At 53.9% G+C, this 55667-nt stretch carries 58 protein-coding genes and 1 pseudogene; 29 read left to right on the forward strand and 30 right to left on the reverse strand.

From position 1 onward, the window contains the following. Together QJQ48_RS02060 and QJQ48_RS02065 are read right to left on the reverse strand one after the other, a co-directional pair. Positions 1-467 (reverse strand): SPFH domain-containing protein (locus QJQ48_RS02060; RefSeq protein WP_346289522.1); only part of this gene is annotated, 467 nt, incomplete at its 3' end. 15 nt (positions 468-482) lie between these two features. After that, positions 483-905, reverse strand: coding sequence for an NfeD family protein (locus QJQ48_RS02065; protein WP_346289523.1), 423 nt, complete (start codon positions 903-905; stop codon positions 483-485). 182 nt (positions 906-1087) lie between these two features. Between QJQ48_RS02065 and QJQ48_RS02070 the strand changes: the two genes are divergently transcribed. From QJQ48_RS02070 to QJQ48_RS02085, 4 genes are all read left to right on the forward strand, one after another. Next, positions 1088-2911 carry a PP2C family protein-serine/threonine phosphatase gene (locus QJQ48_RS02070; RefSeq protein WP_346289524.1) on the forward strand — a complete coding sequence of 608 codons (1824 nt, stop codon included), beginning with the start codon at positions 1088-1090 and terminating at the stop codon, positions 2909-2911. 127 nt (positions 2912-3038) lie between these two features. Further along, entirely contained in the window at positions 3039-3278 is a 240-nt protein-coding gene (locus QJQ48_RS02075; RefSeq protein ID WP_346289525.1) for a ferredoxin-thioredoxin reductase variable chain, read from the forward strand. A 591-nt stretch (positions 3279-3869) separates the two neighbouring features. Next, positions 3870-5021 (forward strand): NAD-dependent epimerase/dehydratase family protein, encoded by a 1152-nt coding sequence (locus tag QJQ48_RS02080; RefSeq protein ID WP_346289526.1) that lies wholly within the window; start codon positions 3870-3872, stop codon positions 5019-5021. Between the two features lie 124 nt (positions 5022-5145). Then, complete coding sequence (locus tag QJQ48_RS02085) at positions 5146-6279, forward strand: glycosyltransferase family 4 protein (protein WP_346289527.1); 1134 nt, start codon at positions 5146-5148, stop codon at positions 6277-6279. Here QJQ48_RS02085 and QJQ48_RS02090 read toward each other — a convergent pair. Beyond that, complete coding sequence (locus tag QJQ48_RS02090; RefSeq protein ID WP_346289528.1) at positions 6276-7247, reverse strand: CHAD domain-containing protein; 972 nt, start codon at positions 7245-7247, stop codon at positions 6276-6278. The two genes, QJQ48_RS02085 and QJQ48_RS02090, sit on opposite strands and share 4 nt — an antisense overlap. A 244-nt stretch (positions 7248-7491) precedes the next feature. On the opposite strand from QJQ48_RS02090, the gene QJQ48_RS02095 reads away from it, so the two are divergent. The 7 genes from QJQ48_RS02095 (at position 7492) to QJQ48_RS02125 (ending at position 15843) form a co-directional block, all read left to right on the forward strand. Next, positions 7492-8628, forward strand: a complete 1137-nt coding sequence (locus tag QJQ48_RS02095; protein ID WP_346289529.1) for an esterase-like activity of phytase family protein — start codon at positions 7492-7494, stop codon at positions 8626-8628. Positions 8629-8856: 228 nt separating this feature from the next. Further along, positions 8857-11685, forward strand: coding sequence for a CHAT domain-containing protein (locus QJQ48_RS02100; protein ID WP_346289530.1), 2829 nt, complete (start codon positions 8857-8859; stop codon positions 11683-11685). A 112-nt stretch (positions 11686-11797) separates the two neighbouring features. Next, the gene (locus QJQ48_RS02105; RefSeq protein ID WP_346289531.1) at positions 11798-12610 is read left to right on the forward strand and encodes an SDR family NAD(P)-dependent oxidoreductase; all 813 of its coding nucleotides are present in this window, start codon (positions 11798-11800) and stop codon (positions 12608-12610) included. 152 nt (positions 12611-12762) lie between these two features. Continuing rightward, positions 12763-12987 (forward strand): hypothetical protein, encoded by a 225-nt coding sequence (locus QJQ48_RS02110; protein ID WP_346289532.1) that lies wholly within the window; start codon positions 12763-12765, stop codon positions 12985-12987. Positions 12988-13117: 130 nt separating this feature from the next. Further along, positions 13118-13630, forward strand: a complete 513-nt coding sequence (locus tag QJQ48_RS02115; RefSeq protein ID WP_346289533.1) for a hypothetical protein — start codon at positions 13118-13120, stop codon at positions 13628-13630. 152 nt (positions 13631-13782) lie between these two features. Beyond that, positions 13783-14478 (forward strand): response regulator transcription factor, encoded by a 696-nt coding sequence (locus QJQ48_RS02120; RefSeq protein ID WP_346289534.1) that lies wholly within the window; start codon positions 13783-13785, stop codon positions 14476-14478. A 27-nt stretch (positions 14479-14505) separates the two neighbouring features. Beyond that, a complete protein-coding gene (locus QJQ48_RS02125; protein ID WP_346289535.1) occupies positions 14506-15843 on the forward strand; it encodes a sensor histidine kinase in 1338 nt (445 codons plus the stop codon). A 325-nt stretch (positions 15844-16168) separates the two neighbouring features. Here the strand turns inward: QJQ48_RS02125 and QJQ48_RS02130 are convergent, their stop codons facing one another. The 10 genes from QJQ48_RS02130 to QJQ48_RS02175 form a co-directional block, all read right to left on the reverse strand. After that, positions 16169-16672 (reverse strand): hypothetical protein, encoded by a 504-nt coding sequence (locus tag QJQ48_RS02130; protein ID WP_346289536.1) that lies wholly within the window; start codon positions 16670-16672, stop codon positions 16169-16171. A gap of 14 nt (positions 16673-16686) precedes the next feature. Continuing rightward, positions 16687-17391 carry a coiled-coil domain-containing protein gene (locus QJQ48_RS02135; RefSeq protein ID WP_346289537.1) on the reverse strand — a complete coding sequence of 235 codons (705 nt, stop codon included), beginning with the start codon at positions 17389-17391 and terminating at the stop codon, positions 16687-16689. Between the two features lie 312 nt (positions 17392-17703). After that, complete coding sequence (gene ppk1 / locus QJQ48_RS02140) at positions 17704-19863, reverse strand: polyphosphate kinase 1 (protein ID WP_346289538.1); 2160 nt, start codon at positions 19861-19863, stop codon at positions 17704-17706. 12 nt (positions 19864-19875) lie between these two features. Beyond that, the gene (locus QJQ48_RS02145; protein ID WP_346289539.1) at positions 19876-20082 is read right to left on the reverse strand and encodes a hypothetical protein; all 207 of its coding nucleotides are present in this window, start codon (positions 20080-20082) and stop codon (positions 19876-19878) included. Positions 20083-20229: 147 nt separating this feature from the next. After that, positions 20230-21021 (reverse strand): sterol desaturase family protein, encoded by a 792-nt coding sequence (locus QJQ48_RS02150; RefSeq protein ID WP_346289540.1) that lies wholly within the window; start codon positions 21019-21021, stop codon positions 20230-20232. A 49-nt stretch (positions 21022-21070) separates the two neighbouring features. Beyond that, the gene (locus QJQ48_RS02155) at positions 21071-21982 is read right to left on the reverse strand and encodes an acyl-CoA desaturase (protein WP_346289541.1); all 912 of its coding nucleotides are present in this window, start codon (positions 21980-21982) and stop codon (positions 21071-21073) included. Between the two features lie 725 nt (positions 21983-22707). Further along, entirely contained in the window at positions 22708-22914 is a 207-nt protein-coding gene (locus QJQ48_RS02160; RefSeq protein ID WP_428843013.1) for a hypothetical protein, read from the reverse strand. Positions 22915-23044: 130 nt separating this feature from the next. Then, positions 23045-23848 carry a twin-arginine translocase subunit TatC gene (tatC, locus tag QJQ48_RS02165; RefSeq protein ID WP_346289543.1) on the reverse strand — a complete coding sequence of 268 codons (804 nt, stop codon included), beginning with the start codon at positions 23846-23848 and terminating at the stop codon, positions 23045-23047. A gap of 112 nt (positions 23849-23960) precedes the next feature. Then, positions 23961-24815 (reverse strand): helix-turn-helix domain-containing protein, encoded by an 855-nt coding sequence (locus tag QJQ48_RS02170; RefSeq protein ID WP_346289544.1) that lies wholly within the window; start codon positions 24813-24815, stop codon positions 23961-23963. A 133-nt stretch (positions 24816-24948) separates the two neighbouring features. Continuing rightward, the gene (locus tag QJQ48_RS02175) at positions 24949-27165 is read right to left on the reverse strand and encodes a lytic transglycosylase domain-containing protein (protein WP_346289545.1); all 2217 of its coding nucleotides are present in this window, start codon (positions 27163-27165) and stop codon (positions 24949-24951) included. Positions 27166-27359: 194 nt separating this feature from the next. On the opposite strand from QJQ48_RS02175, the gene QJQ48_RS02180 reads away from it, so the two are divergent. The 4 genes from QJQ48_RS02180 to QJQ48_RS02195 all read left to right on the forward strand — a co-directional run bounded on the left by QJQ48_RS02180 (position 27360) and on the right by QJQ48_RS02195 (position 30820). Further along, entirely contained in the window at positions 27360-28835 is a 1476-nt protein-coding gene (locus QJQ48_RS02180) for a leucyl aminopeptidase (RefSeq protein ID WP_346289546.1), read from the forward strand. A 213-nt stretch (positions 28836-29048) separates the two neighbouring features. After that, positions 29049-29375: an ATP-dependent Clp protease adapter ClpS gene (clpS, locus tag QJQ48_RS02185; RefSeq protein ID WP_346289809.1), complete on the forward strand. Its 327-nt coding sequence runs from the start codon at positions 29049-29051 to the stop codon at positions 29373-29375. 12 nt (positions 29376-29387) lie between these two features. Beyond that, complete coding sequence (locus QJQ48_RS02190; protein ID WP_346289547.1) at positions 29388-29690, forward strand: DUF2103 domain-containing protein; 303 nt, start codon at positions 29388-29390, stop codon at positions 29688-29690. Further along, the gene (locus tag QJQ48_RS02195; protein ID WP_346289548.1) at positions 29687-30820 is read left to right on the forward strand and encodes a tRNA (guanine-N1)-methyltransferase; all 1134 of its coding nucleotides are present in this window, start codon (positions 29687-29689) and stop codon (positions 30818-30820) included. The genes QJQ48_RS02190 and QJQ48_RS02195 overlap by 4 nt, the downstream gene beginning before the upstream one ends. A gap of 1 nt (position 30821) precedes the next feature. Here the strand turns inward: QJQ48_RS02195 and QJQ48_RS02200 are convergent, their stop codons facing one another. Continuing rightward, a complete protein-coding gene (locus QJQ48_RS02200; protein ID WP_346289549.1) occupies positions 30822-31493 on the reverse strand; it encodes a hypothetical protein in 672 nt (223 codons plus the stop codon). A 194-nt stretch (positions 31494-31687) separates the two neighbouring features. Further along, on the reverse strand, positions 31688-31927 hold the full coding sequence (locus QJQ48_RS02205; protein WP_346289550.1) for a hypothetical protein: 240 nt from the start codon (positions 31925-31927) through the stop codon (positions 31688-31690). A 230-nt stretch (positions 31928-32157) separates the two neighbouring features. On the opposite strand from QJQ48_RS02205, the gene QJQ48_RS02210 reads away from it, so the two are divergent. The 7 genes and pseudogenes from QJQ48_RS02210 to QJQ48_RS02235 all read left to right on the forward strand — a co-directional run bounded on the left by QJQ48_RS02210 (position 32158) and on the right by QJQ48_RS02235 (position 35606). After that, positions 32158-32391: a helix-turn-helix transcriptional regulator gene (locus QJQ48_RS02210; protein WP_346289551.1), complete on the forward strand. Its 234-nt coding sequence runs from the start codon at positions 32158-32160 to the stop codon at positions 32389-32391. Positions 32392-32396: 5 nt separating this feature from the next. After that, entirely contained in the window at positions 32397-32540 is a 144-nt protein-coding gene (locus tag QJQ48_RS02215) for a hypothetical protein (protein WP_346289552.1), read from the forward strand. 110 nt (positions 32541-32650) lie between these two features. After that, positions 32651-32839 (forward strand): hypothetical protein, encoded by a 189-nt coding sequence (locus QJQ48_RS02220; RefSeq protein WP_346289553.1) that lies wholly within the window; start codon positions 32651-32653, stop codon positions 32837-32839. Between the two features lie 85 nt (positions 32840-32924). Further along, a pseudogene (locus QJQ48_RS28355) lies at positions 32925-33119 on the forward strand (pentapeptide repeat-containing protein); the annotation flags it as partial. 334 nt (positions 33120-33453) lie between these two features. Further along, positions 33454-33765: a hypothetical protein gene (locus QJQ48_RS02225; RefSeq protein WP_346289554.1), complete on the forward strand. Its 312-nt coding sequence runs from the start codon at positions 33454-33456 to the stop codon at positions 33763-33765. Between the two features lie 2 nt (positions 33766-33767). Next, complete coding sequence (locus QJQ48_RS02230; protein WP_346289555.1) at positions 33768-35237, forward strand: pentapeptide repeat-containing protein; 1470 nt, start codon at positions 33768-33770, stop codon at positions 35235-35237. Between the two features lie 120 nt (positions 35238-35357). Beyond that, positions 35358-35606: a ribbon-helix-helix domain-containing protein gene (locus tag QJQ48_RS02235; RefSeq protein ID WP_346289556.1), complete on the forward strand. Its 249-nt coding sequence runs from the start codon at positions 35358-35360 to the stop codon at positions 35604-35606. A gap of 102 nt (positions 35607-35708) precedes the next feature. Here QJQ48_RS02235 and guaA read toward each other — a convergent pair whose 3' ends face one another. Next, a complete protein-coding gene (gene guaA, locus QJQ48_RS02240; protein WP_487247695.1) occupies positions 35709-37256 on the reverse strand; it encodes a glutamine-hydrolyzing GMP synthase in 1548 nt (515 codons plus the stop codon). A 424-nt stretch (positions 37257-37680) separates the two neighbouring features. Then, positions 37681-38820: a cobalt-precorrin-5B (C(1))-methyltransferase CbiD gene (gene cbiD / locus QJQ48_RS02245; RefSeq protein WP_346289558.1), complete on the reverse strand. Its 1140-nt coding sequence runs from the start codon at positions 38818-38820 to the stop codon at positions 37681-37683. 161 nt (positions 38821-38981) lie between these two features. On the opposite strand from cbiD, the gene moaA reads away from it, so the two are divergent. Beyond that, positions 38982-39971: a GTP 3',8-cyclase MoaA gene (gene moaA / locus QJQ48_RS02250; RefSeq protein WP_346289559.1), complete on the forward strand. Its 990-nt coding sequence runs from the start codon at positions 38982-38984 to the stop codon at positions 39969-39971. Between the two features lie 22 nt (positions 39972-39993). Here moaA and QJQ48_RS02255 read toward each other — a convergent pair whose 3' ends face one another. Next, positions 39994-40680, reverse strand: coding sequence for a PEP-CTERM sorting domain-containing protein (locus QJQ48_RS02255; RefSeq protein WP_346289560.1), 687 nt, complete (start codon positions 40678-40680; stop codon positions 39994-39996). 164 nt (positions 40681-40844) lie between these two features. On the opposite strand from QJQ48_RS02255, the gene QJQ48_RS02260 reads away from it, so the two are divergent. After that, the gene (locus tag QJQ48_RS02260) at positions 40845-41693 is read left to right on the forward strand and encodes a class I SAM-dependent methyltransferase (RefSeq protein ID WP_346289561.1); all 849 of its coding nucleotides are present in this window, start codon (positions 40845-40847) and stop codon (positions 41691-41693) included. A 101-nt stretch (positions 41694-41794) separates the two neighbouring features. Here QJQ48_RS02260 and rpsD read toward each other — a convergent pair whose 3' ends face one another. The 6 genes from rpsD to QJQ48_RS02290 form a co-directional block, all read right to left on the reverse strand. Further along, on the reverse strand, positions 41795-42403 hold the full coding sequence (gene rpsD / locus QJQ48_RS02265; RefSeq protein ID WP_346289562.1) for a 30S ribosomal protein S4: 609 nt from the start codon (positions 42401-42403) through the stop codon (positions 41795-41797). A gap of 59 nt (positions 42404-42462) precedes the next feature. Next, positions 42463-43584 (reverse strand): TRAP transporter substrate-binding protein, encoded by a 1122-nt coding sequence (locus QJQ48_RS02270; protein WP_346289563.1) that lies wholly within the window; start codon positions 43582-43584, stop codon positions 42463-42465. Positions 43585-43687: 103 nt separating this feature from the next. Beyond that, positions 43688-45943, reverse strand: a complete 2256-nt coding sequence (locus QJQ48_RS02275) for a putative PEP-binding protein (RefSeq protein WP_346289564.1) — start codon at positions 45941-45943, stop codon at positions 43688-43690. 178 nt (positions 45944-46121) lie between these two features. Further along, the gene (locus tag QJQ48_RS02280) at positions 46122-46916 is read right to left on the reverse strand and encodes a class I SAM-dependent methyltransferase (protein ID WP_346289565.1); all 795 of its coding nucleotides are present in this window, start codon (positions 46914-46916) and stop codon (positions 46122-46124) included. Positions 46917-46979: 63 nt separating this feature from the next. Next, the gene (locus QJQ48_RS02285) at positions 46980-47324 is read right to left on the reverse strand and encodes a carbon dioxide-concentrating mechanism protein CcmK (RefSeq protein ID WP_346289566.1); all 345 of its coding nucleotides are present in this window, start codon (positions 47322-47324) and stop codon (positions 46980-46982) included. Positions 47325-47512: 188 nt separating this feature from the next. Continuing rightward, a complete protein-coding gene (locus tag QJQ48_RS02290) occupies positions 47513-47914 on the reverse strand; it encodes a Fur family transcriptional regulator (protein ID WP_346289567.1) in 402 nt (133 codons plus the stop codon). Positions 47915-48022: 108 nt separating this feature from the next. On the opposite strand from QJQ48_RS02290, the gene purS reads away from it, so the two are divergent. Beyond that, positions 48023-48292 (forward strand): phosphoribosylformylglycinamidine synthase subunit PurS, encoded by a 270-nt coding sequence (purS, locus tag QJQ48_RS02295; RefSeq protein WP_346289568.1) that lies wholly within the window; start codon positions 48023-48025, stop codon positions 48290-48292. Between the two features lie 60 nt (positions 48293-48352). Then, complete coding sequence (gene purQ, locus QJQ48_RS02300; protein ID WP_346289569.1) at positions 48353-49051, forward strand: phosphoribosylformylglycinamidine synthase subunit PurQ; 699 nt, start codon at positions 48353-48355, stop codon at positions 49049-49051. Here purQ and QJQ48_RS02305 read toward each other — a convergent pair. Beyond that, positions 49048-49407 carry a hypothetical protein gene (locus QJQ48_RS02305; RefSeq protein WP_346289570.1) on the reverse strand — a complete coding sequence of 120 codons (360 nt, stop codon included), beginning with the start codon at positions 49405-49407 and terminating at the stop codon, positions 49048-49050. The genes purQ and QJQ48_RS02305 overlap by 4 nt on opposite strands. A 263-nt stretch (positions 49408-49670) precedes the next feature. On the opposite strand from QJQ48_RS02305, the gene QJQ48_RS02310 reads away from it, so the two are divergent. Both QJQ48_RS02310 and ftsE read left to right on the forward strand, forming a co-directional pair. Continuing rightward, on the forward strand, positions 49671-50375 hold the full coding sequence (locus tag QJQ48_RS02310) for an LmeA family phospholipid-binding protein (RefSeq protein ID WP_346289571.1): 705 nt from the start codon (positions 49671-49673) through the stop codon (positions 50373-50375). Positions 50376-50620: 245 nt separating this feature from the next. Further along, entirely contained in the window at positions 50621-51349 is a 729-nt protein-coding gene (gene ftsE / locus QJQ48_RS02315) for a cell division ATP-binding protein FtsE (RefSeq protein ID WP_346289810.1), read from the forward strand. A gap of 14 nt (positions 51350-51363) precedes the next feature. Here ftsE and tatA read toward each other — a convergent pair whose 3' ends face one another. The 4 genes from tatA to QJQ48_RS02335 all read right to left on the reverse strand — a co-directional run bounded on the left by tatA (position 51364) and on the right by QJQ48_RS02335 (position 54654). Continuing rightward, entirely contained in the window at positions 51364-51546 is a 183-nt protein-coding gene (gene tatA / locus QJQ48_RS02320; protein WP_346289572.1) for a twin-arginine translocase TatA/TatE family subunit, read from the reverse strand. A gap of 72 nt (positions 51547-51618) precedes the next feature. Beyond that, complete coding sequence (locus QJQ48_RS02325) at positions 51619-52821, reverse strand: aspartate aminotransferase (protein ID WP_346289811.1); 1203 nt, start codon at positions 52819-52821, stop codon at positions 51619-51621. Continuing rightward, positions 52821-53972, reverse strand: coding sequence for an iron-containing alcohol dehydrogenase family protein (locus tag QJQ48_RS02330; RefSeq protein ID WP_346289573.1), 1152 nt, complete (start codon positions 53970-53972; stop codon positions 52821-52823). The genes QJQ48_RS02325 and QJQ48_RS02330 overlap by 1 nt, the downstream gene beginning before the upstream one ends. Positions 53973-54117: 145 nt before the next feature. Further along, positions 54118-54654 (reverse strand): Ycf51 family protein, encoded by a 537-nt coding sequence (locus QJQ48_RS02335; RefSeq protein WP_346289574.1) that lies wholly within the window; start codon positions 54652-54654, stop codon positions 54118-54120. Between QJQ48_RS02335 and QJQ48_RS02340 the strand changes: the two genes are divergently transcribed. After that, complete coding sequence (locus QJQ48_RS02340; RefSeq protein WP_346289575.1) at positions 54653-54808, forward strand: hypothetical protein; 156 nt, start codon at positions 54653-54655, stop codon at positions 54806-54808. The two genes, QJQ48_RS02335 and QJQ48_RS02340, sit on opposite strands and share 2 nt — an antisense overlap. A gap of 62 nt (positions 54809-54870) precedes the next feature. On the opposite strand, the gene hisA is transcribed toward QJQ48_RS02340, so the two are convergent. After that, positions 54871-55644, reverse strand: coding sequence for a 1-(5-phosphoribosyl)-5-[(5-phosphoribosylamino)methylideneamino]imidazole-4-carboxamide isomerase (gene hisA, locus QJQ48_RS02345; protein ID WP_346289576.1), 774 nt, complete (start codon positions 55642-55644; stop codon positions 54871-54873). Positions 55645-55667 lie beyond the last annotated feature (23 nt).

Here is a 55667-nt window from a genome sequence, read left to right on the forward strand (position 1 = left end):
CCTTGACCTGCTTTGGAAGTGGCGGGCGAGACCAGTTCTCGCAGCAGCAGCTCGTTGATTTCAGAGCGGGCGGTGAAGGTTTCGTCCAGTTCCAGCTTGCCCATCTCCGCCCGAATCTGGGTCAGTACCAGATTGACCATTGCCGATTGTAGGCTCTCGACCTTGTAGTAAGCCTTTTCGATATCGACAATGCGCCAGTAGACGACGGCGTCAACGCTAATTGAAACGTTGTCGCGGGTGATGCACTGCTGCGGCGGCACGTCTAAAACCCGTTCTCGAATCGTCTGCTTGTAGACAATTTTGTCTACAAATGGCACTAAAAAGTTGAGGCCAGGGGACAGCTTTTTACCGTTGTATTTACCCAGGGTTTCTACCAAGGCTTCGTCGCTTTGGTTGACAATTTTGACAGAGCTGGCGGCAATAGAGCCGCCAAAAATTAAAACAATCAAAAACGTAAACGGATTCATAGTTTAAATTCCTAATTAATGCAGTTCACTTTCAGGTAGAACCAGCAGCGTATTGCCGTTGCGACCCACGACTAAAACGGGCTGATCGGCGGCGATCGCCAGCCGATTGTCTTCACAGCGGGCCTGCCAGGAGTTGCCTTCATATAACACTCTTCCCGGCTGGCCGGGGGCAATCGAAGTTAGGGTGCGGGCTTCAGTAGAGTCCATCAGAATGCGGGGGGTCTTTTGCGGCACGAGTCGCTTCAGCAAAAACAGCAGCGCCAGCGAAAAGACCATCCACAGTCCCACCTGAAACTCGAACTGCGGTACAACTGGCGTTAACAGGGCTGTTAAGAAAGCGCTAATTCCTAGAGCAGATTCTATAAACTCTGTAGGCACTAGCAGCTCCATCATGCAGAGCGCCGCCCCCACTAAAACCCAAAACAAGGCAAGGCTCATGGTTTAATCGAGTTCTCTCAAATAAGTAATTCACAAGATTCGAGGTCAATTCCGCAGATTTCATCTCTGACGACAACGGCCTATTTGCAAAAATCCTCTAGGATTAATCTAGCCTTTCCGTCTGAGTCTGGAAGCTCCGGTTAACTTGTTGTAAGGGTACCCGTCGTCATCCTCCTGCGCCTATGACCCGCTCTGAGTCGCCGTCTACTCCTCAAAAACGCTATCTCTGGGTTACCGGAACCGCAGCCGAGACGATTGCTGTAGGAGACACTTTTGGCGATCGCTATCGGGTTGTCGCTCCGGGAATTTGGCTGGATCTAACCCCAGCAGCGGCTATTGCACCGCCTCCTGACCTGCCAGAAGCCGCTGTTCCCTATCTCAAGGCCTATCCCCAGCGGCTACACGTCCCAGGGGTCTACGATGTCCTCAAAACTGAAGCCCAGGCGGATTTACTACTGCTGGAAAACGCCCCGATCAACCGGGGCGGACAGCTCTATCCGGCCCTGAAAACAGTTTGGGCAATGACGCCGCCCGCCCGGCAGGCGTACTGGCTCTGGCAGCTTTGGCAGCTCTGGCAACCGCTCTGTGAACTGGGGGTGGCAGCGAGTCTGCTCTCGCTGGAAGATGAGGTGCGCGTGGAGGGCTGGCGGGTGCGGCTGCGGCAGTTTGTGGCAGTGCCGACGCCTAGTTTGGCTGACTTGGCTGAAGCTTGGCAAGGGCTGGTGGCGGGGGCGCGTCTGCCCCTGGTAGACGGATTGCGTAGCCTCGTTGAGCAGCTGCGCCATCCTCAAGTCGCCGCCGATGAGATTACGGCTCAGCTTAACCGCCTGCTGCTGAACCTGACTGCAACCGCGTCGCTGCAGCTCCAGACTACGGGACTCACCAGTGCTGGCCCCAGCCAAGTGCGCAACGAAGATGCTTGCTACCCTGACCATAGCAGCGCCAAGCGATCGCGTACCGCAGCGCCGCCAGTGCCTAATATCGCCATTGTCTGCGATGGCGTGGGCGGGCACGAAGGGGGAGAAGTGGCGAGTCAAATTGTGGTGCGATCGCTGCAGCTCCAGCTCCAAGCTTTTCTGCGGGAAACCCTAGAGCAAGAAGATATTCTGACGCCTGATCTGGTGGCGGAACAGCTCGAAGCCGGAATTCGCGTCATCAACAACCTGATTGCCAGCCAGAATGACAGTCAAGGCCGCGCCGATCGCCAGCGCATGGGCACCACCTTGGTCATGGCGCTGCAGCTACCCCAGCGCATCCGCACCGCCAGCGGCTGGAAGGCCACCAACGAGCTATATATCGTGCATGTGGGAGACAGCCGCGCCTACTGGATCACGCCGGAATACTGTCATTTGCTGACGGTTGATGATAGCTTGGCAAACCGGGAAGTCAGCGCTGCCCATAGCCTATCGGCAATAGCGCAACAGCAGGAAAACGCCGCAGCGCTCACCCAGGCGATCGGTACTCGCGAGTCTAGCCTGCTGCATCCTCACATTCAGCGATTTGTGATTGAAGAGAGCGGGGTGTTGCTGCTGTGTTCTGACGGTCTTAGCGACAATCAGCGGGTGGAAGAATCTTGGGCCAACTACATTGGCCTGATTGTAAAAGATATTGTGTCTCTAGAAGCGGCAGCAGAATCTTGGCTAGAGCTAGCCAATCAGAAGAACGGCCATGACAATACGGCTGTGGCGCTGATGCGCTGCAGTCTGGGGCCAGAAACAACCGCTACTGATCCGACCGGACGCTTAGCGACGCTGCAGGATACGCTGTCTTACGAAATGACGGAAGCCTCTAGGGCACTGCTCTATGGCGAGACAGATCAAAGCGAGGATGGGGCCGATCTAGAGGTTTCAGATAATGAAGCCTCATCGCAAAAGTCCTGGCTCAGCGCCCTCTCAGTGCTGATTTTGCTGGCTCTGGCGGCGGGGGCTTTGTGGTGGTGGCTGAGCCGTTCTAGTCTGCAACCTGTCCCAGCGCCAGAGTCTAGCCCGGTTGAGACGCTGGAGTGACCTAACAGCAGGATTCCTGATTCCTGAGGCTAGGATGGGGCAATCCTGTGCAAAGATAATAAGGTTGCAAGCCCATCAGTCTATCAGCGCTGTAGAGGCGGTTCGAAGGTCAGTATTCAATACGCTTATGAAAGTTGGCGATCGCGTTCGCGTTAAAACCTCAATTACGTTTTATAATCACCCCCTCCATCGCAACCAGCCCTTTGACGCTAATGGGTTAGAAGGTACGATCGTACAAATTTTAGATGAATGGCAGGGCAGAAAAATTAGTGCCAATTTCCCGGTTTGCGTAGAGTTTCCGGTAGAAGAGTCGAAGCGAAATTTTAAGGCTCACTTCCGAGAAGATGAAGTCGAGGCGGTGGCGTAGCTGTGCCGCTCGCTGTGCCGATGAATAAAGGCTAACGCTTGTCCCCTTGCCTGTCAGGGGGATTTTTGTGGGTTTACCCTTCCACCAGCGGCTTGACCATCCTTACTTTTTATCAAAATTAAGGCTTTGAAAAATAGCTGCAGCTCGGTTGGCTGATATATCGTCTCAAGCTGAAAGCGCTGCCGGTTTTGCCATGCTGGCAAAGCCTGTTCCTAATCTAGCTCTTGCAAAAGGTAGATAAAAATCAGGCTTATAGCGTCAATAAAAATCTCTAAACCTTCCCTGAGTCAAAGCGGCAGCTAATTTTAGTTAAAAGTCGCCGGCATAGCCTGTGAGGTTGCTCTGCCCATCGTTTGCGTTGGTAGGCGATCGCCCCTAGGATCAAAGGTGCTGTTGCCCCAAAATCAAAGTTTTGCTGCGCCATGACCTTTGATTGTCAGGTGCTTAACTCTGCTTTTTGGAACTCAGTCCAGCTCATTTTTGAGGGGTAGTTGTGTCGTCGTAACCTGGTAAACTACCTATCATCTTCTGATGATCCTTGGGTTGTCAGACTGAGCGAGTGTCAGCATAAAAGTTTAAAGCTTGAGTCAAATGAGAGTCCTAGTTATTGGCGGTGATGGATACTGCGGTTGGGCAACTGCGCTCTACCTTTCTAACCAAGGTCACGACGTTGCCATTCTAGATAGCTTGGTGCGGCGGCATTGGGACATGGAGCTATGCGTTGAAACCTTAACACCCATTGCTCCCATCCAGGCTAGGCTGCAGCGGTGGCAAGATCTAACAGGTAAGTCAATCGATCTGTTTGTAGGCGATATCAACAACTACGCCTTCCTGAAAGAGGCCATGCTCAAGTTTGAGCCAGAGGCAGTAGTCCATTTTGGCGAGCAGCGTTCGGCGCCCTTCTCCATGATTGACCGAGAACATGCGGTTCTCACCCAGGTCAACAACGTAGTTGGCACCCTCAATCTGCTCTACGTGATTCGTGAGCATTTCCCTGACTGCCACCTGGTTAAGCTAGGGACAATGGGCGAATATGGCACCCCCAACATCGATATTGAAGAAGGCTATATCACCATTGAGCACAATGGTCGCAAAGATACCCTGCCCTATCCTAAGCAGCCTGGCTCTTTCTATCACCTCAGCAAAGTCCACGACTCCCACAATATTCACTTTGCCTGCAAGATTTGGGGGCTGCGGGCTACTGATCTAAACCAGGGCATTGTCTACGGCGTCCTCACCGAAGAAACGGGAATGGATGAGCTGTTAATCAATCGGCTCGACTATGACGGTGTCTTCGGCACAGCCCTCAACCGCTTTTGTATTCAAGCCGCCATCGGTCATCCGCTGACGGTATACGGTTCGGGTGGACAAACCCGCGGACTGCTCGATATCCGTGACACGGTGCGCTGCATTGAGATTGCGGTGAGTAATCCAGCCGATCGGGGTGAGTTCCGCGTCTTCAACCAGTTCACTGAAATGTTCAGCATCTCTGATTTGGCGATGATGGTGCAGAAGGCAGGCACAGCTATGGGGGTAAAGGTTGAAATTAACAATCTTGAAAACCCACGGGTAGAGCTAGAAGAACACTACTTCAATGCCAAGAACACCAAGCTGAAGGATTTGGGGCTAGAGCCGCACTACCTCTCAGACTCGCTGCTGGATTCGTTGCTTAACTTTGCCGTCAAGTACAAATCGCGGGTAGACGAGAAGCAGATTCTACCCAAAGTTAAGTGGAATAAATAGCTAAAAGGGGGATAGTGGGGCTGAATACCTGCTATCCCCTTTTTTCATCATCTGCTGATTCGTTCCCTTTTAGCTCTGTTGCCTCTTTTAAGCCGACTCGCCTATCCCCAGCTCCGAAACTCGTATGCGTATTGCTCTATTTACCGAAACGTTTCTCCCCAAGGTCGATGGTATTGTCACTCGCTTAAAGCACACGGTTGAACACCTGCAGCGCCAGGGCAATGAGGTCGTGGTGTTTTGCCCAGATGGGGGACTGCGAGAGTACAAGGGATCTCGAATTTGCGGTATTCCAGGCTTTCCGCTGCCTCTATATCCAGAGTTGAAGCTGGCTTTCCCCAGACCCTTGATTCGGGCCTATTTGGAAGAGTTCAAGCCCGATTTGATTCATGTGGTCAATCCGGCCTTCTTGGGCGTTTCGGGGATTTACTACAGCAAAGTGCTGAATATCCCGCTGGTGGCGTCTTACCATACCCATCTGCCTAAATATTTAGAGCACTACGGCCTAGGTATGTTTGAAGGTGTGCTGTGGGAGCTGCTCAAGGCCATGCACAACCAGGCAGCGGTCAATCTCTGCACCTCGACGGCGATGCAGAGTGAGCTGAGCGATCACGGTATTGAGCGGGTTGAGGTGTGGCAGCGAGGAGTCGATACCGATCTATTTCGGCCAGAGTTGGCAAGTCAGGAAATGCGATCGCGTCTGAGTCAGGGGCATCCAGAAGCGCCGCTGCTGCTCTATATTGGTCGGCTCTCGGCTGAGAAAGAGGTGGATCGGATCAAGCCTGTTTTAGAATCAATTCCGGGGGCGCGCTTAGCCTTAGTGGGAGATGGCCCCTACCGCGAGGAGCTGGAAAAGCACTTTGCCGGAACGGCGACCAACTTTGTGGGCTATTTAGCAGGCGAAGAGTTAGCAGCCGCCTATGCCTCTGCCGATGTCTTTGTCTTTCCTTCCCGTACGGAAACCCTAGGACTGGTGCTGCTAGAGGCAATGGCGGCAGGCTGTCCGGTGGTAGCAGCCGACTCTGGCGGCATTCCCGATATTGTCACCAACGGCGTCAACGGCTTCATGTTTGATCCGGCTGACGAGCAAGGAGCTATTACGGCCGCTCAGCGCCTGTTCGCCGCCAAGACGGAGCGAGAGCTGATGCGCCGCAGTGCCCGGTTAGAAGCTGAGAAATGGGGCTGGGCCGCCGCTACAGGTCAGCTGCAGCAGTTCTATCAAAAAGTGCTGCTAGAAGCTTCGATGCCGCTGGCGGCTTAGGCGATCGCCAAACTTTTCAACAATGCCGACTTATCTAGGCGCTTCCTCGCAGGCTGGTGAGCCTTCGTTTGCCAAGCGTCCCAGTAGGTTTCTAGCCGCCGGGTCAGGTGCTTGGGCTTCTCGGCATAGAGACGCTCACCTAAAAACCGGGCGGCTGTTTGCAGTTCGGCTTGGCGGTGGTCAATTAGCGTAATTAGAACTTCGAGCTGCTCATTGCCCTGCAGGCGCTTGGGCTGACTAAGAATAAACTGCCGCAGCACGGCTAAATCGTGGTCGTCGCCCAGATAGTCGGCTAAAGTGCTGGCCTGCTTGGCCCAAGCTTTCATCATGTCGGGCCAGAGGGGCCTGAGCAGGCGCAGATCGTACCAAAAATATTTCACCCGCTTGCGCCACTCGTGCATATTTTCAGCGGTGTTGTCTTTGTAAGCGGCATGAAAGGCTTTCAAGCCGCGCCCGTAGGTCTTGTCAATGTTGGGTTTTAGGGCGGACCAGCGGTGGTGCTTGAGCGGCCAGGTGGCAATGCGATCGCGGGCAATCTCTAGCTGAGGCAGCACCATGTCTACGGCACTTTCTTCCTGGATTACATAGTGCTGAGTGGCTTCGCTGTAGGCGTCTAAAGCTCTGCGGACTGAGCTAAAGGCATCTGACTCGACGGTGTCAGCAAAATGCTGTGCTAAGGCTTCTAGCGTGTTGATGCGAACCTGCGCGTCCCGCACTTCTGAGAGTTGGCGTCCGGCCTCACGAAAGCAGCTATTCTCCTGCTGATAGACGGCTTCGCCCAGCTCACTACGCACCAAACGGATGACCGCCCGAATTTTCTTGAAGCGCTTGCGGGCATCGTGAATGGCTTCTTCTTGGTTGTCGGTGGTTTGATGGGCTAGCTGAGCGATCGCCTTATCTAGCTGTTCCCTTGCAATCCGCCTAATGCCGTCTGGCAAGGATTCTTTAGTGGTGAGTCGATAAGACATAGGTTTGAGCAGATTTCAATAGGGGAATGGATTATTCATATTAATCGAAGCTCAACCGGCTGCCCTCTGTCTCAGACATGACTGAGCCATGTTCTCCGCAAAGCTTTTTGGGATCTAGCTGCAGTAAAAGCCTCTCTCAGAAAAGCGTTAGAATTCTGGTGCTATCGTCTGCTGCTGGGTCAACCAGACTGTTGACTCAGAGTTGGTGTTTGCTAAGTGCAGAGAGTATGGATTGCAGGTTGGTATGGGCAGGCTATTTCAATTAATTGCGGTGCTGCTGAGCTTTGTAGGCAGCTTCTTCCTTACAAGCTGCTCTCTTCCTCAGGTGAGCGCTGAAGATCGGCTATTTCTAGATCTATCGCTAGACTATCTAGGTCGCTACGAGCTGCCGCAGCAGGACTTCGAAGGGACGACTGTAGGCGGACTTTCCGCAATTACCTATGACGTCCAGCGCGATCGCTTTTATGTCCTATCTGACGATCGCGGCAATATCGCTCCGCCGCGCTTTTATACGCTGCGGCTAGATGTCCCCACCGCACCAACTACGACTTTAGGACAAATCGCCATTGAGCAGGTGACTCAGCTCCAAGATGCTGCGGGTAAACCCTATGCCCCCAATCAGCTCGATCCTGAAGGGCTGGCCCTCTCGCCTCGCCAAAGCCTATTTGTCGTCAGCGAAGGCGATACGGCAGATATCCCCCAGCTCAACGAATACGATCTAGACGGCGGCCAGCTGCAAACCCGTTTTCGCCTCCCAGAACGTTACCTGCCAGAGGAGTCAGCCGCCAAGGGGGTCCAAAACAATCTCAGCTTTGAGTCTTTGACGATTAATGCTCTGCCGGGCAGTGCGGCTTGGGTAGAACCTTTTCGCGTCTTTTTGGCTACCGAAGGGCCGCTGCAGCAGGATCTAGACGCTGATGTTGCGATCGCCCCTAAAAATCGCTTCCTGCACTATCTCATCGGTCAGGATCAGTCTACGCTGATTTCAGAACATCTCTACCCGCTGGATATGGGACCAACCGGAACCTTGCTGACGGGGCTGAGTGAGCTGCTGACCCTAGATCAAGGGGGACATTTCCTGGCGATGGAGCGCTCTTTGGGCTTCAAAGGCTTTGATATTCGCCTATATCAGCTCTCCTCAGGCGGTGCCACCGATATTTCCACGGTTGAGAGTCTCAAAGGGGATGTGAGCGGTATTCAACCAATTCAAAAGCGTCTGCTCCTGAACCTGGCCGATTTGGATGTGCCGCTCGATAACTTTGAAGGGATGACGCTGGGACCAGACCTGCCTGGCGGCGATCGCAGCTTAATTTTAATTAGCGACAACAATTTTGAGGCCGATCAACCCACTCAGGTACTGGCATTTCGCCTAAAACAGTAGTTTCAAATCCCGAACAGCAAGCTGATCAATTTGTGGATAAGGCGTGGCTAGTTAAAAAGACAGGACCGATAGGGCTGAGCGAACAGAAAGCAATCTTGGCGGCTTTAGTGGAAATGTTTGTCGAATCAGCGATCGCCCTTTGCAAACAATTCTAAAACCTGGCGGAAAGGCTAGAGCCGTTGTCGAAGCAAGATCATAGGTATGGCTCTGTAGCTCAGGAGGTCAGGAATGTCACGGCCCGACCGCGATCGCGCTTTCTATCGCTTCAGAACAACGGTCATTGCGGCTGCCAGTCTGTTAGCCATAAGCGGCAGTCGTGTTGCTCCCCTGCGGGCTCAAACTACCAACCCCAACCAGCCGACCACCGGCCAGCCGCCTACCGGCCAACCCACTACCGGCACCGGCCAGGTGGAAATATTTGAGCGTGATCCCGATATTCTGCCACCCGATCTAGCTCCTGCCGCCAACTTAACTACCCCTTGGCTGCTAGCTGACGGTCAGCCAGTTTTGGTGGGCGAGCCGCTGGGCCTAGCCCCCGCGATTGAACCCGTTGCCATTATTCGCGGCATTCTGCCAGAAGCGCCCTTGCTTAAGCTGGAGCCGACCAGCCCGGTAGATATCGCGCCTGCCTATCTACCCACTGGACTGCGGTTAGGGAGAGGACTCTTGGAGTTAGACCCTAGCTTATTTGCCAATTTTGATGCTTTGAATCTGGGACCGCTGACGCCCACGATTTTAATTCTGCCGGGTGAAGGTGGCAGCACCACCGTTCAGTATCAGATTATCTCGCCGGCCAACATTCCCAATCAGCCCCAAGTGGGTAGTGGGCCAGTGCAGACCCTGGCCCTATCGCCGCAGATGCAGTCCTGTCCCACCCTGCTGGAAACTCTGCGAGAAACAGCTCAGGAGCAGTCCCCCAGCCTCTACACGCCTCTCATTGAGTGCTACCAGCAGAATCTGGCGGTAGCCCGCGAATACCAAAATGCCGCTTGGGAAACTTACGCCCTCAACAACCTAGCCTCAATTCACTTTGTCCTGGCCGACTATGCTCAAGCCCTCAGCCACTATCAAGACCTTTTAGCCCTATCGCAAGCTCGCTCAAACTCAGTTGAGGCAGGAATGGCTCAGTCGGGAATCGGCGCTACCCATGCAGCGCTAGGCGACTATGAAAGCGCGATCGCTCACTATCAGTCTGCCTTAGCCCAGCTCCCCGAAGCCATTGTGCCGCAGTGGCGATCGCTGACTCTGCGGAACCTGGGCAGTGCCTACCTGGCTCAAAATCAGCTCCAGCCAGCGTTAGAGCAGCAGCAACAGGCACTGGTCTTAGCGAAATCGATTCAAGATCGCTATGGAGAAGCTCAGGCTTTAGGAAATTTGGGCCATACCTACAGTCGCTTAGAACGCTATGGAGAGGCGGTGGCAGCATATGAGCAGAGTTTAGCGATCGCCCAGGCTATCACCGATCCGCTGCAAACCGCTCAGGCATGGTTGGGCTTGGGGACGGTTTATAGCTACCAGCAGCAGTTTACTCAGGCGGAGGCCCCTTACCGAAAAGCGTTGCAGCTATCGCAGACCCTGGGAGCCAAGCTAGGGGAAGGCATTGCCCTAAATAATTTAGGCGATGTGCTGTCTCAACTGCAGCGCTTTAGCGAAGCCGAGAGGCTGCTCTATCAGGGCGTGACGGTGTGGGAGTCGCTGCGAGCCGGACTGGGCAATAACGACAGCTTCAAGGTGTCAATTTTTGAAACTCAGGCCGATACCTATCGCAATCTGCAGACAGTGCTAGTAGCGCAAGAGAAGTCTCTGCCAGCCCTAGAAGTGTCCGAGCGTGGCCGGGCTAGAGCCTTTGTAGAACTGATGGCGCGGCGGCTCGATCGCCCGCAGGCCAGCCTAGCAGCTCCCAACGTTCGCCAGATTCAGCAGATTGCCGCTGCCCAAAACACCACGATTGTTACCTACAGCATTCTGCGAGATCAGTTTGTTCAAACCCCCCACAGCGCCGCTGTTCAGTTCACTCAGGAGGCCCAAGAAACCACGCTGTTGATCTGGGTGGTGCAGCCCAGCGGCGCGATCGCTCTGCGGCAGGTCAACCTCCAAACTGACAGATCGCTGATAGAGCAGGTGAGAGCAGTGCGAACCGCTTTAGGGGCCGGGGGCGATCGCAGTATCGGTGTTGTCGCCTCGCCTCAGCCTGTCAGTCAGGCAACAACGCCGCTGCGTGAGCTGCATCAGCGCCTAATTGCTCCCATCGCTGATTTACTGCCTGGGGATGCCTCGGCCCCAGTGGTGTTTATTCCCCAAGAAACCTTGTTTTTAGTGCCCTTCGCGGCCCTGCAGGATAGCACTGGCGAATATTTAGTGCAGCGTCATACTCTGCTGACCGCCCCGTCTATTCAAACCCTGTCCTTGACGCAGCAGCTCAACCAGCAGCAGTTTTCCCCCACCATGTCGGCGCTGATTGTGGGCAATCCAGCTATGCCCGCTTTACCAAATGCTACACGATCTCCCTTAGCCGCTCTGCCCGGTGCGGCCACAGAAGCGCAGGCGATCGCCCAGTTGCTCAACACCCAGGCCCTAGTGGGGGCTGCCGCTAGCGAAACCGCTGTCAAGCAGCAGCTCTCCCAGGCGCGGCTGGTTCACCTGGCAACTCACGGTTTACTGGAGGATATTCCTGACCTGGGGATACCGGGGGCTTTAGCGCTGGCTCCCGGTGCTGGAGCCGACGGCTGGCTGACGGCGAGCGAAATTTTTAACCTGCAGCTTCAGGCTGATCTGGTGGTGCTGAGTGCTTGTGATACCGGGCGCGGCACGATTACCGGCGACGGCGTGATAGGCCTCTCGCGATCGCTGATGGCGGCGGGGACTCCTAGCGTTTTGGTTTCGCTGTGGGCCATTTCCGACACCTCTACGGTTGATTTGATGACCACTTTCTACCAGCAACTCCAGCAAACTCCCAGCTACGCCCAGGCACTGAGACAGGCCATGTTAACAACGATGCAGCAATATCCCCACCCACGCGACTGGGCCGCTTTTACCCTATCGGGCCAATCCCAGTAAATACGCGGTTATCAACTTTTTTACTTTTACTCCCTAAAGTTTAGGTCAAGGTGGTCAAGCCCAGTACTGAAGCTTTTGACTACCGACATTTTCACTGAAGGAGATTTCAGAAATGTCTCAAGATCTAAGCTGTCAAGTCATGGTGCCGTCACCCGTAGCGGCTTCGGCCTTTGAAGATACGCTGCCTATGCCAGCGCTGACTGGCCGACTCACGGGCAAGGTGGCGATTATCACTTGCGTCGATACGCCTTTTCGGGCGGGGATTGCCCAGCGCTTTGGCGCTGAGGGCGCTCACGTCGTCGTCAACGGTCAGAGCGAAGAATCTTTGCACCGGGTAGTGAGCTACCTGCGGCGTAAGGGCTGCTCGGCCAGTTCGTATCTGGGTAATCTAGCCCAGCCTGAACATGCACTGCACTGTGTCCAAACGGCGATTCGCCAGTATGGTCAGATTGATAGTCTGATCTGCGGGGCTGAACCTCCCTCTTGGGCTTCTTTAGATAGCTATTTGATCAGCGAGTTTGATCAGGTCCTAGATATCCTGCGATCGACTTTCCTGATGATTAAATATTCGCTGCCCTACCTGAAGCAGACTTATGGCAGCATTATTGCGATCGCCTCTGAAACCAGCCTGGAGCATCCAGAAGCCGCTCCCTATGGGCTGGCGATGCAGGCCTGGATTACCGCCTTTATTGAGCGCTTCAATCAGGTGCAGTCTCACAGCGGTATTCGCGCTCACTGTCTTTGCTCCAAGCTAAAGCACTGGAATGACGATCTAACGCCAGTGGCTGAGCCGGAAGATGCTTTTGTCTTGCCGCCGGAAGAAGTGTCGCGGATGTGTGCCTATCTGGCTTCGGAGCAGGGGCGCAACGTCAGCGGTGCCCGCTACTTCTTTCAGTCGCAAATGTTCTCTGGCTTTAGAGCCTGATCGGCGATCGCTAAATGGCTCTAGATCTGACAGCTCTTTACCTATCTTTTTGTCCTACCTATCTTGTCCTAGCTTGTGAAAGCCAGTCCTGACAAGCCTTGGGCTGGCCCATCCCCAAATGCTATTACCAAAAATGTATAGGAGATTGACCCATGATTTTTAAAAAGACCGCCATTCCCCTAGCTTTCTTCTTAGGTTTGGTCAGCCTGAGCGCGGCCTGCCAGCCCTCAGAGACTGACGGCGTTGATCCCATGACCGAAGAAGCCCCTACCGAACAGCCCGCAGCACCCCCTGACGAACCCATCGATCCGGCGGCTGAGCCAGAGGACCCAACGTCTGAGGAAGATGCGAGTGAACCGCCGACAACGACGCCTTAGCCCTCAGGCTATTCAAGCAGGGTCAGCCTGTAGTTTGCGTATATATCAGGAGACAAGGTCTAAAAACTGCTCCTGATAACCTCCTTAGGCTTTGGCCCTACTGACAAAGTTGACAATTGGAGTAAATCTCATGTCACAGCTTCCACTTTCACAACTCCGGTTTCCCTTGGCCGCCCTGATGCTGCTAGGTGGATTTAGTCGCCTGCAGCCCGCCAGGGGTGAAGCACCCGTACCCACTTTACCTAAAGTCTCTAACCGAACTATCAATGAGGCTTTGGGGTCTGAGAAACAGCGCTTCCTTTACGGCGAGAGTCCCGAAATAGGGCAGCTCGGTCAGGAATATATGGTGTTTGAAACTCAGGCAGATCAGGTCGTCGGTGCCTTTTACCGGCCAGCCTCAGACTATAGCTGTTTCTCCGGTACGCTAACGCCAAATGCAATGGAGCTAAACGTGCAGGAGCCGATGACGGCAACGTTCGTGCCCTTTTCGGTGCCTTTGGCCGATGAGGCCAGAGTGGCTACGGCTCAGCCCCAGCCGCTGATCGGCCAGTCCCTTAACTTGAGCAAAAGCTATCCGCTGGCACTAGACACCCAGAGTCAGCAGATTTTACAGGCTTGCAAGGGGGCGATCGCGCCGCAATAAAGCTTTGTTTCCGTTCGCTGCCAGGCTAAAACTTACCAGAGGCTGAATTGTCTCCCTGCTAGTTTTTAGCCTGCCAGCAAAATCGGTCTTAGGCGCGATACGCCCGCGATCGCTTTTTGCCTCAATAAGCTTATCCAAGCGTTGTGGCCGCTATGCGAATTTTATTAGTTGAGGATGATGAGAGAATTGCTGATGCCCTGGCGGAGGAGCTAGGGGATCAGCACTACGTAGTGGAAGTCGCCTACGATGGCGAATCGGGCTGGGATTTGGCTGAAACCTTTGAGTTCGACCTGATTTTGCTCGATGTCATGCTGCCTAAGATTGACGGCGTGACCCTGTGTCAAAAGCTGCGCACCAAGGGGGACTCTACGCCGATTTTGATGCTGACGGCAAAAGATACCGTCAGCGATCGCGTTATCGGTTTGGACGCCGGTGCTGATGACTACCTGGTCAAGCCTTTTGATCTCAAGGAACTCTCGGCCCGCATTCGTGCCCTGATTCGCCGGGGCGGCGCCACTTTGCCACCAGTGCTGAGCTGGGGTGATTTGCGCTTAGATCCCAGCACCTACGAAGTGTTTTATCAGGATGAACAGGTGCCGCTAAGTCCCAAGGAGTACAGTCTTTTAGAGCTGTTTCTGCGCCACCAGCGACGGGTTTTTAGCCGTGCCCAGATTGTAGAGCAGCTTTGGTCTTTTGAGGTGATGCCAGAAGAGGCTACCGTCAAAGCCCATATTCGCGGCCTGCGGCAAAAGCTGAAGGCGGTGGGCGCTCCTGATGACCTGATTGAAACTGTCTATGGCTTAGGCTATCGGCTCAAAGAAACTGCTGCAGCCAACGCCCCCCAGTAATCTTTATCTAACGCTAAGAGAGGCACTATGTTTGAAGGTCTACGCTGGCGGCTGCTGACGGCTCAGCTCTTAGTCATGGCCTCCATTCTAGGTAGCTTCAGCCTGGGCGCATACTTGTTCTTTACGCGCAATCTCTACCAGCAGCTTGACAAAAAGCTGCAAACCTTGGCCCAGTCCGCTTCACCCTCCTATGCTGCTGTCGCCGCTGGCGGCGAAGGCTACCTGACCCGAGTTGATGAGGTACCCTGGCGGGACATTTTTAACCGAGATAGTCAAAGCTTGGAGTGGTTTGACAAATCTGGGCGGCGGCTGGCCCATTACGGTACCTTGAGCAGCCTGCAGCCAGAGCTGGCAATGGGAGCGCAAACGCTCAAAACGCAGCCCGGAGAGCCGCAAGCTGAGTCAACGCCAGTGTTGGCCCGCACCTTTACCGTTTCTGTTTTTGAAGATAGACAGACTTTGACGGCTGAGTCCGACCCGGAAGCGGTTTTGCAGGGCTATATTCGAGCTAGCCAGTCGCTACAGGATATTGAGTCGGCTCAGCGGCAGCTTTTATTGGGTTTGGGAACGGGCGGGGCGATCGCCTTGGGGCTGATTGGCATTGGCGGGCTGTGGCTGACCCAGCGATCGCTTAAGCCTGTCGAGCAAAGTTTTAACCAGCTCAAGCAGTTTACCGCTGATGCCTCCCATGAGCTGCGCGGGCCGTTGACGGCGATTAAAACCTCCGTCGATGTGATTCAAAACCATCCGGAACGGATTCATCCTAAAGATGCTAAAAAGCTGACGGCGATCGCTAGCGCTGCCGCTCAAATGCAGCACCTCACCGAAGATTTGCTGCTGCTAGCCCGGATGGAGGCCCCGTCTACGGCAGGGTTGCTGCAGCAAGAACGACTCTGCCTGCAGCAGATGCTGCAAAACATTGTGGAACTGCTGGAGTCCTCGGCCCAGGTAAAAGAAATTCGCCTGGTCCTAGAGGCGCCCCAGCCTGTCAGTGTGGTGGGCGATCGGCGCCAGCTTTCTCGCCTCTATGCCAACCTGATTGAAAATGCTATTCGCTATACGCCTGAGGGGGGCAAAGTGCAGGTGAGCCTGACTAAAAAGCGGCTCTTTGCCATTGTCCAAGTCCTTGATAACGGCATCGGCATTGACCCGGCAGATTTGCCCCATGTCTTTGATCGCTTCTGGCGGGCCGACAAGGCGCGATCGCGTAAAGTGGGCGGTAACGGCTTGGGGCTGGCAATCTGTCAGGCGATCGCCAAGGGACACGGCGGCAGAATCAAAGTGCGCAGCCGTCCAGGGGTGGGTAGCTGCTTTCAGGTGCGGCTACCGCTGGCTTTTTTACCCAAGAAGTCAAACCTTACCTAGTTTTTTACTTTTTCTCCCTACATTAGGAAATGTAGCAACTGCTTCTACACTAATCACTTCTCACACATGCCTTCGGGTGGTAGCAACTGCCCGAAGGATTTTTTCTTAAAGTGGGAAAGCTGTAGTTTGGAAATCGTCTACGCCAGAGAAAAATTTAGGTTTATGGATAAGAAAACTTTACGCTGGTGGCTCGTCTCAATTATTGACCTCATACTGCTCTGTAGCGCCCCGCTGATGCTAGAGGTTTTTTCTCACCTGCCGTAAGCTCTCAGAAAAATTTATACCCGAAAGCGCCGCTCTGAAGCAAGAGCGGCGCTTTTGTGTATTATCCCAGCAGCTTGGCTGCTACCAGGCTAAGCAGTTCCTGCATTTGCCCAATGTCCCCTCTCATGAGCTGCATTGTTTGCTCAATAGCTTCTAAGCGTTGAATCAGCAGACTTTGGGATTTTTGCTCTCTATCAGCTCCATAATCTGTATTGGGGGTTTGAGATTGGGTGTTGAGCTTTTTAACTAGCGCGTCCCAGCCAAGAGCCTTCATGCCAAAATACGCTTTGGCATTATCGAACTTAGCAAATTGCTGCTGGAGTTGCTCGACTGTGTACAGCGGTTGTGCTGTATCTACAGCTTCCAAGTCCTCTTCAATCATCTCTGTCACTTCGGATATCAGGCGCTCATGATTTTCTGAAAGCTGAGCGGCTGCGCCTAATACGCGAGAAGTAGCTTTGATTTGAATCTCTTCTTCCTGACGCAGTTGTCTAGCAATGTTGCGTATGCGATCGCCTAGTGCTGATGGCTGCGGTGCTGGAGTCGGCCTTACATCTTGGTTCATGTTTCTCAGGACGGCTACTCAGCCAAAATTTCTTGAATGGCTTGCCAAATGCGCCTGAACTTTTGCAGTAGGCTCATTGGATTGTCGGTGGAATCTGATTCGACAGCGTTGACTAGATGTTGAATTCTATCCATGCGTTCAGCAAACTCTTCAAGGTGGCTGATAGCTTCCTCTTTTCTAACCAATGAATCTTTCAGAAGCATAGTCATCTCAGCAATCTCACGCTTGAGGACTTCATTCTCTTTCTTGCGGCGAGTTTCCCAACTCTTAATTCCGGCTTTTGAACGCCGTTCAAACTTCAGTTGAGTCTGAGCTTCGTTATACAGGTTCAGATAGCAATCGCGCTCAGTCTGTACCGTTTCAACCTGAATTTGTAAGGCATTGCTTTTTTCCTGCTCCTGATTGTAAAGGCTTAAGAAGGACTGGCTTTCAGCTTGGGCTTCTTGGTAAAGCGTCAGGGTAGTTTGATATTTATGCTGCTCCTCTTGATAAAGCACCAGTGTATTTTGATACTTTTGCTGTTCTTCAAAGTACAGTGTTTTCTGTTTTTGAACCTGGTTTTTCTGTTCTTGAATCTGCTCTTGCAATTCGTCTTTTTGCGATCGCAATGTCAGAATACGCTGCTTTGCTTCATGGGGAGACATTGGCTCCGATTGTTTGGATCGTGGATACTTTTTTGAATTATCATCAGAACCATCGCATCGATCTGCTCGTTTCATAAATAATGCAAATCCTTAATTAGGAGCAATCTCAATTCATGAGTATAGGTTGCCCGTATTTCAGCGATCTCATATTTATGATTGGCTTCAAGCAATCTTTAACCATCAATTGCTTTACTCTAGGCCAAAAAGTCTGCGATCGAAATTCGATGTCTAAAAGAGCCACAGGTGACAACGTTCCTTCAGTTTGAGCAGCCTGAAACTGATATTGTCCGTTTAGCGGATTGTGGCGAAATACGACGAAATCGATTGTGAGTAGATCAATAACCCAACATTTTAGCGACTGTCAGCGTCATGAAGTACCTCTCTGAACTACGTCATTCCTGCCGACTCCAGCGCCTGGGCCATCATCACTTTATGGGTGCTGCGATCGCTCTCGCCTTTCTCAGGACGGCGCTGAATGTATTTGCCATCTGGCTGTAGATCCCAGGCTTGGCGATTGTCACTCAGCATCAGGTCTAAAATTGCCTGCAGCTCTTTGAAGATTTTGGCATCTTCAATCGGCACCACGGCTTCCACCCGGCGGTTGAGATTGCGCGGCATCCAGTCCGCACTGCCAATAAACATCTGCTCGTCGCCGTTGTTGTGGAAGTAGAAAATACGCGAATGTTCTAAAAAGCGACCGATGACGCTGATCACCCGAATATGGTCGCTGATGCCTTTGAGGCCCGGACGCAGGCAGCAAATGCCGCGCACGATCAGGTCAATTTCTACGCCTGCCTGTGACGCTTCATAAAGGGCAGCGATAATCGGTGCGTCTACCAGCGCGTTCATCTTGGCAATAATCTTGCCTTTTTTGCCATCCCGACAGTTTTCCGTTTCGCGCCGAATCATGTCCAACATGCGCTGGCGTAGCGTCACCGGGGCAATCAACAGCTTGCGAAAAGAGGACTGCTGCGAGTAGCCAGTTAGATAGTTGAACAAATCGGTGAGGTCAGCGCCCAAGTCATCCCGGCAGCTTAGCAGGCCCAAATCCGTGTAGAGTCGCGCCGTTTTAGGATTGTAGTTACCCGTGCCAATGTGGACATAGCGGCGAATGCGATCGCCCTCCTGCCTGACCACTAAGGACGTTTTAGTGTGAGTTTTCAGCCCCATCAGGCCGTAAACAACGTGAACGCCGGATTTTTCTAGCTTTCGCGCCCAGTTAATGTTGTTCTCTTCATCAAAACGGGCTTTGAGTTCAACTAGCACCGCCACCTGCTTGCCGTTCTCAGCCGCCGAAATTAGCGACTGCACAATAGGCGAATCGCCGGAGGTGCGGTACAGGGTCATTTTCAGCGCCAGTACGTCCGGGTCGTGGGCCGCATAGGTGATGAAGCGCTGCACCGTTGAGGCAAAGGAGTGATAGGGATGGTGAAAGAGCTGATCAGAGCGCTGAATGATGGTAAAAAAGTCTTCAGTTTCTTCAGCCTCTAGGTCATCACTGGTGGCATCGCTGATGTGCTGTAGATGCTTAGGCACGACGGGGGCCCAAGGCTCATCCTTGAACTGAGGCAGCGGCAGGCTCATAAAGGTCATCAAATCGCCCAGGTTGATCAGACCTTCAACTTCGTACAGATCTGCGTCGGTTAGTTCAAGCTGCCGCATGAGATTGCTTCTCACCGACTCCGGCATTGACTTTTCAATCTCAATGCGTACGGCAGAGCCGCCTAGACGGCGCTTACGGAGTTCTTGCTCAATCGCCAATAGCAGGTCGTCAGCTTCATCTTCTTCCACGTCTAGGTCGGCGTTGCGGGTAATGCGGAAGGTATAGCAGTCTTGCACCTCCATCCCCGGAAACAGATCATCGAGATTGTGGGCAATCACCTGCTCTAAAGGCACTCCCAGCCAAACGCTGGACTTGCTGCCTTTACCTGTGCGCAGCGAGTCCGGCAGCTTCACGAAGCGGGGCAGCACTTTGGGCACCTTGACCCGGGCGAAATGCTCTTTGTTGGTGTCTGGTTCCTGGATCACGACGGCCAGATTCAGGCTCAGGTTAGAAATGTAGGGAAAGGGATGGCCTGGATCGACTGCTAAGGGTGTGAGAACCGGAAAAATCTGCTCTTCAAAGTATTCGTTTAAATAGGCTTTCTGCTCAGATTTGAGATCTTCATAATTCATCAGGCGAATGCCGTTCTTCACCATCAGGGGCCGCAGCTCTTGCTCAAAGTGGCTGTGCTGAATCTCAACCATTGGTCTCAGGCGATCGCTGATATCCTGCAGATGCTTTTGGGGCATCCGACCATCAGGTGTCTGCTTAGTGACCCCCGCTTCAATCTGCTGTTTGATGCCGGCCACTCGCACCATAAAAAATTCGTCTAGGTTGGTGCTGAAGATCGACATAAACTTAAGCCGCTCCAGCAGAGGGGTGCGCTCATCCACCGCTTCATGCAGTACGCGAAAGTTGAACTCCAGCCAGCTTAGCTCGCGGCTGAAGTAATACTGCGGATCCTCCAGACGGGACTTGTCTGGTGGCGATTGAGCGATGGTCATGATGATCCCCTTCTAGAACACTTCATCTTCAATTCCAACCCACCATTCCCCTAGATTCATCAGCTCGTGATGGAGGGCACTTAGCTCCTGATGGTATTGCTCACTCGGTAGCGTATGGCGGCGTTCCTGTAGCTTTTTTAGGCGTAGCTGAACTAACAGCCAGGGCTTGCTGGCACCACTGGTAGCTCCAATATATTTACCTAGCTCATCGCTGTTCATAGGCGCTTCAGTTAAAAGACAGAATTGTCAGGTTCTAGGAGATTAACAAATACCTGGAACTAGAACTGTGACGTTTTTTTCTGCGGCCTGAAGCGAGTGCGATCGCCTTTTAGCATATCTCAGGCACCGTTAGACAGTCGAAAAGCGCTATCGTCTCTGCTTAAGTCCATACTTCTCGATGTAGGTCGGATCTGTCGTGCCCAAAATGCGATCCCAAAAGGTAAAGTACAGGCCAAAATGAAGCTGATGTTGGTGATGATGTATCGCGTGATGCACAGGCCCAATTAGCCCTCGGCCTAGCCACGGCTGTAAAAAGCTAGGGGAAACTAGCTCAAAGCCCAAATGCGTCGCGATCGCCCACAGGGTCATGGCAAGAAAAACGGCTGTGAGCGTAATGAAATGAAGCGGCATCACATAGACTAGGCCCACAAAAAATATGCCGTGAATAAAAGCCTCGCTCAGTTCAAAGGCGAATGATGTCCAGGGAGTTGGGATTTTGGAGCGATGATGTCCCTGATGGATCCGCCGGAAGAAGCGAGGCTGATGTAAAAGCCGATGGGTGAAATAGAAATAGGTATCTTGCAAAACTAGAATAGCCAGAAAGCTTAGCCCCAAATAGCCCCAGCCATGTTCTGCAACTGAGCTATACAGGCGAGTGCCTCCGGCCTTGTAAGCGCTCATGATCAAAGCTGCTAAAAACGCGAACAGAAAAGCAGAAGATACTGAGAGCGCAATGTCGTGGCGAATTAGCTGCCACCGACGCGCACGTGAAATAGCCTGAAACTGCTGAGAAATCCCCAAAACTGAGGAAAATAGCCAAAAAGCGCCTCCTACCATCACAAAATAGCGTCCTAGAATGAACGCTAAAAAAACCAGCCAGTAGTAACCCACATCGCGAATAATCAATCCAGCAGACCCAATGACAGCATAGAGGGTCAATTTAGCTCACTCCGCCGTCATCCTGCATCTACCTGGCGCTATCAAGTTTTTAGACCACTTTGCTGGGAATGGCAGTCTGCTGCTCGGCAGGAAGCATGGTTTTTCGGGCGCGAGCTAAGAGTTCAGCTTCGACAGGCACTCTCAGCTTTGAGGCTAAGCCGAAAAATTCAAGCAGTTGAATAAAGCTAAAGGTAGGATCTGGCAGATAGATAACGCCGTCAGCGCCCAGAGTAATGCCGTGTCGGCTAGAGGACTGAAAGGCATGGTGCAGATTATGCCAGCCTTCTCCTAGTGTCAGCACCGCCACTAGCCTGTTATTGCGGCTGAAATCATCGGTGGCAAATGGCTGTTCCCCCACGATATGACAGAGCGAGTTTACGGTTTGCACTCCATGAAATAGCAGCGTTGTGCTGAGAAAAAACGCGCCCAGATACTCTAAACCGCCAATCCAGTAGGAAATCAGGCCCAGCGCCACGGTCGGCAGAAAGTGCAGGCGGTCAATTGCCTGCAGGACCCGATCTCTTTCAACATCCGCCGGTAGCTGCTCAGGCAGGAACTCAGAAGATAACAGCCAGCCTCCCTGCGACCAGTAAAATCCTTTGGTCTTCTGGGGCGGTTTGTGGGGAGAGTGGGGGTCGCGATCGCGATCGGCCTGGCGATGATGAGTCATGTGGTGAGCCTTCCACCAGCTTGGTCCCATTTGACCGGCTGAGGCCGCTATCAGACTGCCCATCCACAATACCGGGGCAGGTGCCTGATAACTTTTGTGGGTGAGCAGCCGATGATAAATGCCCGTTGTTGCCAGCATTCGGATGAGATATAGCCCAATAATCCAGAGGCCAGCTCCCCAAGACAAACCCGTCTTAAAGACGAGTAAAGAGCCGAGATGACTCAAAATAATCAGCGCTGGGCCAGTTAGGTAAGCAACAACTGTCGGCCAAGAATACGGTTTTGATTTCACTTTTGTTTAATTGAGGAAATTTTGGCTAAAAATTTATTAATGCGGCTATCAAGCAGTCCAAAACAGTACGGATTCAGTCATAAGTTTCCGTATCTGATTTCAAGCTGCTGTTACCTTAATAAATTAAATAAATAAGCACTAGTAAATAACTTTATAGAATAGCGTTAAGCACTGCTGCAACGCCATCTCATACAGAACTTTAATCCATTGCTCTGCCGCTGGTATGTCCTGAAAATAATCGATAAATAATTAGGTCTTTTTGCTAGGAATGCAATAGATTTCAAATCCGGAACCAATTAGATAAAGTTATAGAATTAATTTGGCGATCTAAAGTACTAACCTTATTGAAGTCGCAATGTTATGTAGAAATAAAGGTGTTTACCGGATTATAAGTCAAAAACAGCAGATTTTCACCCTCTAGACAGTACCATTGATCAGCATGGCTGCTGATTTTTATCAACTTTTTCTAGCATAACGTCCTCTTCTTCAAAAAGAATCATGCTGACGACTCATTTACTCAGATGATAAAGTGATTTTCTATTTTAGGTACTGCATTTTAAGCCACATAAAGCTGTATGAAGCTATAGCTCGTCTGGTTGAAAACCAACAAAAAAATCTCTCTTCTTTAAAGAAAAGACCCCAGCAAAGCTGCGGCCTCAAAACTGCTTAATTGAACCTTTTGCTACCTCGAAACTTGACCTGAGAGTCAAAATAGTTACTTATCTCTACTGGTCGTCCGGGAGAACCCATTTAGGTGGCTGAGAAGCACGTTCCATCATCTTTTTCCGAACCGCCTCATCGGCCATTTTCAGCATGTCGTCTAAAGAGGTATCTTTGATAAACTCAGTAGCCTGCTGCTTGTACTCAAGATTGGGACATTCATCTCCTAAAACACAGCCATTGACGCAGGCTTCAGCGCAGTTGATCTCCACCACTAACTCCTTATAAAAACTCGCAACGATTGAAGACTAACTTTGAAAAAAAGAAGTCTACTGGGATCTTAACAACCTCTCAAATGGCTAAAAGGCATTAAACCTAGGCTAAAACGTACGGTTTGCCCCACTAGCGACCAATGCCTTTGACCATGAAAATGCCGCCAAAATACAGAAATAAAACGGCACCGGCCAGCAGGCTCTGCGTTACCGGATCGGTTGAGGGCGTTAGAACAGCGCCTAATACAACGGCTCCCAGCAAAACATAGCGCCAGCCTTTGAGCATGGCGTTAGAAGACACAATACCCAACAGTCCTAAAAGGAGCTGAATAACTGGGATTTGAAAGGCCAATCCTGTACTAAACAGCAGCAGCAGCACAAACTCAAAATAGCGATCGATTGACCAAAGCTGCTCAACCACATCGCCGCCGTAGTTAATAAAAAAGTTGAGTGCGGCTGGAATCAGAGCAATATAGGCAAACCCTAAGCCCACTACAAACAGGACGCTAGATCCCAGCACAATCGGGCCAATCAGTCGCCGTTCGCGCCGGGTGAGTCCTGGCAGGACAAACTGAATAATTTGGTAGAGAATAAACGGGCTGGCTATTAGCAAGCCACTGTATCCGGCTACCTTGATAGAGACGAAGAAATATTCTCCCGGTGAAAGCTGCAGGAATTTAACCCCCTGAGCCGGAATTTCCAGCAGCGCCACAATGCGGTTGACGAAGACAAAGCAAATTACCACGCCCACAACGACCGCGATTAGCGCATAGAAAATCCGCAGCCGTAGCTCTTCCAGATGATCGAAGAGAGACATCTCAACGTCATCAGGTAAATCATCCTCTGAAAAATCTTTTGACTTAGTATCCTCAGCCCGATTTGGCTTGAGATCAGCCGTTTTATCCGCTGTCTCTAAGTTGGAGGGAGGCGTCATAGCAAATGCGGACTTCCTTTACAAAATGGCAACTGCTCAATATTGTACCGAGATGCGTTTCTAGCTGGCAGGATCCAGCCTAATCAACCCGATGGCACAGTCCGCGACTTGATTACTGGCCAGAATCAGGGGTATAGGTAACTGTCTCAACCTGGCCCAGGTTGCCAATGGGAGTCGCCTCTTGTCCGTTGACTGATAGCGCTACAGCCCCGGCATTGCCTGCTGTTACCGTGATTTCTTGCTGGCCTTCCCAGGTTTCCTGGCTGCCCTCGCTCAAAAGCCCCTCAAACTGAGACTGGCCGTCTACAATCACCCGCATCCAAGAATCGCCGCTGAGATCAACGCTGACGCTGACGGGCGCTGTAGAAGCGGGCGCTGCTGATTCGGCATCATCGGCAGATTCGGGAGCGACCTCCGGTTCTGGAGTGACGGGGTCGATTGGCTCTGGATTGACCGCTTCGGGCGGTGGTTCGGGCGCATCGGTGGGCGATCGCAGCAAATTGGGCAGCAGAACCACCGCACCAATAATTACCAGAACGAAAGCCCCGATCGCTAGGAGCGGCCCCGGATTAGGTGATTCACTGCGGCGCCGGCTAGGCGGCGGTGCGGGCGGCTCATCCATTGTGGTGGTCGCCACAGGTTCAGGCGGCAGGGGCTTAGCAATGTAGGCCGCTGGGGGAGCCGTAGCGGTGGAATAGGCCATTGCCGTTCTCACCGAGAAGTTTTTAGACAGCTCAGTCCCGTCGAGTCCCAACGCATCCCCATAGCGGCGGATGAAGCCGCGAATGAAGACAGGTTCAGGCAGCGGATCGGGATCGGCTTCCTCGATCGCCCGCAGCAGGGAAGGCCGAATAAAGATGCGGGTTGCAATTTCCTCAGTTGACTGTGATAGCTCATGGCGAACCTGACGGAGGTAGGTGCCAACCTCTTGCAGTTGCTCTAGCTGATCTGAATCTAAATTAGCCACGCCAGTACGTCCAAAATCTTCAGGCAATTCCCTGCGTTTAGTGCTTATCTTACTGGATGGACTCTGGATTATGAAGTCTTTCGCTGCAGAGAGCGAGCCTGCGCATGGTCAGAGATGCCTGGTTTGCAGCGGCTTACTCTAGCTCTGGCAGGGGTGAGGGCGATTGCTGCGCCTGATTCTGCATGAGCTGGGCGATCGCCGGATTGTAAAGCTGCAGGTAGTTCCAGTAGCCGCCAAAGACCGAATCTACATAGCCGCGCGTTTCAGGAAAGGGGATGCGCTCAACAAATTCATCTAGGTCGGTAAAGTTGCCCCGGCTGATCCAGTCAGCCACGTTGCCAGGGCCTGCATTGTAGCTAGCCACTGCAAACAGGGAATTGTCGCCGTATTCTGAGTGGGTATAGTCGAGATACCAGGTGCCCAGCTTAATGTTGTCTGAGGGGGTTTCTAGATTCAGATCGGTAAATCCGGTCTGGGCCTTAATCCAGTCGGCGGTGTCCGGCATCACCTGCATCAGCCCTACTGCGCCCACATAGGAGCGAATCTGGGGCTCAAACCGGGATTCCTGCCGAATTAAGGCTGTGACCAGCAGGGGATTAAGCTGCTGCTGGCTGGCCCAGGCCGCAATCTCTTCGGCAAAAGGAAAAGGATAGAGCGCCTGACGATAGGCGGGCTGCTGCTTCAGCGCCTGGAACTGCTCTTTTTCGGCTGGGCGATCGCGCCATGCCAGACTAGACACCATAAAAATGCCGTCCAGATTATCGCCAATCCCTAGCCGCATCAGCCCGTCGGTGAACTGCTCGGCTACCGTCGGCTCCTGCACGTTGGTAAACTCGCTCTGCCAAAGCTGCCAGGCGTCTTGGTCTTGGCCTAGCTGATGCAGCTCTTGTAGCTGCTCAGACCCTGCTGGCAGCGGCGATCGCTGGGCGGGCTGAGTAATATCAGGGGTTTGGGATCGCACCGTTTCAAAGTCGCCAACGGGCCAGCCCAATCTCACGGCGGCTCGCCAAGCGTAGTAAGACTCTGGGTAGCGCAGTAGGGTCTGCTCAAAGGCTTGCTGAGCCGCCTGCTCCTGGCCCAAACGCTGGGCCCACTTGCCTGCCCAGAAGGCTGCTTTGCTAGCCAGTTCGCTGTCGGAATTTGCCTCGACTAGCTGCCGCGCCCAGCTGTAGGCTGCGGCTAAATCCTGCTGGTTGGCGGCGTTTTCGGCATACTGCCACCGCAGCTCTGCCGCAGCTTCTGAGTCGCTGTACTGGCTCAGGACTGACTTACGGGCTTGAGCCGCCGAATCGGAACTGTTGAGCGCTTCTAAATCTCTGGCCCGCAGTTTGAGGGCTTCGCCTGCCGCCTCCGGGAACCGCTCAATCACCCGATCGAGTACCGGAATGGCCTGTTCTTGGGGCAGCAAATTCGCCAGCTTCAGTAGGCCCTCGGCAGTTTCAGGGGCTTCTGGAAACTGAGCGTCTAGCTGCTGATAGGCAGCGATCGCAGCGGCTTTGCGCTCCCCTAGCTGCAGGCCCCGCGCGGCTCGGTAGGCGTTGCGGGGGCTAGGCGGAGCTTTGGCGTAGGCGGGTCCGGCTTTGCCGTAGCGCTGAATTTCCCAGTAGCCGAAGCCAATAGTTTGCCAGTCTTCAGGCTGAAGCTGACTGCCGTATTCTGCCACCAGGCGATCGAGGTAGGTTTCATAGCCGCTGAGATGGAGGCCGTGCTGAGCGATCTGCTTTAGCAACGCCAGCGTATTCTCGCCCTGGGGCTGTTGCTCCAGGCGCTGCTGGGCGATCTCGACGCTGAGCGGATGGGCCGGAAACTCTGCGATCGCCTGATCCCAGTACTGCGGATTGGACTGGCCCAACTGATACAAAGCCGCCGCGATCGCAGGCTGATCGCCATAGTCTTCAACAGCCTGCTGCCAGCTCGCCTGGGCTGCCTCGGCTTGTCCCGCTGCCGCCTGGGCCTGCCCCCGTTTAATCAAGGCATAGGGCGCTAAAGTGGGGTACTCCTTTTCCAAGCCTGTCAGTAGCTCAATGGCAGAGCCGCCCCGTCCCTGCTCAATTAAGTCTGTCGCCAGCAGATAGCGCGCTCTGGCCTGCTCCCGCCCTTTGCCGCCCTGCGCGATCGCGCTCAGCTCAGCGGTGCGCTCAGCCACCGGCTGATTGACCAGCTGCAGCACTGGCGAATCCGTCTCCGCCCCTAGCTCGACCAGCGCGGCGTCAGAGGTAGACCGCTGCCAGCGGCCCCAGAGGCCGCCTTCGACTAGCAGATCGGCTAAGCCTACGAACATGCCCAACGACAGCGTGCTGACCCCCACCAGCGCCAGCAGGGGCATATTTTGCTTTAGATGCTTGAGCATGGCAAATTCCTTGGCGAGTCGGGCAGCTTCTCTCTATTAAGCAGTTTTAGCAAAAAAATAGGGGAGCGATCGCACCGGAGCGACTCGGCTAGAGAGAATAAAATTGCAGTAGACTAGTCTAGCCGGGAGAGACTGAAATTTAACCGCTCTCACCCGCCAAAAACAAGGCGAACCCACGTTACTTCGAATCGCGAATGGACTTTCAAGCATCCGATAAATCCTGTCTAGACTGGAGCGGAGATTGTTTAATCATCGGACTCACAGAGGCAGACCTACCGCTCAAAGCAGCCTTTGCAGACTTAGATAAATCCCTCTCCGGCCTGCTGCAGGCGCTGATTGAGGAGTCTGAGTTTGAGGCAAAAGCGGGCAGCAGCGCCGCCATTCGTGTGGGTAATGATGGTCCCTTTCGCAAGCTGGGAGTTGTGGGTTTAGGGGGAGCGGATGCCCTCAGCGCTGAGGGATTACGCAAGGCCGCTGCCGCCGCTGCCCGGCTAGCCAATAAAGAAAAGTGCGCCAAGGTAGGACTGCAGTTTGGTCGGGGTTCGATTTCGCCGGAGGTAGCAGCCCAGGCCATGACCGAAGGGGCAGCGCTAGCGCTGCATCAGGATAAGCGCTTTAAGTCAGAGAATAAAGACAAATCGGCCTCCAAAGTAGAAACGATTCATTTGCTTGACCTCGCGGGTCAGGACAGCGCCATTGCTAAAGCCCAAGCTATCTACAACGGCGTGGTTTTAGCCCGTGAGCTGGTATCAGCCCCGCCCAATATTGTCACGCCCGCTTATCTGGCTGAGTCTGCCGCTGAGATTGCGCAGGCCCACGGCCTAGACCTAGAAGTTTTAGAAAAGGAAGCGTGTGAGGCGCAGGGGATGGGAGCCTATTTGGGGGTCGCCCAGGCTTCTGACCTGCCACCTAAGTTTATTCACCTGACCTACAAGCCTAGCGGTACGCCGCGTCGCAAACTCGCCATCATCGGCAAAGGTCTCACCTTTGACTCCGGCGGCCTCAACATCAAGGGGGCGGGCAGCGGCATTGAAATGATGAAAATCGACATGGGCGGCGCGGCGGCTACGCTGGGGGCGGCTAAGGCGATCGCCCAGCTCCAGCCCGATGTGGAAGTCCACTTTATCAGCGCTGCCACTGAGAATATGATTAGCGGTCGGGCCCTGCGTCCGGGGGATATTCTCACCGCCTCCAACGGCAAAACCATTGAGGTCAACAACACTGATGCGGAAGGCCGCCTCACTTTAGCCGATGCCCTCGTCTTTGCCGAAAAGCTAGGGGTGGACGCCATCCTGGATCTAGCTACCCTGACAGGGGCCTGCATGATTGCCCTAGGTGACGACATTGCCGGACTGTGGAGTCCTGACGACGAGCTAGCTGAGAGCATTGTCCACGCGGCGGAAACAACTGGGGAGAAGCTGTGGCGGATGCCGCTGGAAGAAAAATACTTTGACGGCATGAAGTCCGTAGTGGCGGATATGAAAAATACCGGACCGCGTCCCGGTGGGGCGATCACGGCGGCACTTTTCCTGCAGCAGTTCGTCAAAGAAACTGCCTGGGCGCACCTGGACGTAGCTGGCCCCGTTTGGACCGAGAAAGAAAGCGGCTACAACAATCCTGGCGGTACGGGCTACGGCGTCAGAACCTTAGTGCAGTGGGCGATCGCCTAAGTTAAACTGCCTAGTTAGCTACTGAGAGCGTCCCGGTGATGTCGTATGATCGGGAAATGGCGGCGCGTATGCACTGGCTGAGCCCTCTGTTCTCAGTCAGCTTCGGCTAACCTTAAATGCTTTCCTGGCTTAAGCTTTACGAAAGATTCGGTAAACTAAGTACAAACATTCGCGCATGGATTTTCGTTAAAACTCTCATACCTTGTTGTGACTATGATTTCGGTACCTTCGGTGGCACCCAAAGCGGTTTCTTCCTCTCCAGCCATTGCCCCAGAACGATCTCGTCAAGTCACCCGCAAGCCTTATCCCAACTACAAAATTATCGTTCTAAACGACGACTTCAACACGTTCAAGCACGTGGCTGACTGTCTGATGAAGTACATTCCCAACATGTCCAGCGATCGCGCTTGGGATTTGACCCATCAGATTCACAACGAAGGACAGGCCATTGTTTGGATTGGTCCCTTAGAGCAGGCAGAACTCTATCACAGTCAGCTTAGCCGGGCTGGTCTGACGATGGCACCGTTAGAGCGAGCCTAGCCGAGAAGTTCTATGGGGAAGTCGTCTGAGGGCCGCTTAGTCTGGAATCATTCCACCCACATTCCCAAGCTGATTCCGGTGTTGAAAAAGCTCGTGGATGTGGATCACATCCGCACGATTACCCCCGGCGAAATTAAAAGAACGCGATCGCATATCCCCCAGCTCCAGCTCAAAGTGTCCGTGCCGATTCGCGGCGGCTTCAAGCTGATTGCGCGCAAGGCCAAGACGGTGCAGGAAGTGTTTGTGCTGACGACGCTGGATCAGGCTAGCTTAGAAGCGGCGATCGCTCAGGTTTTAGATGTCAGTCGCCGATGAATGCTGAGTCGGGCTGGTACCGCGAGGGCAAAGCCTTTTTCCGCACCGATCAGAGCTTCTACCGTCCTCACAGTCAGGTGGGGCGCGATCTGGCGGTCTTGGCCGCAGCGCTCTACAAAATTCAGCAGGGTCAACTGCGGGTGCTGGACGCGATGACGGGCTGCGGCGTGCGGCCCCTGCGCTATCAGCTCGAAGCTGAAGCCGACTGGGTCTGGGCCAATGAAGCCAATCCACAGGTGCAGCCAACCCTAGCCCAAAATTTAGCGGTGGGAATGCGCCCCCGCTCTTACCGCATTACCCAGCAGGATGCTAACCAAATTTTCTTTAGCTGCTACCAGCAGCGCGATTTCTACGATCTGGTAGATGTTGATAGCTTCGGCAGCCCGACCCCATTTCTGCAGACGGGGCTGTGGGCTACCAAAGTGGGCGGGCTGCTCTACCTCACCAGCACCGACACTCGCACCACCGGCGGCCATAATCCAGATAGGAGCCTACAGGTTTACGGTGCGATCGCCCGCGCCCACCCGGCCGTACACGAACAGGGGCTGCGGCTGCTGATTGGCACGGCGCTGCAGCAGGCGGCGGCGAAGGGAATGCAGGTTCAGCCTGTCTTTTCTCTATTTAACGGCACCGTCCATCGGGTGATGCTGCGGCTGGTAATGGATCAGCCCTGGACGGTAGAGCATTACGGCTTTTTGGGCTATTGTCATGGCTGCGGCCATTACCAAACAGTTTCCTGGCGCAGGCTGGGGGATGCTCGCTGCCCCGCCTGTGAGGCGCACGAAACGGCCCGACCGCTGACCCTCAGCGGCCCTCTGTGGCTGGGGCCGCTGCACGATGCGGCTTTTCTAGCGCAAATGGTCCGGCTGGCTCAGGATTGGCACTGGCCGCGCCGGGTGAAGCTGCTGCAAATCATGGCGGATGAGGCGGATTTGCCCCCCTATTATTTCACCCTGGGGGAAATCGGTCGTCACGGTCAGCTCGATATTCCCCGCCGCGATCGCCTGATTCAGCGCCTGCGCGATCGCGGCTACCGGGCAGCGCTGACCCATCTAGATTTTCAGGCGATTAAAACTGACGCGCCGATGGCGACCTGCGTGGAGCTAGCAAGGCAAATGCAGCGTCAATGACCTACAAAACGCAGCCACAGCGAGCACTTTGGGCATAGGCCCGTAGCTCTGGGCGAATGTGGGGCTGCTGCCGCAGCCAGGTGTCGATGGTGGCTTGGATCGCGGACTCGTTGGTTTCGAGCCAGTGACCCATGCCGTGCAGGGCTGCTTCCTGACAGGCGATCGCGGGCAGGTGCAGCATGGCGGTCTGCGATCGCCAGACAGCCTCAAAAATAGCCTCTCGTTCTTCTACCACCGGGCAAAGGGGCAGCAAGTCCCACCACATGTAACAGGTGACGTTGAGCGGATTAGCGCCGGGTTCGTCTCGGTGAGAGAGGTGGGGAGAACAGCGGGCGGCAAACAGTTCCCGAAAGAGAATTTCAAAGGCGTCAAGGCAGCGCAGGCGATCGCACAGAGGGACGGTGATATCGGCTAGGGCAAACATGTAGTCGCTGGCGCCGTTGCTGACGATGTACCAAAGCCCTTGAGCAATTTCGCCGTCGGTGTAGCCAGTGAGGGCGGCGGCGGGCTGCTCAAACAGGCGGGTGAGGTAGGTGATGATTTGAGCGGGGGGCGCGTCCCAGTATTCGCAGTCGTGGTCGTAGTACCAGAGCAGCCCGTTGGGATCTTCCGGCCAGCAGAACACAAACAGAATCCAATCTTCAAAGGAGAGGTCGGTGAGTTTGCGTTCCATTGCTGAAAGAGTGGGGTCTTGTAGTCACGTAGGGTGTGCTAGCGCAGCGTAGCGCACCGATTGCGAGGGTTTCGACCTGCTGAGAATTTGCCCCGTTTTGGATATGTCATATACATAAATGCTTTGTAGAGTGAGGCTTTGGTGCGTCAGCGCAGCGCTGACACGCCCTACGCGAGCCATGCAAAATACCCATTTCAAAAGTTTAGCCATTTTGTCAAGATGCGCATGGGTTGGCCGCTTTTGGCGTCGATTTGGGGTTTGCTCCAGGCGGTAGCGTTGGCGAAGCCGAGGCGGTGGAGGATGCCGATAATCAAGTTGATGCCGATATGAGAGCCAATCACAATAATGCGAATAGGTTCGCGGGTGGCGGTAGCTTTGCGATCGCGGTTGGGCGGGAGGTGGTAGGTTTCGGTGTGGGGGATGAGGTCTTTCATAGTGATTTTCAACTTTTTGGCAGAAGAATGTGTGCGAAAGGCGCAAAAGGCAATCGCAGAGTGAGAGACTATTGAATGGCAAACGGAAATAGACCGAGCCTATTGGCTAGCCGTTGGCCATGACCCGGATACGTTTTTACTTATCCAAGTCAACTTGTAATCAATAAGACTATCCAAGCACGCTTGTAATTATCGTGTCAAGCCTGCATGTATAAGTTTGTTTGTAATTAATGGCTGATGAGACTTTCCAATCCAATGAATCTCCCCTGAAGCAACGCAGGGAAGAACTTGGATTAACTCAGCGAGATATTGGTTCAGCGCTCGGAAAGACGGATCAGACGATTAGCAATTGGGAAACGGGCATCTACGAACCGAAAATGACGCCTCGTGAGTTCAAAAAGCTCTGTGAGATTTTACAGTGGTCACTGGAGGATGTCCCTGAAGACTTTGGGCCGATCAGATAACAGTTATGAGTCTGACTGACCAAAATCAGCAAGTCACGCTGATGGATTTGCGAACCCGTTCGGAATTGACGCGCCGAGAAGTAGCGATCGCGCTAAGGGGTTACGGAGAAGACAATATACGTTTGGGAGACGAGCCAGAAGCCGCCTAAGATGACCGTGACTCAAGTACAATAGCTGACTGACCTATTAAGCTGCACATTGGAAGAACTTGCAGCGACAGAAAAATAGCGGCAATGCTTGATAAATCTAGCCAATTCCCGTGAAGCGCAGAATCATACTCACTGAACCCAGCCATACCCGCTGGCTGAGCGCAGTCGAAGCCAGAACCCCAGCAGATGTCCCCTTCGACTTCGCTCAGGGGACGTGGGTAGTGAGTAATCTGAGGAGTAAAGGCGCTGTGCAGGCGTTGATTGTCAGCCCGCAACCTACCAGTTTTCAAAAACTATAGGCTTTAATGGGAGCAACTGCGACGCCCGGATTTTGCCAAATCGGGAGTGAAGACAACTTACAAGCCCCCTGATCGCTTGAATTCTATGCCTGATCACCTCACTGCCAAAGAACTGCTACGTCGCTATCGCAGAGGAGAGCGTGACTTTCGAGGTGTAGATTTGAGCAGCGAATCTCTACGAGGCTATGATCTACGGGGAATTAATTTGGCAGGAGCTAATCTGACCAAAGCAGACCTGCGTGGAACGCGGTTCACTCAGGCGACTTTCATCAAAGCTCAGTTCAACGAAACCAAGTGCGGTACTCGCAGACGATGGGCTATACCAAAGTTGCTGCTAGCACTAACGCTGACAGCCCTTTCTACCTTTTTAACAACTGCTTTTGTATCTGCTTCCTTGATTGCTGCCTTCGCTGCAGACAGCAATATTTTCGCAGAAGGTACGGCGGCTGACACAGCTACGGGCATTACTGGCTTTGTCTCTCTTACAGTTGTGTATTTGCTCTTATACTCACAGGGAGTCACAACAGTTCTGAGCGCTGTCGCTTTCGCTTTCGCTTTCACTGTCACTGTCGCTGTCGCTTTCACTGTCGCTTTCGCTGTCGCTTTCGCTGTCGATGTCGCTGGCGCTGTCGCTGTCGATGTCGATGTCGATGTCGATGTCGATGTCGCTGACGCTTTCGCTGTCGCTGTCGCTGGCGCTGGCGCTGGCGCTGTCGCTGTCGCTGGCGCTTTCGCTTTCGCTTTCGCTGTCGCTGGCGCTGTCGCTTTCGCTTTCGCTGTCGCTTTCGCTGTCGCTTTCGCTGGCGCTTTCGCTGGCGCTGGCGCTTTCGCTTTCGCTGTCGCTGTCGCTGTCGCTGGCGCTGTCGCTGTCGCTGTCGCTGCCGCTGTCGCTGTCGCTGAGTATAGTGCAAATATACCACTCTTAATAGTGGCGTTGGTTCTCAGCTTGTCTGCCATAGCTATCAATTCCTACATCGGTTGGCGAGCACTTCAGGGAGACCCACGTGACATTTTTGTTCGTAATCTATCCGTTTGGTTAGGAGCACTTGGGGGCACTGACTTTCGCCACGCCAATCTCACCGACGCCAGTTTTTCTGAGGCAGTTCTTAAAAGCGCTCGCTTCCAGCACTCCACCCTGACACGCACCTGTTTTCATCGCTCAAAAAAGCTACACCTCGCTCGCTATGGCAAAACGCTTCTAAATAATCGACAGGTTTTGAACCTGCTCGTGAGTCTCAAGGGCCAAGGCCAGTCCTATGTTGGCTTAATGCTTAAGGGAGCCAACCTTGTTGGAGCTGATTTGGCAGATGCCAACTTCACTGAAGCTGATCTGAGTCAGGCAACTCTAGCAGGGGCCACCTTAGAGCGTGCCAACCTCACCAAAACTCAAGCTCTCGGTGCCTGCTTTGAGCAGACAATGCTTACCGCTGCTTGTTTAGAGTCTTGGAATATTGACAATACCACCCAGTTGAACGGCGCAATTTGCGACTACGTGTACCTACTCAACGGGCAGAAAGAGCGGCGTCCCCATAGTGAAACCGAAGTTTTCAAGCCAGGGGAGTTTACAAAATTATTTCAGGAAGTCCTGGATACCATTGATCTAATTTTTCAAAACGGTATCGACTGGAAAGCCTTTGCTCAAACTTTGCAAAATGTGCAGGTACAGCACGAAGGCGCTGAGCTATCGATTCAAAGCATTGAGAACAAAGGAGATGGCGTTGTCGTCATGCGGCTCAACTCAGCCCCCGGCATCGATAAAGGAGGAGTCCAGCAGGCATTCATGCAGGGCTACCGCAAAGCCCTTAAGAAAGCAGAGCGCTACTACAAAGCTCAGCTCGAAGCTGTCAAAACTCAGCACGCCAGTCAAATTCAAACGAGAGAGCAGCGCATCACAGAATATCGTGAGCAAAACGCCAATATGCAGCGTGTTGTTGAGTTGCTAGCCCAGCGACCAATTACCGTAGACGTAAAAGCCGAGAGCAAAGCCATGCAAGGAAACGACCAAAGTCAGAGCATCCGCGTCGGTGGCAATTTCGATATCAACGCCACCAATGCTGTCGTTAACCTACGCGACATCAGCGGCCAAGTCACCAACCAAATCAGCCAGCTCCCCGACAGCCCCAACTCCCACCAGCCCAACCTAAAAGAGCTGCTCAATAAACTTCAAGCCGCTATTGATGCTGACAACGAACTCAAACCCGATGAAAAGGCCGCAGCTCTTGAACAAGTCAAAACCCTAGCAGAAGCCGGACAAGCCCCTAGCGAAGGTCATATGAAACAACGTGCAAAGCAGGCGACTACTGTACTCAATTGGCTAGCTAAGAGCGTTTCCGACGCCTCCAAGCTCGCCAGCGCCTGCAAAGAACTGCTGCCATTGATTACGGGTTTATTCGCCTGAGCATGGATTATACTCGCGGCTAGAGCTGAGATTGATCAAGGTTTTTTGAAAACTCTGAAATCGCTGTCCATCAACTACCGCAGGCTACAATTAGAGACCGAGTGCTGGAGCAGAATCGTCATGTTAGACGTCTCGCTACCCGAAAACATTCAAGCCTTTGTACAAGAACAGGCTCGTACAGCCGGATTCGCCACAGCCAGCGAATATGTTTATTATCTAATTTTGCAGGAGCAAGCCCGTTTCATCCAGCAGGCACAGGTTGAAGCGCTTTTAGCAGGAGGCATCAAGAGCGGTGAACCTATTGAACTAACCGAAGATTGGTGGATGCAAAAGCGTAGCAAGCTAGCTAGCTCTCTAGGGCAGCCATAAGAAAATCCCAAAGTTCTTTGTAAAAACTCTGGGATCTTGGTGAAAACAGCTAGAAATCCTAGCGCTCAAATTAACTTAGAACGGGCCTTTGCTAACCTAACCCTACTCCCACTCTATGGTGCCAGGAGGCTTAGAGGTGATGTCATAGACTACGCGGTTCACCCCTTTGACCTCATTCACCATCCGGTTAGAAATCGTTTCTAGCAAGTCATAAGGCACCCGTGACCAGTCCGCCGTCATGCCGTCTTCGCTGGCAATCAGACGCAGCACCACCGGATGAGCATAAGTCCGCTGATCCCCCATCACGCCGACGCTGCGAATGGGCAGCAGCACCGCAAACGCCTGCCAAAAATCGTGATATATGCCCTGCTTCTGAATTTCATCGCGCACCACAAAATCGGCATCCCGCAGAATGTTGAGCCGTTCTGCTGTGACTTCGCCAATGATGCGAATAGCCAGGCCAGGGCCAGGGAAAGGATGCCGCCGGACAATTTCTTCCGGCAGGCCAATCGATCGCCCAACTTTGCGCACCTCATCTTTAAACAGCTTGCGCAGCGGCTCCACCAGCTTAAACTGTAGGTCTTTAGGCAAACCGCCAACATTGTGATGGCTCTTAATTTTGACCGCTACTCGCTCCCCGGTTTTAGGATCGACATTGGTATCTGCCGACTCAATCACATCCGGGTAGAGAGTGCCCTGAGCCAGGTAGTCAAAGGGGCCTAAGCAGCGTGACTCCTCTTCAAACACCCGAATAAACTCATGGCCGATGCGCTTACGCTTTTCCTCTGGATCCGTAACGCCCGCAATGCGGTCAATGAAGCGATCGCGGGCATTAACATAATGCACCGGAATAGCAAACTCATCTCGAAACAGCTTCACCAACCGCTCCGGCTCATACTTGCGCATAAAGCCCTGATCGATAAACATGCAGGTCAGCTGATCGCCAATGGCCCGGTGCAGCAAAAAGGCCAGCGTAGAAGAATCCACGCCGCCAGAAAGCGCCAGCAAAACCCGCTTGTCGCCCACTTTGGCCTTCACTTCTCGGATCGCCTCTTCAACAAAGGCTTCCGTTGTCCAGGTCGGTTCGCAGTCACAGATGTGATAGACAAAGTTGCGAATTAGAGCAATGCCGTCTTGAGAATGCACCACCTCTGGGTGAAACTGGACGCCATAGAGCTTGCGCTCATGATGGGCGATCGCCGCGCAGGGCGTATTGTCCGTATGCGCTAAAGTTTCAAATCCGGCGGGCATTTCAGCCACGGAGTCTCCGTGGCTCATCCACATAGTAGAGCCGTTTTCTACGTTCGTAAGCAGGTCAGTGGGATCGTCAATGTACAGCGAGGCTTTGCCATACTCTCCCCGCTCAGCCCGCTCCACCTGACCGCCAAGCTGCTGCACCATGAGCTGCATACCATAGCAAACGCCCAAAATCGGAATGCCCAAATCCCAAATTGCCGGGTCGCAGTGAGGCGCGTAGGTATCGTAAACCGAGCTAGGGCCACCGGAGAGAATAATGCCCTGGGGGTTGAGCTGTCTTAGCTGTTCAGCCGTAGTGCGGTAAGAAAGAACTTCAGAATAAACCTGAGTTTCGCGGATGCGACGCGCAATCAGCTCGGAGTACTGTGAGCCAAAGTCCAGGATGATCAGCATTTGCCGATTGACATCTCGGAGATTGGGAGAAACAGGAGGGGTTGCGCTTTCAGTTTGAAGAGTCACGGGTTTAAACCTAGGGTAGAAGTGAACGGAACAAGCAGTTGAGCGGTAAGAGCGATTTCAGGGCTTTTGGGGGGACGACGCTAAAAGAGACGGCAAATTTGTAGAGTGACCGGATGAGCCTGCTTGCGGTTTGGGGCAGTGCTAGCGGTATCTAATATTACCTGTGCTGGATTCGATTCAACCTGCTCAGGGCGGGTGCGGCCTAAAAATCAGTTGAATCTGCTAGTCCCACTAAGCTTGCAGCTAGCTCCAGCGCGGAGCCAAGAATTGAAAGTAAAACGATTGAAACTGAGTATAAAAAGAAGCTGATGCGTATCTACTCATCAGCCAGCTACAGATGACAATGTAAAAAAATGTTTTAACTAGAGTAGCAAATCTTCGCTAGAATCTGAGCGCCTCGATCGCTTTTAATAATGATTTGCCGATTGCGATCGAATAAAATGCTGCCCACCGCCACCTGGGTATTGGCCTGTTTGCGGATATAGGCAGCGGCTCTTTGATCAATTTTTTGCGCGATCGCCCCATAAACCGTATTCGTCCGGTTTGCGCCCGCTGCCTCAGGCTGGCGCAAGTAGGTCAAGGCCGCTTCCACTGTCGCACTGCCGAGAACGGTCTGCACAATCTCGGTAGGCAACCCCTGAGCAGCACAGTGGGCCGCTAAGATTTCCTGCCGCCCATCGGCCACGTGATGATGGGTGTGAAAGATGCCGCCTGCCAGCTTAATCAGTTTGCCGTGGTAGCCAAACAGCAAGATTGCTTGAATTCCCTGTAGTCCCGCCTCCACCAGCAGCGGCCCTAGCCAGTTAGCGGTTTTAAGGCGGCGATCGGCGGCAATGCCTAGCTGCAGCGACAGGTCTAAGCCATTCTCGCCAACACAAAAGACCAAGGTATCGTAGCTTTGCGCCTTTTGCTGGAGTTCCTGGCGAAAAGCGGCGAGCTGCCCCGGAGCGCTGAGGGGCTGGGCAATGCCGCTGGTGCCTAAAAGCGATAGGCCCTCGACTACGCCAAAAGCCGCGTTTGACGTACGCTCAGCCAGCGCTTTCCCCGCTGGCAGAATAATCGTCACCTGAATTTTTTGCCCATCTGCCAGCAGCGGGGCCAAATTTTCCTGAAACAGCCGCCGCGCGTAGCTATAGATGGCCGCGACGCCGCTCTGCTGCTGCCGGCCGATGCCCTCGCCCCCTACCAGGGCGATCGCTTCCGTCTGCCCTGCTGAGGCCCAGCCCACCACGGCCCAAATGGGTGTCCCCCGCGTCAGGTCTAGGTTATCCCCCGGATCGCTGCGCGTCATCGCCAGGGCTGACCCATCCGGCAGGCAGGCCGCTGGCTCTACCGGAATCTCTGCCACCTGTGCTGGATTGACCAAATTCACCGCAACCTTGTCTGCTGCCGCTTGCCCCTGGAGATGCTGCAGCGCTGCGATCGCCCCGGCGCAGGCAAACACGGGTAGGGTATAGCCTGGGCGCGGCCCAGCTAGTTGTTCAGGATTAGCGGTCATAACTTTAGAAATAGGGATGTTGCTAAACTAGGGCTTAAAGAGTTGAACCCCGATGCGTTACGCTAACGCGACAGCGCGGCTACAAAAACTTTCTCATTTGCATTCAACTCCGTTCCCGGCAAGCCCATTCTTCTGTTCTTGGCCCCCTCTTTTTTCCACCTATGCCCAACCGCATCGACTACCTGCGCATTAGCCTAATCGATCGCTGCAATTTTCGCTGCCAGTACTGTATGCCGGAGGGAGCGGATTTGGCCTATGTCCTACAGCAGGACTGGCTGACGCCGCACGAACTGCTGACTCTGATTAAAGCTGTTTTTCTGCCCCTGGGCTTTACCCGGTTTCGGCTGACGGGGGGGGAACCGCTGCTACGCCCGGATGTGGTGGAGATTGTGCGGGCGATCGCCGCGCTGCCTCAAACTGAAGATTTAGCCATGACCACGAATGCCTTTTTGCTAGCAGATAAGGCCGAGGCGCTCTATCAGGCGGGCTTACGCCGGATTAACATCAGCTTGGATTCGCTCGATCCTCAAACTTTTCAGCAGATTATTGGCGGCCGGGGGCGATCGCGCTGGTACGAGGTTTGGCAGGGAATTCAGGCGGCGCATCGGGTAGGATTTACGCCGCTGAAGCTGAACGTGGTGGTGATCCCTGGCATCAACGATCATGAAGTGATGGACTTGGCGGCGCTGACCCTAGAGCGGGAGTGGCATGTGCGCTTTATTGAGTTTATGCCGATTGGCAATAGCTTTTTGTTTGGTGAAAAGGGTTGGATAGATTCTGAAACCATTCGGCAGCAGGTGCGCGATCGCTGGGGTTTAGTGGAGTCTTCGGTGCGGGGCAACGGGCCAGCGGATGTCTTTCAAATTCCAGGCGCTAAGGGAACGCTGGGATTTATCAGCCAAATGTCAGAGTGTTTCTGCGATCGCTGCAACCGGATGCGGCTGTCAGCCGATGGCTGGCTGCGGCCCTGTCTGCTGAACGAAATCGGCCAGGTCAATTTGCGATCGCTGCTGCGAGCAGGCGTAGATTTGACCGAGATCCGCGATCGGGTGGCTCAGCTGGTTGAAATCAAACCTGAGATTAACTATAAACAGCGCGAATCGGGTACAGCAGGGGTTTACAACCGCACGATGTCGCAGATTGGCGGCTGAGCTGCAGTCTATTAGGTAAAGCTTAATCTCTCGATCGCTTGAGCAAGCTACCTAGCGCCAAGGCTACCGTACTGCCCAAGAGCATAGTCGGCTCTGGAACAGCGGTCGGCTCCGAAATTTGAACTTCACCAATCCCTACAGGCAAAGAAAACTGATTGGAAGAACTGGTAGAAAACTCGGAAACAATATTGCCATCGCTGTCAAATATGACGCTGTCAAATGCCTGCGTAGTTGCTTCAAAGCTGGTGGCGCTCCAGGTCGTTCCGTCTACAGAAAGCAGCAGAGTTTCGTTGCCAAAGATTGTGCTCGTCACAATGCTGGTGAAGCCGTCACTTATGTCTTCTTCAACCCTTGTTATGTCAACTGGTAGCGTTTGTTCTGCCTCAAAGAAAATAGCGTCTAGGCGCTGCTGGGAAAAGCTGAACTGAGGAACATTCGTCAGATCGTTTTCAGTGAGCAAAAAAGTCTCATACAAACCCTCTTGTGCAAAGCTAAAAGAGAAGCTGGCCTCAGATAGATCAGTTAAGGGAATCCTTTCTAAATCTCCCTCTAAAAAGATCTGATCATCAAAGGTTAGAATACCTTGCCCCCTACCGCCGTCAATTGTCGGTATCAGCTCAAACCCAAAGCTTATTTCTGCTGCTTGAGCTGTAGCCGAGCCAATGCCCAAAACTGCTAACGGAAGGCTGGCTGCAAAAGCAAACTGCATGAAGTTCATAACTCTCAATTGTTTTATGACTATGTGGCCCTCACAGAGAGGACATTTGTTAGCCATATCCTAAAAAATAGAGCATCACAGCTTTATAAAGTTACTGTGTAATAATCATCTGAACTTTATGAAGCTGAGCTTTTAAGCTGTCATTATCTACAGTTATGGTTGAGGAAATTAAACAGCAGCTTGCCGGCTACTACAGCAGCCGGAGCGGCACTTACGACACCGAGAGCGACTTTCACCCCCGCTTGGCTCAGCATTTGGTGGCGCAGGCTAACCCTCAACCAGGTCAGCAGGTGGTGGATATGGCGACGGGGACAGGGCTGGTGGCGATCGCTGTGGCTAGCCGAGTTGGCCCACAGGGATTTGTCCTGGGTCTAGACTTTGCTGAAGATATGATCCAACAGGCCCAGCGGAAAAAAAAGACTTTAAATCTGCAAAATATCGAATTTCGTTTAGCTGATGTCGAAACGGTTAGTTTGCCAGCGGCGGCTTTTGATCAGGTGTTGTGCTGTTCGGCGCTGGTGCTGCTCAGCGATATTCCGGCGGCCTTAAAGCACTGGCAGAGGCTGCTCAAACCTGGTGGTTGTCTAGCCGTGAACGGCTTTTCCGAGTATGCCTTTGTCGCCAGTATGGTGATGAACCGGGTAGCGGCTCGCTATGGCGTGACTCTCAGGGCTTGGAATCACCCCACAGGCACCCCAGAGCGCTTTCGCCGGCTGCTAGAAACCGCCGGCTTTGCCGATATTCAAATTACGGCTAAGCAGTTTGGTGGCTATTTGAGCCTAGCCGATCTGAAAAAATGGTGGCGCTTGCCCAGCGATCGCCCCAATCCCTTCGATCGCCCCCTGCTAGCGTTGTCTGAGACGCAACTTCAGCAGCTCCAGCAAGAATATTTTGCCGAACTTGAGGCGATCGCCACGCCCCAGGGCGTTTGGAACGACATTACGGCCTATACGGCGCTTTGCCATAAGTCAGACACGCATTTAAACGAACACTCCCCGGACTGACGGATCCGGGGAGCATCAAGAAAACTTTAAATCTGCGCGGTAAGAATTTTTCGGGGTGCCAGAGCTAGCTGTGAGAAAACTTCAGTGGGTTGAGCTGAAGCTTAAGCCTGACGAGAATAGTACTCAACCACGAGCAGTTCATTGATATTAAGCGCAATCCATTCGCGCTCGATGAGACTGTTGACTTTGCCTGTCAGCTTGCTCTTATCAAACTCTAAGTGGCTAGGCAGGTTAGCCAGACCCGGAAACTCCAGATTGGCTTCAACCAGCTTACGAGAGTTGTCCTTGTCCCTCACGCTCACAACGTCGCCAGGGCGGCACTGATAGCTAGGAATGCTCAGCACTTTGCCGTTGATGGTGACGTGTCCGTGATTGACCAGCTGACGAGCTGCGGGAATGGTCGGAGCCATGCCTAGACGGAAAACGGTGTTGTCCAACCGCATTTCTAGGAGCTGTAGAATCACCTGTCCGGTGGAACCACCTGCTCGGCGGGCTTTTTTCACGTAGCGTAGAAGCTGTTTTTCAGTCAAACCGTAGTTAAACCGCAGCTTTTGCTTCTCTTCCAGCCGAATGGCATACTCAGACTTTTTCTTACGAGCCTGACCATGCTGTCCGGGGGGATAAGCCTTCCGAGGGGACTTACGGGTCAGTCCTGGCAGTTCTCCCAGTCGGCGTACAACCCTGAGGCGAGGGCCTCTATATCGCGCCATGTAGCTTTCTCTCCGTTAAATTCTTTCCAAAGTCACCATTATACACTAGCTGCTAGAGCTTAAACATTAGCCCGATTGACAAAACCCGAAAAACCGAGTTCATTGACTCGGTTCCAGGTATAGACCTCGTCCCGAAACTGCCTCCACTGCTGGTAAACAGATTTAAATGTGGCATCACTGCTGGCGTTTTCTTCATAAAGCTCAAAAGCAGCCTGCTCCGCTGCCGTCATAATCTCGCGGCTGTAGGCCACTAGCTGCGTGCCCCCCTCTAGCAGACGCTGCAGGGCAGCCCCGTTGAGAGCGTCGTACTGGGCCAACATGTTTAAATTGGCTTCGTAGGTGGCTGTTTTCAAGACCTCCTGATATTCACCGGGGAGCTGATTCCACTGGTCTAGGTTGACTTGGAGTTCCAGCGTTGCCCCCGGTTCCCACCAGCCTGGGTAGTAGTAAAACTGAGCGGCCTCGTTGAGGCCCAGCTTTTCATCGTCGTAGGGGCCGACCCACTCCGCCGCGTCGATCGCGCCTCGGTCTAAGGCCAAGAAAATTTCGCCCCCCGGCAGCACCTGCACGTTGACGCCAAGGCGCGCCATCACTTCGCCTCCTAGTCCCGGAATGCGCATTTTGAGTCCTTGCAGGTCTTCAGTTGTCAGAATTTCCCGCTTAAACCAGCCGCCCATTTGGGTGCCCGTATTGCCTGCCGGAAAGCTGATGACGTTGAAGTCGGCATAGAGCTGGTGCATGGCGTCTAGGCCGCCGCCGTGATAAAGCCAGGCGTTTTGCTGCTGGGCATTGAGGCCGAAGGGAACGGTGGTGCCAAAAGCCAAGGCGGGATTTTTACCGACGTAGTAGTAGCTGGCGGTATGACCGCATTCAACGGTACCGGCCTGCACCGCGTCGAGTACCTGTAGCCCTGGCACAATTTCGCCAGCGGCGAACGGTTCGAGGACAAACTTACCGCCTGTCATCTGGCTGACGCGATCGCCAATGGTTTGCGCGCCGCCGAAAATCGTATCGAGGGACTGCGGCCAGCTCGTAGCCATGCGCCAGCGGACAGTCGGCAAGTCTGCGGTGGCCGAGTCTGACTGAGCTGAGGTGGAATCTCCGGCCCGGTTACAGGCAGCCAGGGCTGTGGCAGTCCCCGCACTGACGGCGGCATAGTTGATTAGCTGTCTGCGCTTCATGACTCTTGCTAAATTTCTGAGGATTTTTTGGGTATCTGATGACACATTTAAGCATTAGGGCTTTGAGGCGCAGCGATCGCGGTAAAAATCTTAGCGAACGGGTTTACTGGTGGTACTGCTGCTCAGCCTGGGCGATCGCCTCATAGGTTGTCTCTAGAGCATCCACCTCAACCGAGACGGAGTTGAGGCCCAGTTCCACCCAGCGCTCTAGCATTTCTGGATACCGTACCGGGGCTTGGCCGCAAATAGAGCAGGGCAGCTTTAGCTGCTGGGCCTGTTGAATGAGCTGGGCGATCGCCGCTAGGACTGCCGGGTGAGATTCTGTGTAGGCACTGGCAAATTCTGGGCGATCGCGATCGATCCCCAGCAGAAGCTGAGTCAGATCGTTGGTGCCGAGCGTGATGCCGCTGACCCCTGCTTGCACGTAGCTGGGGAGCAAAAAAAGAACTGAAGGCACCTCTGCCATGATCCAAAGCTGGAACTGTGCCTGTTGCCAAAGCTGAATCTGCTCGCAGCGCTGACGGCAAAACTTGAATTCCTCTACTGTGCGCACAAACGGCAGCAGCAGTTGGATGTTGCTTAGTCCGCTCTGGTAGACCTGCTGAATGGCCCGGAGCTCCAGATCAAACAAATCTGGGTAGAGCTGATAGCTGAAAGCACCCCGCACCCCCACCATCGGATTGCGCTCTACGGGGGGACTCCCTTTCAAGTCTTGAAACTCATGGGAGCGTAAGTCTAAGGCGCGATAGCGTACGGGGCGCGGAAATAGCGCCTCCGCAAACAGGCGCAGACGGTTGGCGAGGCGTGTTGTCAGCTCCTCATGCCGATTGCGCTGCAGCCAATAGTGGGGATGCTGATGCTCTAGCAGCGGCAGCAGCATCAGCTCTGAGCGTAGCAGGCCAATACCGCTGACGGGCACAGCTATCTGCTGGAGCTGTTTGAGACTGGCAGGCTGACTAAGATTGACCATTAGATCGATCTGGAGCTGTCTGTCTATCGGGGGTGGCTGCTCTGCCCCGGTCGGGCGGCTGGCGATCGCTGGCGGAAAGGCGGTTTTGGAAACCAGGCCGCGATCGCCATCAATCCAGACCTCCTCATCCGCACTTAGCTGCTGTGTGGCCTGAGCTACCCCTACCACGGCTGGAATGCCCAGTTCGCGGGCTAAAATGGCCGCATGGGACGTGAGGCCCCCTTGCTCCGTGATAATCCCGGCTACCTGCTGCAGGGCGGGGACCCAATCGGGTAAGAGCTGGGCCGTAACCACAATCCGCCCCCTCAGGGTTGCCAGAGCTGGCGATCGCAAAATAACGGTTTTGCCATTGGCCTGACCGGGTGCGGCTGCCAGGCCGGTGAGCAAAGTCGATCCCGTCAGAGGTGATGAGCGAGGCGGATCGAGGGCTGACGGTGAGAGCCGGGTTTGAGCTTGCCCCTGAGCGATGTAGGGCTTATCGGTGGGGGCCGCAATCAGCCACTCGATCTCCCAGGCTGACCCCAAGACCGTCTTAACTTTACGGGCCAGTCGCATCAGGTCGTCCAGCTGCTCTTCGCTGAGTTCTGGGGCCGTCTCGGTTTCTGGTAGCCACTGAGTTGTGACACAGCTAGCGGACGGCTGGGACGGCTGGGCTACGGTATGACGCAGGAACTGCTGCCCTGGCTGCCAGCGCTTGAGCTGTCCCTGTTCGATTTGATAGCGCGTTGGCACCGCCTCTCCCTGGGACAACGCTGTACCCAGTCCTGACACCGCCCAGATCTGGGCCTGCTGGTTGATGAGCTGTAACCGCCCAGAAAAGCTGGCGGCAAGCAATGGCTGTATCAGAATGGTCAGACGAATATCAGGAATCTGAATTTGCGATCGCTGCCAATAAAAAAGGCTTTGGGCCGTAAACAGTTTGGCCCAGACCGCTCTCAGACCAGCGCTCAGGGCTTCTGGGGTGGCCCAGCATGTTTGCGCCGGTAGCAGCCCGCCCAGATGGTTGAAGCCAACGGGTATGACCCCCTGGCCTAGACTCACCGACGGTCTAAGAATCAAAGCCCTATCGGCTAGCTGCTCTGTCAGGGGCTGACCAGACCAACCGAAAGGGGTCGCCTGCATCGCCTGCTGGATGCGCTGAGCCACCTCCTGAAGCTGCTGAGCATCTTGAAGATTAAGGTGCAGGGAGGAGGTGAAGAGGTCAGCCAGAAAGGGTTCTAAACGGCTAGTCGCTTCAATAAATTGCTGAAAGCTAGAATGCATGACCACCCAGCCTGGCGCCACGGGGTAGCCGCGCTGGACGAGGAGGCTGAGGTAAAAGACTTTATCACCGACAAGAAAACGCTCATCCGGAGACAGGTGATTAAGTTGGCGAAGTTGAATTTCCAAGCTGACACCTCAGCAGCTTTCTCGTCCCTGTCCCAGTGTTGCACTCCAGCTAGACGGTCGGCGGCGCGATCGCCCTAACCGATCTGTCCCCTACCAGCTTCAACATGTCAGGCGAGAGCCGCCCGTATCAAGTCGCAAATCTATTTAGCAGTTTAAGGCAGGGCTGGCCTGAACCCGGTCAGGAGATTTGTGTGGCCTCAGTCAAATACACCTGGGTCACATAGTGCAACTCAACCCGATCGCGATCGCCTGCAAACTGCTCGTACAGATGCTTCAAATCGGTCACAAGCTGCTGATAGGCTTCCCCCTGCTGCGGCACATAGGAGGAACTGCGGCAGCGTCCTAACAAGGCGGCTAGGTTCAGGCTTTGGTGATAGGCATAGGAATGGTGTCTCAGCCCGCCGAATAGAGGACTGGCTGCTACCTGCTCAAGGGCGCGGCGGTGCTCCTGGTTGGGATAGCGATTGCCTGTTGCCTGTCGCACTAGCTGACTGTAGGCTGCCGTAAACTCATCGGCTTCATCGCGGTCGTTCCAAACCAGCGCTAATCTGCCAGCAGGCTGCAAAATTCGCTGAAACTCCTGCAGGCTGGCCTCAGGATGAAACCAGTGAAATGACTGAAAGCAGGTAACTAAATCCACGGAATGGCTGGGTAAGCCAGTTGCTTCGGCTGTAGCCCCTCGATAAGTCACCTGGGCATGGGGAGGCGCTGCCTGTCGCATAGCCGCATTCGGCTCAAGGGCAATGACCTGCGCCCCTGACTCAGCCAGCAGTCTAGCGGAAATACCTGTGCCCGCGCCCACGTCAGCGACCCGCAGTGGCTGAGCTAAACCCTGCAGAATCTCAGCGATCGCAGCCGCAGGGTAGCTGGGGCGGTAGCGGCCATAGTCATCAGCACGCTGAGAAAACCTGTCTAAAGGATTTTGCTGATAGAGCGGTGGCGCCGACGGCTCTGGAGCCGAAAAGCTGGTCATAAGCGTGACCTGACTGAGTGAGAGAGGGGAAAATGACAGAAAATCTGTCTATCTATTAGCTATCTAATTGCTACGACCCGGAAGAATCGGAACTTCAACCGCCTGCCGGAAACGTTCAACGCTTTCGTCAAAGTCGATGGGCAAGACAGCGACCACGTTTTCATGGGGGCGCGGAATGATCACCCAGGTTTCTAAAACTCCTCCCGGCGCATTTTCAGCCGCTTCTACCCCGGCTGCCATCGCTGCTTTGACCTCAGAGATATCTCCCCGAATGTTGATCACAAACCGGGCACTCCCCGCCCGAATATAGTTAACCAGCGTTACCCGACCTGCCTTGACCATGGCGTCTGCTGCTGCCAGCACAGGGGGAAAACCTTTTGTTTCAAGTGAGCCAACGGCCTGTGGCATTGTCTATCTCCTTTGCAAGAGTGCGGTTTTTACAGCCAAACCTCATTGTACGGGCCTGAGCGAGGCAAGATTAAAAAGTGACGAATTGAAAATAAAAATCTCAGGGTTCAACAAACCTGGTAGATTCATTAATCCTAGTCTGGCTGACTTCCGTTCGACGCGATCGCAGCCAGCCTCTATCTCCACCCCTAAGACGCGGCTTCCGCCATGTCCTGCTGGCAGTCCGGGCACAGACCAAAAAACTCCAGGGTGTGATAAAAAATCTTGAATTGGTGAGACTGATGCAGATGGGTTTCTAGTTCATGCACCGGACATTCATCGATCGCAATGGAGCTACCACACTGCAGGCAGGTGAGATGGTGCCGATCTTCCTGCACCGAACTGTAGAGAGATTCCCCGTTCGGTAAGGTACGCACCTGCACCACTCCCTCTAGCTTCAGCGAGTCTAGGGCGCGATAGACGGTTGCCAGACCCATACTGCAGTTTTGCTGCCGCAGTTCTACATAAAGATCCTGGGCTGAAATACCCCGCTTTAAAGACTGTAATGCCTTAAAAACCTGATCTTGACTACGGGTTCGTCGCGCTTTCATGCTCTCTCGCCTCTGCCGTTTCTTCTATTTTCGCAGCTTAGCCGCTGTGATTGAGATGCGGTAGGATCGAAGGGCGTCATTATCAAATAAAAATCGCTAAAAATTGCTGTGGCAAATCAGTATCAGGCCAAAATCTATGTCACGCTGCGCCCGTCTGTGCTTGATCCCGCCGGGACAGCCGTACGCTCTGGCTTAGAACATATGGGGTATACCAATGTTGAACAGGTGCGTATTGGTAAATATATTGAAGTGTCGCTGACGGCTGAAGACGAAGCTGCCGCGCGCGCGCAGCTCGATCGCATGTGCGATCAGCTCTTGGCTAATCCCGTGATTGAAAACTACCGCTTTGAGTTAGAAACGGCAGCGGCGATCGCCTAGTGGCGGTTCAGGTTGCAGCGAAAAGATGGATGCGGCTCACCTTTCCCAGATTTAACAGCTATGAAGTTTGGCGTTATTGTTTTTCCCGGTTCCAATTGCGATCGCGATGTGGCTTATGTCACCCGCGATTTGCTCGGTCTGCCCACGCGCCTGATTTGGCACCAAGACAGCGATCTGGCCGATATTGACGTGGTCGTGGTGCCGGGAGGCTTTAGCTACGGCGACTATCTGCGCTGCGGGGCACTTGCCCAGTTTTCGGCAGCCATGCGGGCCACGATTGAACACGCTCAGCAGGGAAAGCTGGTGGTGGGAATCTGCAATGGCTTTCAGATTTTGACTGAAGTGGGGCTGTTGCCCGGTGCCTTAGTGCGCAACCGCAACCTAAACTTTATTTGCGATCGCGCACCGCTGAAAGTGGAACGCACCGATCTGCCCTGGATGCAGCAGTACAAAAAAGGCGAAGTCATTACGCTGCCCATTGCTCACGGCGAAGGCTGCTATTACGCTGATGCTGAGACGCTGCAGTCTTTAGAAGACAATGAGCAGGTGCTGCTGCGCTACTGCGATGCTGCAGGCGGCGTGAATGATGCCAGCAACCCCAACGGCTCCCTGCACAATATCGCCGGTATCTGTAACCCAGCGGGCAACGTCTTAGGCATGATGCCCCACCCAGAACGCGCTTCTGATCCAGCGCTGGGCTACACCGACGGCATCAGGCTGTTTCAAGGTGTGCTAGAGCAGGCGATCGCCGCTGCCTAAACGCCTAGACGGTTCTGCTCAATCCAGCTGATCACTTCGCCAGCAGATTCTGCGTAGAGAGTTTTGCCTGTGTTGGGGTCGTGGGCATACCACCAGTAGTTGCCTCTGGCATCTTGAGCCTGTTCAACCTGCAGCCGCGATCGCCCTTTGAACCACTGCTGCAGAGCATAAATCCAGCCCTGACGAGGAGATGGCTGCTGCCAGGCTGCGAGCTGCTGTCGCTCCTGTTCTAGAAGTGTGAGTAGGGAGCGATCGCCATTGGCTTGAGCAACGGCAATGCGATGCGCTAATGCCGTCGCCATATTGGTTTGATGCTGCTGTCCAGACTGAAAATAAGTGTTTCCTAGAGTTGCCATAGTTCTAAGCCTAACGGGATAAATTTAGACAGGTAAAATAGCGTTAAAATTAACCTTCATCTTAAGTCTAAGCAAAATTTTCTGTATTGACGGCTACCTTCTGGCCTTTTGTTTGCGAAAATACAGGCTAGCTTGACGATCTGGCGGTGATTGCTAGCGCTTCAAAGTTCAGCCTTTAGCCTGAGGTACCCCCAGCAGGCTCCCTTAGCGTATGAGGAAAGACTATATACTTGTCCTCAGTTTCCTGAATTAGAGTGGCCGCTATGTCAGTAAAAAAAGTTGTCGGCTGGGTGATGCTGGTCTGTGCCGTGGCCCTGTTTACCGGCTGTATTCCTAACGGACTGGTCGAACGGGGGATTGAGCGAGAACTGCCCCAGTACATCGGCCCGGCTGACAGCTACGACGTTGACATTGATGGGCTAAAGGTTCGCTCTGGTGAAGCCCAGCGCATTCTGACCGTGGGTGAGCGGGTAAGACCAGAAGGCGCACCCGTCATTGAGCGTCTGGAGCTAGAGCTGCGTAATGTGAAGTACAACCGAGGCGAGGAGCGCTTAGAAAGCATTGAAAGCGCTCAGGCTACAGCCCGGATTTTACCGACCGATCTAGCGGCTTTTTTGGAAACTGATGGCAATATTCGAGCCGCCGCGATCGCCCTACAGCCGCCCAATCAGGCCACCTTAAACATTCAACCTGAAATTGGCAGCTTGCCGATTCCGGCAGGCATTGCCGTGACGCTGGTGGGTGAACTGGTGGGCGAAGGCAGTCTAATCAGCTTCAACGTCTCTGAAGTTAGCGCCGCTGGCATCAATCTGGGCCGTGAGGCCGCCCGCCGAATTTCTCAGAGCGTCAATCCTTTAGCAGATCTCTCTAGCCTGCCAATTACCCTCCTAATTCAGGATATTCGAGTGGAGAATGAGGCCATTACTCTAGATGTGATCGCAGATCCGGCTAGTTTACAGCTACCCTAAGCGTAGCTAGGATAGGGTATCTGAGGCGATCGCTAAGAAAAGGCTGATAGTTGCAGCAAACTGCGCCTCATTCCAGTAAAATATCGGCTCATAGCGTGCTTTGGGTGTCGTCACACGGCTTTACAAACTTTGTTTCACCTTAGCAGTTCGACTCAGGTGTCTATATGACTTTTGTTGCTCCTCGTTCTGATAGCAGCCAAACCTCCCGCAAAAATATTCGAGAAAAGCTAGAGCAGCGCCTTCAGATGGTCTATACGCCCAAGGAAGCCGCTGAAGACAAAGCCAAAACCTCCCAACCGTCCTCGCCGCCGATGGTGACGCTCACCAACATCGGCAAAACCTATCGCAACGGCAGCAAAGCTCTGATTGACGTTAACCTGCAGGTTAAACGTGGCGACTTTCTGTTTGTCACGGGGCCGTCAGGATCGGGCAAGTCAACCCTGCTAAAGCTGCTCTATGGCCAAGAACGCCCTTCCACTGGGGAAATAATTGTCAACGACCACGACCTGACCAAGGTTAGGGGCAATCGGCTGGCTAAGCTCCGCCGCCGCATTGGTATCGTCTTTCAGGATTACAAGCTGATTCCCCGCCGCACCGTGGCCGAGAATGTCGAGTTTGTGCTGTGGGCACAAGGGTTCACCCGCAAAGAAATTAATCGCCGCCTGTGGCCGACCCTGAAAATGGTTGGGCTACAGCATAAGGCCCGCTGTTTTCCCGATGAGCTTTCTGGGGGAGAGCAGCAGCGGGTCAGCATTGCTAGGGCTGTGGTGAGTACGCCGCCGCTGTTGCTGGCCGATGAACCCACTGGCAACCTAGATCCTGACAATTCCATGCAGGTGATTAGAATTCTGAAAAAGCTGAACTCCATTGGCATTACCGTTATGGTTACCACCCATAACGAGCAGCTCGTGAGAATGTCTAATCACCCGGTCGTTCAGTTGCGCAACGGCTACCTGCATCAGGTGCGACGCTAACAGGGTAAAGGGGCCTATTCTTCGTCGTCTTCGTCTAAAAACGGCTGCTCTTCATCTTCAGGACTATCAATTTCATCCTTAAAGCCGCGCAGCGTTTTACCCAAGGCGCTGCCCAGTTCTGGGATTCTTTTGGGGCCAAAAATAAAAACCGCCACGATGATAATGATGCCAACCTCCGGCCAGCCTAAACCAAACATGATGCTCCTGGGTTAAGTTTTCAACACTATACTGTGGATCTGTCACGGGCAGGTTAAGAGTCTTAAGCCGCGTCAAACGCTGGCAGGTTCGGGCTGATAGCGGATGTTGGCTTTGCGTAAGCGCTCTATGGCTTCTCCTAAGCGATCGCAGTCGGCAATCAGGCTAACCCGCACATAGCCCTCGCCGCCCCGGCCAAAAGCATTCCCCGGCGTCAGCACCACGCCGGTCTGCTGCAGCACTGACAGGGCAAAATCCGTGGAGCTAACCCCAACCGGACAGGGCACCCAGAGATACATAGTGGCCTTCGTTTTGGGCACATCCCAGCCCAGGCTGGCAAACGCCTGAATCAGAAAGTCGCGGCGCTGACGATAGCGGTTTTGTACTTCACTGAGATAGACATCGGGGAGCTGTAGGGCCGTTTCGGCGGCTCGCTGCAGGGCGGCAAAGATGCCGTAGTCCAGGTTGGTTTTGAGGGTTCTCAGTCCCTGAATAATGTGGCGGTTGCCCACCACAAATCCAACGCGCCAGCCCGCCATGTTATAGGTTTTAGAAAGGGTGTGAAACTCGACGCCAATTTCTTTAGCCCCAGGGATTTCCAGCAGGCTGGTGGGGTGATAGCCGTCAAAGGCCAGTTCGGCGTAGCAAAGATCGTGAACCAGGATGATTTCGTGCTTGCGAGCAAAGGCCACCACGTCCTCAAAAAACTCCCTGGGGGCGGTCGCTGCCGTAGGATTGCTGGGATAGTTGAAATAGAGAATTTTAGCGCGATCGGCGACTTCGTCTGGAATCGAGGCCAGATCGATTAGCCAGTCGTTGTCAGGTGTCAAAACGATGTCATAAATTTTGCCGCCCGCGATCGCCGGACCGCGAAAATGGGCCGGATAGGCCGGAGAGGGCACCAGAGCCAGATCGCCCGGATTGATATAGGCCATTGCCAAATGGGCGAGTCCTTCCTTGGATCCCAACAAGGGCAATGCCTCCCCTTCCGGATCAAGCCGCACATCATAACGACGTTGGTACCAGGCTGTAATCGCCCGCCGAAAGCTGGCGGTCCCCTCAAACGGAGGATAGCCGTGATTGGCTACATCTTGAATTGCCGCCGTGGCCGCCTCAATCACCGGCGTCGGCGTTGGTCCGTCAGGATTGCCCATGCCTAAATCAATCAGGTCAAGCCCTTGTTCCCGCGCCCGCGCCTTAAGCTCATCTAACCGGGCAAACACGTAGGGAGGTAGCGCGCTCAGGCGCTGAGCCGGTTGAATCCAATCTAAGCTCATCATGATCTTACCTCCGGAGCCGGTTGAGAAATTTCAGTATGCAGTCGGGACGAGCGGCCCGCAAGGGGCATCGTTGTCGAAACCATCGCCGCAACGAGCTGCTCAGGCAGAACGGTAAACGGCAGATGATGAATATCTGAGGCGGGGCGGCAGGCGACCTCGGCAGCATGGCGGAGCTCAGCTAAAGAAATCTGGGCCAGCCCCAAATCTTCGAGGGATTTGGGTAGGCCAATCTGGTCATAAAACTGAATTAGTTGCTGACGGGCTGAGGCCGCTAAAGAACTGCCCTGTCCCATCTCTTCCAAGCGCAACTGCACCAAGATACCGTAGGCTACTTTTTCACCATGTAGCGCTGCGTGACTAGCCATCAGATGGGTCAGGCCGTTGTGAACGGCGTGGGCCGCCACTGTCCGACACTGCGCTCCCCCTAAACCGCCAATCACGCCTGCTAGCAGCACAGAGGCATCGACCACTTCGCGCCACTCTGCGCCGCCCGCTTCCTGTAGGGCTGCCTGTGACTTTTGAAACAGCAGATCGCGCAGCACTCTGGCCTGCTGCACTGCGGTAATAATCAGCGACTTTTGAGAGTGCCCACTGCTGACCGAGGCTTCGTACCATTTGGCTAGGGCATCGCCAATGCCAGCCACCAGGGTGCGGGGGGGGGCTGTGGCAATTAGGTCATAGTCTAAGACCAGCAGGTTGGGGCACTGCGGCAGCCCCACATCGTACTGAAAGGCTCCCTGCTCTGAGTAAACATTGGAAAGGGCTGTCCAGGCGGCGCAGGTCGCTGCCGAAGTGGGGATGGTGACAACGGGCAAGCCCTGATGATGGGCTAGCAGCTTAGCCGTATCCAAGGCTTTACCACCGCCAACTCCAATAATTACATCTGCTCGGTGGTCGGCGGCGGCTGCCTGTAAGTTCTGTAGCGTGGTCTCACTGCAGTCCGCTCCATAGGATGCCTGAGCTACGGCCAAAGAGGCTAAAGACTGGCTCAACCAGGACTCTGTCAGGGTTAAGGTGCGATCGCCGCCCACAATCAGTGGTCGTTGCCCCAAGCGCGCGATCGCCTCACCAATGTGCGCCAAAATGCCAGAGCCGCGCAGCACCTGAGCCGGTGCGATAGCTAAAGGAGGGAGAGTTAACTGAGTCATACGCCAATGTTTACGTAAATAAGTGACACAGGAAGACCAAAAAGGCGATCGCAGGTGAATAAATACTATGCCTACTATCAAAATAAAGTAGAGTCTAAATCTTTACCAAGCCTTGAGCGGTGATCTTAGCGGCTTGGCGTCTGACTCAACTATCTTGGGCAGGCAAGTCTTCCGCTTTTGGCAGCTGGGCTAAGCGGTCTTGATGGATCCGAATAGTTTGCGTCTCGCCTGTCTGTTCATCTGGAATGGGCTGAATCTGGCCGAGGTAGATCAGATCGGAGATGCCCCCCGGACGGTGCAGAATCGTTCTGGCTCGAATAGTGGGTATTTGACCCGGTGGTCCTAAACGCCCTGGCTTCAGCAAGTTGCTGGCTGCCTGCTTCAAGGTGGCTTCTAGCTCCGATTCGGTAATGGTTTCGGGCACTTTAATCACAATCTGAGCGGCCCCCGAATCGAAGACGGTGGTATAGGGAATCGCCCCTGGAATGCTGGTGCGGGTGAATGGCTCGAAGCTCAGTCCCAAAAAGCCGACGGTCAGGACACCCATAAACCCAGTAGCGCCCACCAGCCGAAAGCGAATGCCCCACTGGGCAAAGAAGGCGATCGTGGAGATGACCGCTAGGGCTAAGGTTAAGATCGCAGCCCACTTGGTAGCTTCTAGAAAATCGGCAGGGGTTAACATGGGTCGTCCTGTAGGGGAATTACCAAAGAGGCGATCGCGACCGGATTTAGCTCTCCGTCAGGGGCTTGCAGGGCCAACTCTCTATCTGGCCGGGGCACCTAATCAGCGGGCGATCGCACCCTTCGTGTATTTTGATCCTATCAGCAGGCGATAACCTTCTAGATAGACTGCGTCTCAAATGCTGAAGAAACGCCTGAATTCTGCCAAGCGGGCTCCCTACGCCAGCGTTGATTGGCCAAAATCGGGCGGTACATCCTGCCAGCGCCCTGGTCCTACGGCCCGGAGAGCCTCTTGCAGCGAAACATCGCCGGTATAGAGTGCCCGTCCCACAATGACTCCCGTTACGCCGACTGACGTGAGGCTGAGCAGACTCAACACATCGCTCAGCGAACCCACACCCCCTGACGCAATCACCGGAATCTCAATTGCCTCGGCCATCTGCCGCAGCGCCTTAAGATTCGGGCCTTTTAGGGTGCCGTCCCGCTGAATGTCGGTGTAAATAATTTCGGCTGCGCCTAGGCGAGCTACCTGCTGGGCCAGGGCGATCGCCTCAATTTCCGAAGTCTCCAACCAGCCCCGCGTCGCCACTTTGCCGTCTCTGGCATCAATACCGACAATTACCTGTCCCGGAAACTCGCTGCTGAGCTGACCGACTAAATCAGGATTTTCGATCGCTGCCGTGCCCAAAATGGCGTAGCGTACCCCCAGGCTAAACAGCTCCGATACCCGCTGATAGGTGCGCAGTCCACCGCCGACTTCTACCGGAATATTGACCGCTTGAACAATTTTTTGAATGGCTGCCCAATTTTCTGGCTTGCCCGCCTTGGCTCCGTCTAGATCCACTAGATGCAGCCGAGTTGCACCCTGATCAACCCACTGCTGGGCGATCGCTACCGGGTCTTCGCTAAATACCTGAGACTGCTCATAGTCCCCTTGGTACAGCCGCACGCAGCGGCCCTCTAACAAGTCAATTGCGGGAATCACATCCATTGCAGCAGCCCCATTCAGCAAAT

Origin of the sequence: Sphaerothrix gracilis Ecp01 (assembly GCF_030405905.1) — a bacterium.
GTDB classification, from domain to species: Bacteria; Cyanobacteriota; Cyanobacteriia; order Phormidesmidales; family Phormidesmidaceae; genus Sphaerothrix; species Sphaerothrix gracilis.

Bases quoted from the DNA above. Each gene is read 5' to 3' on its own strand.
- QJQ48_RS02065 (WP_346289523.1), bottom strand. From the start codon at position 905: ATGAGCCTTGCCTTGTTTTGGGTTTTAGTGGGGGCGGCGCTCTGCATG.
- QJQ48_RS02095 (WP_346289529.1), top strand. From the start codon at position 7,492: ATGGGCAGGCTATTTCAATTAATTGCGGTGCTGCTGAGCTTTGTAGGC.
- tatA (WP_346289572.1), bottom strand. From the start codon at position 51,546: ATGTTTGGTTTAGGCTGGCCGGAGGTTGGCATCATTATCATCGTGGCG.
- QJQ48_RS02255 (WP_346289560.1), bottom strand. From the start codon at position 40,680: ATGCAGTTTGCTTTTGCAGCCAGCCTTCCGTTAGCAGTTTTGGGCATT.
- QJQ48_RS02260 (WP_346289561.1), top strand. From the start codon at position 40,845: ATGGTTGAGGAAATTAAACAGCAGCTTGCCGGCTACTACAGCAGCCGG.
- QJQ48_RS02125 (WP_346289535.1), top strand. From the start codon at position 14,506: ATGTTTGAAGGTCTACGCTGGCGGCTGCTGACGGCTCAGCTCTTAGTC.
- QJQ48_RS02195 (WP_346289548.1), top strand. From the start codon at position 29,687: ATGAATGCTGAGTCGGGCTGGTACCGCGAGGGCAAAGCCTTTTTCCGC.
- QJQ48_RS02280 (WP_346289565.1), bottom strand. From the start codon at position 46,916: ATGACCAGCTTTTCGGCTCCAGAGCCGTCGGCGCCACCGCTCTATCAG.
- QJQ48_RS02285 (WP_346289566.1), bottom strand. From the start codon at position 47,324: ATGCCACAGGCCGTTGGCTCACTTGAAACAAAAGGTTTTCCCCCTGTG.
- tatC (WP_346289543.1), bottom strand. From the start codon at position 23,848: ATGACGCCTCCCTCCAACTTAGAGACAGCGGATAAAACGGCTGATCTC.
- QJQ48_RS02145 (WP_346289539.1), bottom strand. From the start codon at position 20,082: ATGAACAGCGATGAGCTAGGTAAATATATTGGAGCTACCAGTGGTGCC.
- QJQ48_RS02225 (WP_346289554.1), top strand. From the start codon at position 33,454: ATGTCGCTGGCGCTGTCGCTGTCGATGTCGATGTCGATGTCGATGTCG.
- QJQ48_RS02335 (WP_346289574.1), bottom strand. From the start codon at position 54,654: ATGTTAACCCCTGCCGATTTTCTAGAAGCTACCAAGTGGGCTGCGATC.
- QJQ48_RS02235 (WP_346289556.1), top strand. From the start codon at position 35,358: ATGTTAGACGTCTCGCTACCCGAAAACATTCAAGCCTTTGTACAAGAA.
- cbiD (WP_346289558.1), bottom strand. From the start codon at position 38,820: ATGACCGCTAATCCTGAACAACTAGCTGGGCCGCGCCCAGGCTATACC.
- ftsE (WP_346289810.1), top strand. From the start codon at position 50,621: ATGGTCTATACGCCCAAGGAAGCCGCTGAAGACAAAGCCAAAACCTCC.
- QJQ48_RS02310 (WP_346289571.1), top strand. From the start codon at position 49,671: ATGTCAGTAAAAAAAGTTGTCGGCTGGGTGATGCTGGTCTGTGCCGTG.
- QJQ48_RS02175 (WP_346289545.1), bottom strand. From the start codon at position 27,165: ATGCTCAAGCATCTAAAGCAAAATATGCCCCTGCTGGCGCTGGTGGGG.
- QJQ48_RS02090 (WP_346289528.1), bottom strand. From the start codon at position 7,247: ATGTCTTATCGACTCACCACTAAAGAATCCTTGCCAGACGGCATTAGG.
- QJQ48_RS02210 (WP_346289551.1), top strand. From the start codon at position 32,158: ATGGCTGATGAGACTTTCCAATCCAATGAATCTCCCCTGAAGCAACGC.
- QJQ48_RS02305 (WP_346289570.1), bottom strand. From the start codon at position 49,407: ATGGCAACTCTAGGAAACACTTATTTTCAGTCTGGACAGCAGCATCAA.
- QJQ48_RS02110 (WP_346289532.1), top strand. From the start codon at position 12,763: ATGATTTTTAAAAAGACCGCCATTCCCCTAGCTTTCTTCTTAGGTTTG.
- QJQ48_RS02290 (WP_346289567.1), bottom strand. From the start codon at position 47,914: ATGAAAGCGCGACGAACCCGTAGTCAAGATCAGGTTTTTAAGGCATTA.
- QJQ48_RS02070 (WP_346289524.1), top strand. From the start codon at position 1,088: ATGACCCGCTCTGAGTCGCCGTCTACTCCTCAAAAACGCTATCTCTGG.
- QJQ48_RS02325 (WP_346289811.1), bottom strand. From the start codon at position 52,821: ATGAGCTTAGATTGGATTCAACCGGCTCAGCGCCTGAGCGCGCTACCT.
- QJQ48_RS02105 (WP_346289531.1), top strand. From the start codon at position 11,798: ATGTCTCAAGATCTAAGCTGTCAAGTCATGGTGCCGTCACCCGTAGCG.
- ppk1 (WP_346289538.1), bottom strand. From the start codon at position 19,863: ATGACCATCGCTCAATCGCCACCAGACAAGTCCCGTCTGGAGGATCCG.
- QJQ48_RS02135 (WP_346289537.1), bottom strand. From the start codon at position 17,391: ATGAAACGAGCAGATCGATGCGATGGTTCTGATGATAATTCAAAAAAG.
- purQ (WP_346289569.1), top strand. From the start codon at position 48,353: ATGAAGTTTGGCGTTATTGTTTTTCCCGGTTCCAATTGCGATCGCGAT.
- QJQ48_RS02205 (WP_346289550.1), bottom strand. From the start codon at position 31,927: ATGAAAGACCTCATCCCCCACACCGAAACCTACCACCTCCCGCCCAAC.
- QJQ48_RS02075 (WP_346289525.1), top strand. From the start codon at position 3,039: ATGAAAGTTGGCGATCGCGTTCGCGTTAAAACCTCAATTACGTTTTAT.
- QJQ48_RS02340 (WP_346289575.1), top strand. From the start codon at position 54,653: ATGGGTCGTCCTGTAGGGGAATTACCAAAGAGGCGATCGCGACCGGAT.
- QJQ48_RS02130 (WP_346289536.1), bottom strand. From the start codon at position 16,672: ATGAACCAAGATGTAAGGCCGACTCCAGCACCGCAGCCATCAGCACTA.
- QJQ48_RS02190 (WP_346289547.1), top strand. From the start codon at position 29,388: ATGGGGAAGTCGTCTGAGGGCCGCTTAGTCTGGAATCATTCCACCCAC.
- moaA (WP_346289559.1), top strand. From the start codon at position 38,982: ATGCCCAACCGCATCGACTACCTGCGCATTAGCCTAATCGATCGCTGC.
- guaA (WP_487247695.1), bottom strand. From the start codon at position 37,256: ATGCTGATCATCCTGGACTTTGGCTCACAGTACTCCGAGCTGATTGCG.
- QJQ48_RS02180 (WP_346289546.1), top strand. From the start codon at position 27,360: ATGGACTTTCAAGCATCCGATAAATCCTGTCTAGACTGGAGCGGAGAT.
- QJQ48_RS02120 (WP_346289534.1), top strand. From the start codon at position 13,783: ATGCGAATTTTATTAGTTGAGGATGATGAGAGAATTGCTGATGCCCTG.
- QJQ48_RS02115 (WP_346289533.1), top strand. From the start codon at position 13,118: ATGTCACAGCTTCCACTTTCACAACTCCGGTTTCCCTTGGCCGCCCTG.
- QJQ48_RS02200 (WP_346289549.1), bottom strand. From the start codon at position 31,493: ATGGAACGCAAACTCACCGACCTCTCCTTTGAAGATTGGATTCTGTTT.
- QJQ48_RS02085 (WP_346289527.1), top strand. From the start codon at position 5,146: ATGCGTATTGCTCTATTTACCGAAACGTTTCTCCCCAAGGTCGATGGT.
- QJQ48_RS02100 (WP_346289530.1), top strand. From the start codon at position 8,857: ATGTCACGGCCCGACCGCGATCGCGCTTTCTATCGCTTCAGAACAACG.
- rpsD (WP_346289562.1), bottom strand. From the start codon at position 42,403: ATGGCGCGATATAGAGGCCCTCGCCTCAGGGTTGTACGCCGACTGGGA.
- QJQ48_RS02080 (WP_346289526.1), top strand. From the start codon at position 3,870: ATGAGAGTCCTAGTTATTGGCGGTGATGGATACTGCGGTTGGGCAACT.
- clpS (WP_346289809.1), top strand. From the start codon at position 29,049: ATGATTTCGGTACCTTCGGTGGCACCCAAAGCGGTTTCTTCCTCTCCA.
- QJQ48_RS02215 (WP_346289552.1), top strand. From the start codon at position 32,397: ATGAGTCTGACTGACCAAAATCAGCAAGTCACGCTGATGGATTTGCGA.
- QJQ48_RS02330 (WP_346289573.1), bottom strand. From the start codon at position 53,972: ATGACTCAGTTAACTCTCCCTCCTTTAGCTATCGCACCGGCTCAGGTG.
- hisA (WP_346289576.1), bottom strand. From the start codon at position 55,644: ATGGATGTGATTCCCGCAATTGACTTGTTAGAGGGCCGCTGCGTGCGG.
- QJQ48_RS02270 (WP_346289563.1), bottom strand. From the start codon at position 43,584: ATGAAGCGCAGACAGCTAATCAACTATGCCGCCGTCAGTGCGGGGACT.